Genomic DNA, 56,873 nt, shown 5'->3' on the forward strand with positions numbered 1-56,873 from the left:
ACGCCCTTTTCCTTCAGGCGCACCGCCTCTTCGACCGCGATCTCGTCGAAGGGGTTCATGCTCATCTTCACGTTGGCAATGTCGACGCCGGTGCCGTCAGACTTGACACGCACCTTGACGTTGTAGTCGACGACCCGCTTGACGGGGACCAGGATCTTCATGGGGGTTGCTCCTTCGGTTCTGGAATTACTCGAGCTTGGCGCCCGATTGCTTGATCAGGCGTTCCCAGACCGGGCGCTCCTGCTTGTAGGCGGCCGCGAAGGCCTCGGGCGAGCTGTCCTTGATCTCGAAGCCCATCGCCGCGACCTTCGCCTGCACGTCGGGCTGCTGGGTCGCCTTGCGCACTTCGTCGGCGAGGCGTTGCACGATGGGCTTGGGCGTCTTGGCCGGCACCGCGATGGCGAGCCAGCCGGTGACACGGTAGGCCTCGTCCTTGAGGCCCTGCTCGGCCAGGGTCGGCACGTCGGGCAGCGTGCTCATGCGGCGCTCGCCGGTCACGCCGATCGCCTTGAGCTTGCCGGCCTCGATGTGCGGCTTGGCCACCAGCGCGCTGGCATAGGCCATCTGGATCTGGCCGCCGATCAGGTCCTGCAGCATCGGCGCCTCGCCCTTGTAGGCCACGTGGTTCATGTCGGCCTGCTGCGTCAGGCTCATGTGGGCGCCGGCCAGGTGCGGGTAGGCGCCCACGCCGTAGGAGCCGTAGGCCACCTTGCCCTTGTTCGCGCTCACGTACTTGAGCAGCTCGGGGCCGGTCTTGGCCGGCACGCTCGGATGCACGACCAGCACCAGCGGCGCCATCGCGATCTGGTAGACCAGCGTGAGGTCGCGCTGCGCGTCGTAGGGCAGCTTCTCGTACAGGAACTGGTTGGTCATGAGCGAATTGCTCAGCGACAGCACGATGGTGTAGCCGTCCGGTGCGGCCTTGGCGACCGCGTCGGTGCCGATGATGCCGGCCGCGCCAGGCTTGTTGTCGATGATCACGGGCTGGCCCAGGCCGGCCGCCATCTTCTCGCCGATCACGCGCGCCAGCACGTCGGTGGCGCCGCCGGCTGCGAAGGGCACGACCATCTTGATCGGCTTGGTCGGATAGGTCTGCGCCTGGGCGGGCGCGAGGGCGCACAGCGCGGCAGCCGAGGCGGCTGCGCAAAGCCATGTGCGGCGGTTCGAGGGGTGGGGGTTCATGGGGTGTCTCCCGTTCGTTGCTTGAGAAATGTGGGGGGTCTATTGCAGGACGACCTGCGTCTTGAAGGGCAGCCGGCCCAGCGCCTGCTGCAATTGCTGCTGCAGCGCTTCGGCCTGCGGTCCGGTGGCCGACGCGTCGACGATCACCTTGAGCGCGCTGTCGCCGTCGGCCTGCACCTGCGGCCGGGCCGCGGCGGCGAGGCCCATGGCGGCGCAGGCCTCCTCGACCAGCACCGCAGCCACCTGGCGCGCGGCCAGCGCGCGCAGTTCGGGCTTGTAGATCTTGCCGACGTTGGTCATCGGCATGCTCTCGATCACGGTCACCGAGCGCGGCTTGGCCGGCGCCTCGTCGACCCGTTCGGCCGTGAAGGCCAGCAGCTCGGCCTCGGTCGCCCACGCGCCCGGCACCAGCGTCGCGAACACCACCGGGAGCTCGCCGGCATAGGCGTCCGGTGCACCGACCGCGGCGCAGAGCTGGACCGCCGGATGGGCGCCGAGCGCATCCTCGATCACCTTGGGATCGATGTTGTGGCCGCTGCGGATGATCAGGTCCTTCGAGCGGCCGCTGAGGTTGAGCCGCCCCTCGCCGTCGATCCATCCGAGGTCGCCGGTGGCGAGCCAGCCGTCGGCCGTGAAGGCCTTCGCGTTGTCGGCCGGATCGACGAAGCCCGAGAACAGGTTGGGCGACTTGAACAGCACCATGCCCTGCTCGCCGGGCGGCAGCTCGCGCTCGCTGGCATTGCCCTGCTCGTCGAGCGCCACGATGCGCAGTTGCGAATAGGGCAGGCGGAAGCCGACGCAGCCCGCGGGTCCAACCACGCCCGGTGGCGTGATGGTCGAGATGCCCGCCATTTCGGTCATGCCCAGGCTCTCGTGCACGTGCAGGCCGAACAGGCGCTCGAAGCGCGCGGCGAGTTCCGGCGCCAGCACCGCGGCGCCGGTGCGGCAGTAGTTGATCGAGGAGATGTCGGCGCCGGCCAGCGGCACGTTGGCCAGTGCCGCGAGCACGGTGGGCACCGCCGACAGCGAGGTCGGCCGGTATTTCTCGACCAGCCGCCAGTAATTGGCCAGCACCTCCTTGTTGCGCAGCAGCGCGGTGGTCGGGATGATCACCTCGACGCCGGCCGACAGCGAGGCCAGCGAAGCCGGCAGCACGCCGGCCACATGGAACAGCGGATAGCCGTTGATCGAGACGTCGTTCGGTCCCTGGCCCGCGAGCTTCACGCTGGCCCAGGCGGTGAACACCTGCGCGCCGTGGCTGTGGCGCGCCAGCTTGGGTGCGCCGGTCGTGCCGCCGGTGTGGAAGTAGGCGGCGATGTCGGAGGCCGCGATGTCGCGCCCGCTCACCAGGCGGTCGTCCGGTTCGGCCGCGCGCAGGGCGGCGAAGTCGGCCACGCCCTCGGGCAGGGCGCCGGCGCTGCCCGGCGCCTCGTCGTGCGGCGCCACCCGCAGCACCGTCGTGAGCGTGGGCACCTGGCCGCGCAGGCGCATCGCCTTGGACCACATGCCGGACTCGGCGTCCGAGCCGTAGGCGATCAGCACCTTGGCGCGGCCCGCCGTCATCAGCGAGACCAGCTTCTCGTCGGTCAAGAGCGGATTGAGCGGCTGCACGATGGCGGCCGCGGCGCCGCCCCACAGCGCCAGGTGGTACTCGAGGCAGCCCGGCAGCAGCACGGCCACCGCGTCCCCGGGGCCGACGCCGAGCCGGTGCAGCAGGTTCGCCGTCCGGTGGATGCCGGCCAGCAGTTCGGCAAAGGACCAGCGGATCGGTTCGTYGGCCGGATCGGCCGTGCGCAGGAAGGTCAGCGCGGTCTTGTCGCCGAAGGCCGCGCCGGCGTTGCGGAAGATCTCGTAGGTGCTGCGGACCGTGAGCGCTTCCGACAACGGGACGGCCTCGAGACGACGGATGTCCTCGAGGCTGCGGATCGGAAACGATGCGCTGAAGGGCGCTGCGGCCCGGGGTTCGCTGCTGGGGCTCATGGCTGCCGTCTCCTGGTGTCGTTGTCGTCGAATCATGCGCCGGGTCCGGTGCCGGCGACTGAGGGACCTACTGGTTCTTGATGTTGTTGTCGCGGATCACCTTGCCCCAGCGCTCGTAGTCCTGGCGCATGCGCTGGCCCATCTGCTCGGGCGTCTGGAAGGCGGCGAAGGTGCCGACACCTTCGAGCTTCTGCTGCACCTCCTTGTCGGCCAGCGCCTTCTGCAGCTCGGCATTCAGGCGGGCGATCACGTCCTTGGGCGTCCCGGCCGGGGCCAGCATACCGCCCCACGAGGTGGCGTCGAAACCGGGGAAGCCTTGTTCGGCCACGGTCTTCACGTCGGGCAGCAGGCTCAGCCGCTTGGACGAGCCGACCGCGATGGCGCGCAGCGCGCCCGAGCGGATGTGCGGCAGCACCGCGATCAGGTCCGAGAACATCATCGGCACCTGGCCGCCGATCAGGTCGGTCACGGCCGGCGCACTGCCGCGGTAGGGCACGTGCTGCATGTCGAAGCGGCCGGCGGTCTTGAGCATCTCGGTCGTCAGGTGGCCGAAGCTGCCGTTGCCGGCGGTCGTGTAGTTCAGCTTGCCGCCGTCGGCCTTGGCCCTGGCGATCAGCTCCGGCAGTCCCGTGACCTCGGGCATCGCCTTGGGGTTCACGACCATCACGATCGGCAGGTCGTAGGTGGTGCCGACCGGCGTGAAGTTCTTGAAGATGTCGTAGCTGGTGGGGCCGTAGAGGTGGCCCGCCAGCAGCGTCGGCGTGGCCAGCATCACGAGCGTGTAGCCGTCGGGTGCCGCCTTGGCCGCGGTGGCCGCGCCGATGGTGCCCGAAGCGCCGCCGCGGTTGTCGATCAGCACCGGCTGCTTGAGCCCGAGCGCCATCTTCTGGCCGATGATGCGGGTCGCGACATCGGTCGGGCCGCCGGCCGGGAAGGGCACGATGATGGTGATCGGCTTGGCCGGAAAGGCCTGGGCGAAAGCCGTGCCTGCGAGGAGCGGCAGTGCGAGGGCAAGCAGGGCGCGGCGCGCGGGGTTGCGGATGGAGGAGGGAAGGCGCAAGGACATCGGGTTCGGTTCGATGGCGTCAGAGGACGCCGTTGGATTTCAGTTGGGAGAGCTTGTCGTCGGACAGCCCGAGCAGCGACTGCAGCACCTCGTGCGTGCCTTCGCCGAGCTGCGGCGGCGCATTGCGCACCGGCAGCCGCTCGCCGTCGAAGCGATAGGGCGGCGCCAGCACGTTGACCTTGCCGGCCACCGGATGCGGCTGCGTGGTCACGAGTCCGGCATCGGTCGCGCGCTTCGAATTGAGCGCTTCGAGCAGGCCGAGCACCTCGCCGCAAGGGATGCCCGAACGGGTCAGCTGGTCGAGCAGGGCGCGGCGCTTGCGCTTGCCGAGCTCGCGGTTGATCTCGGGCATCAGCGCCTCGCGGTTCGCCGAGCGCAGGATGTTGGTCTTGAAGCGCTCGTCGGCCGCCAGGTCGGGCCGCTCGATCACCTCGGCGCAGAAGCGCGCGAACTGGCTGTTGTTGCCGACCGTGATCACCAGCGGGCCGTCCTCGGCGTCGAACACGCCGTAGGGCACGATCGACGGATGGGCATTGCCGTAGCGCGGCGGGTCCTCGCCCAGCAGCAGCGCCTCGAGGCCGTAGTAGGCCGTGATCATCAGGCCGCAGTCGAACAGCGCCATCTCGACATGGCGGCCGCGGCCGGTCTTCTGGCGTTCGAACAGGGCCGCGAGGATGGCCTGCGCCGAGTACATGCCGGTGAACAGGTCGACCGCCGCGACGCCGAACTTCAGCGGCGGCTGGTGGGCCTCGCCGTTGAGCGCCATCAGGCCGGCCTCGCCCTGCACGACCAGGTCGTAGCCGGGGCGCGCGGCCTCGGGGCCGGTGCGGTCGTAGCCCGAGATCGAGCAGTAGACCAGGCCCGGGTTGATCTCTCGCAGCGCCTCGTAGCCGAGGCCGAGCTTGTCGATGCCGCCGAACTTGAAGTTCTGGATCAGCACGTCGCTCTTCTTCGCCAGTTCGCGCACGATCTCCTGGCCTTCCGGCGTCTGCAGGTCGATGCCGATCGAGCGCTTGTTGCGGTTGACGCTGTTGAAGTAGGCGGTCTCGGTGTTGCCGACGCGCAGGCCCCAGTCGCGCGTGTCGTCGCCGCGCGCCGGATGCTCGACCTTGATCACTTCGGCGCCGAAGTCCGCGAGCACCATGCCGCACCAGGGGCCGGCGAGGATGCGCGAGAGGTCGAGCACGCGGACGCCCGCGAGCGGAAGGGCGCCGTTCATCGGGTGGCCTCCTTGCCGAGTGCGATGTAGCGCTGCAGGTGGTGGTCCTCGTCGCCCAGTTCATGGTCGATCATCACGAGGCGCTTGGCGTAGTGGGCCAGCGGCAGTTCCCAGGTCATGCCGATGCCGCCGTGCAGCTGGATGCTCTCCTCGGCGACGAGCGTGCCGATGCGGCCGATGCTGAACTTGGCCGCCGACAGCGCGCGCTCGCGCGTGACGCGGTCGGCATCGATCGCCGCCGCCGCGTTGATCACGGCCGAGCGCGCCTGCTCGATCTCCAGCAGCAGGTCGGCCATGCGGTGCTGCAGCGCCTGGAAGCTGCCGATCAGCAGGCCGAACTGCTTGCGCGTGCGCAGGTACTCGAGGGTGGCGGTCTTGGCCGCTTCCATGGCGCCGAGCGATTCGGCGCAAAGGGCCAGCAGGCCGCGCCCGATGGCACGCTCGAGCGTGGCGTGGCCCTGGCCTTCGATGCCGAGCAGGGCGTCGGCGCCGAGCTTGACCTGGTCGAAGGCGAGCTCGGCCACGCGGCCGCCGTCGATGGCCGGGCAGTCGCGCAGCGCGAGGCCCGGCGTCTTCGCCGGCACCAGGAACAGCGAGATGCCGGCCTCGTCGTCGACCGCGCCCGAGGTGCGGGCCGAGACCACGAACAGCTGCGCCTGCGCGCCTTGCGCAACGACCGCCTTGGCGCCGTTCAGCACCCAGCCGTCGCCGCTGCGTTCGGCGCGCGTCTGCAGGCGCGCGAGCTCGTAGTGGCCCTGCGGCTCGTCGTGCGCGAGCGCCGCGAGGGTGGTGCCGCCGATGATCTCGGCCAGCAGGCCCTTCTGCGCCGCGTCGCCCGCGGCCGAGATCGCCTCGCCGGCCATCACGGCGCCCAGCAGCGGTTCGACCACCAGGCCGCGGCCCAGCGCCTCGAAGACCACGGCGATGTCGAAGCCGGCGCCGCCGAAGCCGCCATCGGCCTCGCTGAACAGCGCGCCGATCACGCCGAGTTCGGCGAACTGGCGCCAGATGTCGGGGCTGAAGCCTTGCGGCGACTTCGCGATGCGGTCGCGCGTCTCGAAGGCGTACTGCTCGGCGATGAAGCGGTTCAGGCTGTCGGCGAGCATGCGCCGGTCTTCGGTGTGTTCGAAGTTCATGGCTTTACCTTCAGAGGCCGAGAATCATCTTGGAAATGATGTTCTTCTGGATTTCATTCGAGCCGCCGAAGATCGACAGCTTGCGGTTGTTGAAATAGCGCGCCGCCGCAGGGGCCGCATACGCGGGGCCGAACGGAACGCCGTCGAAGCCTTCCTCCAGCGCCTCGGCCACGAAGGGCCGGGCATACGGGCCCATCGCGCGCCGCGCCAGCGAGGAGATCTCCTGGCGGATCTCGGTGCCGCGGATCTTGAGCATCGAGCTCTCGGCGCCCGGCACGCCACCGCCGGCCACGGCCGCGATCACGCGCAGATTCGTGGTCTTCATGTTTTCCAGATCGATCTCGACGCGCGCCATGCGGGCGGCGAAAGCCGGGTCTTCGGCAAGCGGCCGACCGTTTTTCGTCTGCTTCGCGGCGATCGCCTTGAGCTGCTCCATCGCGGCCACCGAGAAGCCGACGCCGGCGATGTTGGTGCGCTCGTAGGTCAGCAGGAACTTGGCGCAGGTCCAGCCCTTGTCTTCCTCGCCGACCAGGTTCTCGGCCGGCACGCGCACGTCGGAGAAGAACACCTCGTTGACCTCGTGCTCGCCGTCGAGCGTGATGATCGGGCGCACCTCGACGCCGGGCGACTTCATGTCGATCAGGAGGAAGCTGATGCCCTCCTGCTTCTTGGCTTCGCGGTTGGTGCGCACCAGGCAGAAGATCATGTCGGCGTGCTGGCCCAGCGTGGTCCAGGTCTTCTGGCCGTTGACGACGTAGTGGTCGCCCTGGGCGTCGACGCCGCGCACGGCCTGTGTCTTGACCGAGGCCAGGTCGGAACCCGCGCCGGGCTCCGAGTAGCCCTGGCACCACCAGTCGGAGCCGTCGAGGATGCGCGGCAGCCAGTGGCGCTTCTGCGCTTCGTTGCCGTACTTGATCAGCACCGGGCCGAGCATGTTGACGCCGAAGGGCACGATGCGCGGCGCATGGGCCAGCGCGCATTCGTTCTCGAAGATGAACTTCTCGACCGCGGTCCAGCCCGGGCCGCCGTACTGTTCGGGCCAGTGGTTCGCGAGCCAGCCGCGGGCGTTGAGGATGGCGTGCCATTCCTGCATGTCGGCCTTGGACAGATGCTTGCCGGTGGCGACCTGGGTCGAAAGGCGAGCGGGCAGCTTGTCGGCCAGGAAGGCGCGCACCTCGCTGCGGAAGGCTTCTTCTTCGGGGGTGAAATTCAGGTCCATGGCAAGTCTCAGTAGATTTCGAACAGGCCTGCCGCGCCCATCCCGCCGGCAATGCACATCGTCACCACCGCGTACCTGGCGCCGCGGCGCTTGCCTTCGATCAGCACGTGGCCGGCGAGCCGAGCGCCGGTCATGCCGAACGGATGGCCGATGGAGATCGCGCCGCCGTCGACGTTGAGCCGCTCGGACGGAATGCCCAGCTTCTCTTGGCAGTAGATCGACTGCGAGGCGAAAGCCTCGTTGAGCTCCCACAGGTCGATGTCGTCGACCTTGAGGCCGTGGCGCGCCAGCAGCTTGGGCACCGCGAACACCGGGCCGATGCCCATCTCGTCGGGCTCGCAGCCGGCCACGGCCAGCCCGCGGAAGGCACCGAGCGGCTGGAGGTTGGCGCGCTCGGCGTCCTTGGCTTCCATCAGAACGCAGGCCGAGGCGCCGTCCGACAGCTGCGAGGCGTTGCCGGCGGTGACGAACTTGTCCTCGCCCATCACCGGCTTCAGCTTGGCGAGCGCCTCGTAGGTGGTGCCGCGGCGGTTGCAGTTGTCTTCCGTGGCGGTGACTTCTCGGTAGCTGACCTCCTTGGTGTCCTTGTCGGTCACGGCCATGGTGGTCGTGCACGCCACGATTTCTTCCTTGTAGCGGCCGGCGAGCTGCGCCTCCTCGGTCTTGCGCTGACTCTCGGCCGAGAAGCGGTCCTGCGCTTCGCGGCTGATGTCGTAGCGCTTGGCGACGACGTCGGCGGTATCGATCATGGCCATGTACAGATCGGGCTTGTGCGCGAGGATCCACGGGTCGAGCGTCGTGTCGCCTCCGTCGCTGGGGCTGCGGCCACGGATCTGCGAGATGCTCTCGACGCCGCCGGCGATCATTGCCGGCGCGCCGTCGACCACGATGCGGCCCGCCGCCATCGCGATCGCCTGCAGGCCCGAGGCGCAGAAGCGGTTGACCGTGGTGCCGGCGATCGAGATCGGCAGGCCGGCGCGGATGACGCTCTGGCGCGCGATGTTGCGGCCGGTCGTGCCTTCGGGGTAGCCGCAGCCGAGGATCGCGTCCTCGATCAGGGACGGATCGAGCCCCGAGCGCTCGACCGCGGCGCGCACCGCGAAGGCGGCCAGCGTGGCGCCGGAGGTGATGTTGAATTCGCCGCGGTGCGCCTTGGTGAGCGGGGTGCGGGCGGTGGAAACGATGACGGCTTCGCGCATGGCGTGTCTCCTGGAATGGGCTTGGGCGTTTACTCGGATTTGTTCAGGCTGGCGAAATCGGCACCGCGTTCGACCAGCTCGACCAAGAGCGGCGAGGGCTTCCAGAACACCGGGTCCTGCTTGGCGAATTCCTGGATGTCGGCCAGCACCTTCGGCAGGCCCACCATGTCGGCGTACTTCATCGGGCCGCCGCGGAAGCGCGGGAAGCCGTAGCCGTAGAGGAAGGTGACGTCGACGTCGAGCGGCCGCAGCGCGATGCGCTGGTGCACGACGTTGGCGCCCTCGTTGATCATCGCGGCCATGTAGCGGCGCATGATTTCGTCATCCGTGAAGGTGCGCGGCGCGACGCCGGCGCGCTGGCGCTCGGCACCGATGATCGCCAGCACTTCAGGGTCGGGCTGGCCGGTGCGTGCGCCCTCGGGGTAGAGGTAGTAGCCGCGCTGGGTCTTCTGGCCGAACCAGCCGCGCTCGCAGATGCGGTCGGCCACCTGCACGTAGCGCGCCTTGGGGTCGCGCGTGGCGGCCTTGCGCTTGCGCGTGGCCCAGCCGATGTCGCCGCCGGCCAGGTCGGCCACCTGGAACGGGCCCATCGGGTAGCCGAAGTCGCGCACCGCCTGGTCGATCTGATAGGGCGAGGCGCCGTCCTCCATCATGTGGTCGGCCGCCTGGCGATAGACCGCGAGGATGCGGTTGCCGATGAAGCCGTCGCAGACGCCGGCGCGCACCGGCACCTTCTTGAGCTTCTTCGCGAGCTCGAAGCCGGTCGCGACCACGTCGGCGCTGACCTTGGCGGGCACCACGATCTCGAGCAGCTTCATGATGTTGGCCGGCGAGAAGAAGTGCAGGCCCACCACGTCGCCGGGGCGCGAGATGCTGGCGGCGATCTGGTCGATGTCGAGGTAGGAGGTGTTGGTCGCCAGCACGGCGCCGGGCTTGCAGACCCGGTCGAGTTCGGCGAAGACGGCCTTCTTGACGTCCATCTCCTCGAACACGGCCTCGACCACGATGTCGACCTGCGCCAGGGCGTCGTAGGCGGTCGAGCCCGAGAAGCGCGCCATCACGGCGGCCTTGGCTTCGGGCGTCATGCGGCCCTTCTGGATCAGGCCGTCGTAGACCTTCTCGACGTGGGCGCGGCCGCGCGCCAGGCTGGGCTCGTCGCGCTCGATCATCGTGACCGGCATGCCGGCGTCGAGCATCGCCACCGCGATACCGGCACCCATGGTGCCGCCGCCGACGATGCCGGCGGTGTTCAGCGGGCGCGGCTGGGCGGCCTTGGTCTCGGGCGCCTTCAGCACTTCGCGCTCGGCGAAGAAGGCGTGGATCAGGCCGGCGCGCTGCGGGCTGTCGATGCACTGCAGGAACAGCTGGCGTTCCAGCGCCATGCCGTCGGCGAAAGGTTGCGTCAGCGCGGCCCCCACGGCCTCGATGATCTTCAGCGGCGAGAACAGGCCGCGGCTCTTCTTGGCGGTGTCGGTGCGCGCGGCTTCGAGCGCGGCGCGGCTGGCTTCGGTGTCGGCCAGCGCCTGCGCATCGCGCGTGCGGCGCACGGGCGCCTTGGCGGCGGCCAGTTCCTGGGCGTAGGCGAGGCCCGGGGCCAGGGCCTCGCCGCCTTCGGCCAGCCGGTCGATCAGGCCCAGCGCCAGCGCTTCCTTGGCGCTGGCGTGGCGGCCGCTGAGGATCAGGTCGAGCGCGGCCTTGGCGCCGATCAGGCGCGGCGCACGCTGGGTGCCGCCCGAGCCGGGCAGCAGGCCCAGCGCGACTTCGGGCAGGCCGAGCTTGGCCGAGCCCACCGCCAGGCGGTAGTGCGCCGACAGCGCGATCTCCAGACCGCCCCCGAGGGCTGCGCCCTGGATCGCGGCCACCACGGGCTTGCTGCAGTTCTCGATGGCTGCGCACACCTCGGGCAGCGAGGGCGGCTGCGGCGTCTGGCCGAACTCGCGAATGTCGGCGCCGGCGATGAAGTTGCGCCCCGCGCCCACGATCAGCACCGCCTTGGCGCCGTCGTCGGCCTCGGCCGCGGCGATTGCCGCCGCCAGCCCGCGCCGGACGTCGACGCCGAGCGCGTTCACCGGGGGATTGTCGATCGTGACGACCAGCACATCGGCTTGGCGCTCGAAGCGCACAGGCACGGACGAAGGAAGGGTGGGAGATGCGGCCATGGTGATTGGTCTCCGTGAGCGAACCGGAACGGTTCCTTGAGGGTGAACCCGGCATTCTTGATCCGGCCCACGGCTTTGACAATTGCATTGCTGGTTGACAGACTGTCAAAGCATTTTTGACAAAATAGCCCCATGGACCTGCAATCGCTGACCCTGCTTGTCGAAATCCTCGACGCCGGCAACCTGAGTGCCGCCGCGCGCCGCCTCAACATGAGCCGCGCCAACGTGAGCTACCACCTGAACCAGCTCGAACGCTCGGTCGGTGCGCAGCTGGTGCGGCGCACCACGCGGCGGGCCGAGGCGACCGAGATCGGCCTGCGGCTGTACCAGCACGGCCTCGCGATCCAGGGCGAGCTGCTGGCGGCGAAAGAGTCGGTGACCACGCTGGGCCAGGGGCTGCAGGGCCGCGTGCGGCTCAGCGTGCCCAGCGGCTACGGCCAGCTCGTGATGTCCGGCTGGCTGATCGAGTTCAAGCACCAGTACCCGGGCATCGTGCTCGACGTGCTGTTCGAGAACCGCATCGAGGACCTGCTGCGCGACGAGGTCGACATCGCGATCCGTGTCATGGCCGAGCCGCCCCAGAACCTGGTGGCGCGCGAGCTCGGTCCGGTGCGCTACGTGGCTTGCGCATCGCGCGGCTACGCCGAGGCCCACGCCCTGCCGACCCAGCTCGACCAGTTGCAGGGTGCGCCGGTCGTGACCTCGGCGGTGATCGGCCGGCAGCTGCGCGTGTCGGCCTACCAGGGCGAGGAGCGGCGCGAGGTGATCCTCGAGCCGACGCTGATCTCGGAGAACTTCCTGTTCCTGCGCCAGGCCGTTCTTGCGGGCCTGGGCATCGGGCTGGTGCCCGACTACGTGGTGCAGGACGATCTGCGCCGCGGCGAGGTCGTGACCACCCTCGACGACTGGCGGCTCAGCATCTTCGGCACCCAGATGTTCATGCTCTACATGCCGAACCGCCAGCACACGCGGGTGGCGCGGACCTTCATCGATTTCATCCTCGAGCGGGCGCGCGGCACGGCGGACACGATGGGACAATCCGTCCCATGACAAGCCCCGCCGACACCCTCACCCTCACCCGCCCCGACGACTGGCATCTCCACGTGCGCGATGGCGCCGCGCTCCAGGCCGTGGTGCCGCACTCGGCGCGCCAGTTCGGCCGCGCGCTGATCATGCCCAACCTGCGCCCGCCGGTGACCACCGCTCAGCAGGCGCTGGACTACCGCGCCCGGATCCTCGAGGCGGTGCCGGCCGGCCTGCGCTTCGAGCCCGTCATGTCGCTCTACCTGACCGACAAGCTGCCGCCCGAAGAGATCGAACGCGCGGCGGCGGCCGGGGTTCGCGCGCTGAAGCTCTACCCCGCCGGCGCCACCACCAACAGCGACGCCGGCGTGACCGACATCAAGAAGGCCTACGCCACGCTCGAGGCGATGCAGAAGCACGGCCTGCTGCTGCTGGTGCATGGCGAGGTGACCGACCCGGCGGTCGACCTGTTCGACCGCGAGGCAGTGTTCATCGACCGCGTGATGATCCCGCTGCGGCGCGACTTCCCCGAGCTGAAGGTGGTGTTCGAGCACCTGACCACGAAGGAGGGCGCCCACTACGTGCGCGACGCGAGCCGCTTCACGGCCGCCACCATCACCGCGCACCATCTGCTCTACAACCGCAACGCGCTCTTCACCGGCGGCATCCGGCCGCACTACTACTGCCTGCCCGTGCTCAAGCGCGAGACCCACCGCGTCGCGCTGGTCGAAGCGGCCACCAGCGGCAGCGACCGCTTCTTCCTCGGCACCGACAGCGCGCCGCATCCCGCGCAGCTGAAGGAACACGCGCTGGGCTGCGCCGGCTGCTACACCGCGCTGACCGCGCTCGAGCTGTATGCCGAGGCCTTCGACAGCGCCGGCGCGCTCGACAAGCTCGAGGGCTTCGCCAGCTTCCACGGCGCGGATTTCTACGGCCTCCCGCGCAACACCGACCGCGTCACGCTGCGGCGCGAAAGCTGGACCGTGCCCGAGACCGTGCCCTATGGCGATGCGACCCTGAAGCCCCTGCGCGGCGGCGAGACCGTGGCCTGGAGGCTCGCATGACCGCAGTGCGCAGCGCGAGGGTTTTCCAATGAACGGCGCCCCGCGCGTGATGCTGCTGGTCGACGCCGACAACGTGTCGTCCGATGTCATCGAACAGGCCGTGGAGCGCACCCTGGCCGAGCACGGCGCCGTCCACGTGCGCCGCGCCTACTGCAATGCAGAGACGGCGCTCAAGCAGCAGGCGCTCTTCAAGCGGCTGTCGATGCGGCCGATGGTCAATCTGTCGGCCGGCAAGAACAGCACCGACATCGCGCTCGCGGTCGATGCCATCGACCTGGTGGTCGCGGAGCGGCCCGACATCGTCGTGCTGGTGTCCTCCGATTCCGACTTCGCGCCGCTGGTGATCCGGCTGCGCGAGAAGGGCTGCCGCGTCTGCGGCATCGGCCAGCAGGGCAAGACCGGCGACGAGACCGTGGCCGTGTACGACAGCTTCGTCGACCTGCAGCACCATCCGGCTCCGAAGGAGACCAAGGCCCGTGCGGCGGCGGTGGCCAAGCCGGCCGCCAAGCCGGCCGCCAAGCGCGCCGCGCGCGCCCCCCGGCGCACCAAGGCCGAGGCGCCCGCGCCGGCCCCGCGCGCACCGGCGCTGCCCGACGACGTGCTGCGCATCCTCGACGCGGTGGCCGAGCTCGGCATGGGCAACAAAGTCGAGCTCAATGTCGCCGCCGAGCGGTTGCGCGCGGCGAAGCTGCTCGGCAAGAGCGCGAGCTCGCCGAAGCTGTTCAAGAAATACCCCGAGCTGTTCATGCTGACACCCGAGAAGACGCCGAACAAGGTGCAGTACGTCGGCCCGATGCCGGCGTGAATCCGGTGGCCGGCGGCCCGGCCGTCGACGCCTCGCCGCCCTGGCTGGCGGCCCTTGCGCCGTGCGCGCAACGGGTGGCCGCAAGGACCGCGGCAGGCGACAGCGTGGCCCATGCGCTGTCGGCCGAGCCGGTGGCCATCGAACTGCCCGCGGGGCCGTTGCGCTTCGTGCCCGGCGACAGCGCGGCGCCGGGCGAGGCCTACGAGGCCTTCATCTTCCGCACCGCCTGCGTGCCGACGCGCGACAACCTGCACGATCTTCTCAATGGCCTGGCCTGGCTGCACTTTCCGCGTGCCAAGCGCCGCCTGAACGAATTGCAGGCCGCCGAGATCGCGCGCACCGGCATCGGCGGCACGCGGGGCCCGCTGCGCGATGCGCTGACCCTCTTCGACGAGAACGGCGCCGTGCTCGACGCGCCGCCGGCGCTGTGGGAGGCACTGGTCGCCCGCGACTGGCGGCAACTCTTCGTCACGCGGCGCAGCCTGTGGCGCGAAGCGCGGCTGCTGGTGTTCGGCCACGCGCTGCTCGAAAAACTGCACACGCCCCGCAAGGCGGCCACGGCGCATGTGCTGCTGCCGTCGGGTGCGAACCCCTCGCTCCCGATCACCGACGCTTCGATCGCGGCCGCCCTGGACGCCGGGCACCTCGCCACCAAGCCCTTCGTGCCGCTGCCGGTGCTCGGCGTGCCCGGCTGGTGGTCACCAAACGAGAACTTTTCCTTCTATGATGACTCGGAGGTTTTTCGACCTCGCAGGGTCCAACAACCAAAGCCAACCAAACCGGCCCTGCAGGGTGGTTCCGCTTGAAGCGGGCCGGCCCGTCCCCATCTGTACACGTCGTTTCCCCACGGAGAATCCAACTTGAAACGCATCCTTCTGTTTGTCCTGACCAACGTCATGGTGGTCGCCGTCCTGGGCGTGGTCGCCAGCCTGCTCGGCGTCAACCGCTTCCTCACGCCCAACGGACTCAACCTCGGGTCGCTGCTGGGCTTCGCGCTGATCATGGGCTTCGGCGGCGCGATCATCTCGCTGCTCATCAGCAAGCCGATGGCCAAGTGGTCGGCCGGCGTGCGGATCATCAATGACCCGCAATCGCCCGACGAGGCCTGGATCGTGCAGACCGTGCGCAACTTCGCCGACAAGGCCGGCATCGGCATGCCCGAGGTCGGCATCTTCGAGGGCGACCCAAATGCCTTCGCCACCGGCGCGTTCAAGAACTCCGCGCTGGTTGCCGTCTCGACCGGCCTGCTGCAGAACATGACGCGCGAAGAGGTCGAGGCCGTGATCGGCCACGAAGTGGCGCACGTGGCCAACGGGGACATGGTCACGATGACCCTGATCCAGGGCGTGATGAACACCTTCGTCGTGTTCCTGTCGCGCGTGATCGGCTATGCGGTCGACAGCTTCCTGCGCCGCAACGACGAGCGCTCGTCCGGGCCCGGCATCGGCTACTTCGTGACCACCATCGTGCTCGACATCGTGCTCGGCTTCGCCGCCGCGATCGTGGTGGCCTGGTTCTCGCGCCAGCGCGAATACCGCGCCGACGCCGGCGCCGCCCAGCTCATGGGCCGCAAGCAGCCGATGATGAACGCGCTGGCCCGCCTCGGCGGCCTGACGCCCGGCGAACTGCCGAAGTCGGTCGAGGCCATGGGCATCACGGGCAAGCTCGGCAGCTTGTTCGCGACGCACCCGCCGATCGAGCAGCGGATCGCGGCACTGCAGAACTCGCAGGTCTGAGACGCTCGCGCTCAGCAAGAAGCCGCCTTCGGGCGGCTTTTTTGCGTCAGACGATTCCGTATCTTCTTCCGCCCTGGCTGATTCCGAGGTTTGCCCGATCCAGACGCAGCGATAGCTCTTAGGGTCGCGCCTGCGCCATCCCGCCTCGGGTTGGGCGACAGAGAAAACCAGGGAGACAAGCCATGAAATCGACCGAGCATTTCCAACGTGTCGTCGCGCAAGAAGAAGGCCTGCGGCGCACCTTGACCGGGGCGCAGATGGCGATGATCGCCATCGGTGGCGCCATCGGCACCGGACTTTTCATGGGCAGCGGTTTCGCCATCGGCTTCGCCGGTCCCAGCGTCATCCTCAGCTACGCCGTCGGGGCGGTGATCGCGCTGCTGCTGATGGGCTGCCTGGCCGAGATGACCGTGGCCCATCCCACGCCCGGCTCTTTCGGCGCCTTCGCCGACTACTACGTGAGCCCGTGGGCCGGTTTCCTGCTGCGCTATGCCTACTGGGCCGCGATCGTGCTGGCCATCGGCACCGAGGTCACCGCGGTCGCGATCTACATGCAGTACTGGTTCCCAGCCTCGCCGGCCTGGGTCTGGATCCTGGTCTTCGCGGGCGGCCTGGTCTTCGTCAATGCGCTCAGCGTGAACGTCTTCGGCTTCGTCGAATACTGGTTCTGCGTCGTCAAGATCGCCGCCATCGTGGCCTTCATCCTGATCGGTGCCCATGTCGTGTACGGTGCGCCGGCCGACGGCGCGATCGGCTTCAAGAACTATGCGGATCACGGCGGCTTCTTCCCCAAGGGCGTGTGGGGAACCTGGGTCGCCGTGATCGTCGCGATCTTCAGCTACCTGAGCATCGAGATGATCGCGGTCGCGGCAGGCGAAGCCAAGGAGCCCGAGAAGGCCGTGACCAGCGCGTTCCGCAGCGCGATGGTGCGGCTGGTCGTGTTCTACCTGCTGACGCTGGCGCTGATGCTGGCCATCGTCCCCTGGACCGAGGCCAGCAATGGCAAGAGCCCGTTCGTTCAGGCCATGGAGGCGGTGCGCATCCCGGGTGCGGCCCACATCATCAACTTCGTCGTGCTGATCGCGGCGCTGTCGGCCATGAACAGCCAGCTCTACATCACGACCCGGATGATGTTCAGCCTGTCGCGCGGCGGCTATGCCTCGCCACGGCTGGGCGCGCTCAACGCCCAGGGGGTGCCGGTGAATGCGCTGGGCCTGTCGTGCTTCGGCATCGCGGTCGCGGGCGCGCTCAGCGTGGTCTACAAGGAGGCGTCGTTCATGTTGATGATGGCGGTCTCGATGTTCGGCGCGCTGTTCACCTGGATGATGATCTTCGTCACGCACTTCTTCTTCCGCCGCCGCTGGAGCCGGGACGGCAATCCGCGGGTGGCATTCCAGATGTGGGCTTTTCCGTATCTGACGCTGCTCGGCGCCGGGCTCATGCTGGCCATCATGGTGACGACGCTGTTCACCGCCGAGTTCAAGGCCACGATGCGGACCGGCATCCCCTTCCTGCTGCTGCTGTCGGCAATCTACGGCTTGTTCTACCGTGCCGGCCGCAAGGATGAAGAGCCCGCGACGCTGCGCGCCACCGCCTCCGCGACCTTGATGCCGTCCACGCCCGCCGACAGGATCCCGCCCGCATAGCTTGCGCCTTCGCCGGCCGGGTACAGGCCGCGCACGTTGAGGCTCTGGAGGTCCTCGCCGCGCGTGATCCGGATCGGCGACGAGGTGCGGGTCTCGACGCCGGTCAGCACCGCGTCGTGCAGGTCGAAGCCCTTGATCTTGCGGCCGAAGGCCGGGAAGGCCTCGCGCATGGCCTCGATCGCGTAGCCGGGCAGCGCGGCGTGCAGGTCGCCCGGCGTCACGCCCGGCTTGTACGAGGGCAGGACGCTGCCGAGCGCCGTGGAGGGCCGGCCCGCGATGAAGTCGCCGACCAGCTGTGCCGGCGCGCGGTAGTCGCCACCACCGAGCACGAAGGCGTTCGATTCCAGCGCGCGCTGCAGTTCGATGCCGGCCAGTGGCGAACCGGTGCGGCCTTCGCCCCAGCCCGGAAAGTCGCCGGGCTCGATGCCCACCACGATGCCCGCGTTGGCGTTGCGCTCGTTGCGCGAATACTGGCTCATGCCGTTGGTCACGACGCGGCCCGGCTCGCTGGTCGCGGCCACCACGGTGCCGCCCGGGCACATGCAGAAGCTGTAGACCGAGCGGCCGTTGCTCGCGTGGTGCACCAGCTTGTAGTCGGCCGCGCCCAAGAGCGGATGGCCGGCATGGCGGCCCCAGCGCGCGCGGTCGATCAGGCCTTGCGGATGCTCGACACGGAAGCCGATCGAGAAGGGCTTGGCCTCGATGTGCACGCCGCGCGCGTGCAGCATCTCGAAGCTGTCGCGCGAACTGTGGCCCAGCGCCATCACGACGTGGTCGGCGCGCAGCTCGCTGGTCTGGCCGGTGCGTTGGTCGAGCACGACCAGGCCGCGCAGGTGTTTGCCATCCGGCCCATCCTCGATCAGCACGTCACTCACGCGCTGCTCGAAGCGGATCTCGCCGCCCAGCGCCGTGATCTGCTCGCGCATGTGCTCCACCACCTTCACCAGCTTGAAGGTGCCGATGTGCGGGTGCGCCACGTAGAGGATCTCGGGCGGCGCGCCGGCCTTGACGAACTCCTCCATCACCTTGCGGCCGAGGAAGCGCGGGTCCTTGATCTGGCTGTAGAGCTTGCCGTCGGAGAAGGTGCCGGCGCCGCCCTCGCCGAACTGCACGTTCGACTCCGGGTTCAGCACGCTCTTGCGCCACAGGCCCCAGGTGTCCCTGGTGCGCTGGCGCACGGTCTTGCCGCGCTCGATCACGATCGGCTTGAAGCCCATCTGGGCCAGCAGCAGCGCGCAGAAGATGCCGCAGGGGCCGAAGCCCACCACCACGGGCCGCAGCGGCAGCTCGGCCGGCGCCTGCGCCGGGGCGTGCCACGCCATGTCGGGCGTCGGGCCGATGCGCGGGTTCTCCGCGAACTTCGCCACCAGGCTGGCCTCCAGCGCGGGGTCGGACAGCGTCACGTCGACGATGTAGACCTGCAGCAGGTCGGCCTTGCGGGCGTCGAAGCTGCGCTTGAAGACGGTGTGGCCGGCCAGGGCCCCGATGGCGATGCCGAGGGTGGAGGCGATGGCCTGGGGCAGTGCCGCCTCGTCGTGGGCGAGCGGCAGTTTGATTTCAGAGATTCTCAGCATGTCGTGGGCTTGTGTTTATCAAGCAGGGCTGCCGATTATCGCCATGCTGGCCGGGCGCCGTTTCCAGCCAATTGGGGACAGGGCAAGAACGGCTGCGCAGTTTGTCGGCCTGTCCCGCAATGTCTCACGAGGGCAGGAATCCGTCGACCGACAGGTAGCGCTCGCCGGTGTCGTAGTTGAAGCCCAGGACCACCGCGTCGGCGGCCAGGGAGGGCAGTTTCTGCGCGATCGCGGCCAGGGTGGCGCCGGACGAAATCCCGACCAGCATGCCTTCCTCGCGCGCACAGCGGCGCGCCATCTCGCGTGCCGGCTCGGCGTCGACCTGAACGACGCCGTCGAGCAGGTCGGTGTCGAGATTCTTCGGGATGAAGCCGGCGCCGATGCCCTGGATCGGATGCGGCGCGGGCTGGCCGCCGGAGATCACCGGCGAGGCCACCGGTTCGACCGCGAAGACCTTGAGCTTCGGCCACTTCTTCTTGAGCACGCGGGCGCAGCCGGTGATGTGGCCGCCGGTGCCCACGCCGGTGATCAGCACGTCGATGCCGTCCGGGAAATCGGCCGCGATCTCCTCGGCCGTGGTGCGCACGTGCACGTCCACGTTGGCCGGGTTGTCGAACTGCTGCGGCATCCAGGCGCCGGGCGTGGCGGCGACGATCTCCTCGGCCCGTGCGATCGAGCCCTTCATGCCCTTCTCGCGCGGCGTCAGGTCGAAGCTGGCGCCGTAGGCCAGCATCAGGCGGCGGCGCTCGATCGACATGCTGTCGGGCATCACCAGCACCAGCTTGTAGCCCTTGACCGCCGCCACCATTGCCAGGCCGATGCCGGTGTTGCCGGAAGTCGGCTCGACGATGGTGCCGCCGGGCTTGAGCGCGCCCGAGCGCTCGGCATCCTCGACCATCGACAGTGCGATGCGGTCCTTGATCGAGCCGCCCGGGTTGGCGCGCTCCGACTTGATCCAGACCTGCTGCGTCGCCTGGCCGAACAGGCGCTGGATGCGCACATGCGGCGTGTTGCCGATGGTTTGGAGGATGGTGTCTGCTTTCATGCGGTCTCCTTGGGGCTGGCCCCGGCTGAACGAAAAGGGAGCGCCATTGTGGCGATAATCGACGGGTGAAGCGCGCCGGACCGCCGCTGGTGCAAGTCTCGAAAGAGCGCACTGGAGGAACGTCCGGACTGCACAGGACAGCGCAGGAGCTAACGGCTCCCCATCGCGAGGTGAGGATCAGAGCAACAGAGACGAGTCGGCCGGGGGCAACCCCGGTCGGGTGAAACGGGCAATCTCTGCGCGCAGCAACACCAAGTAGGCCAGCGTCGATGTGGTTCCGCAGAGCTGGCGGGTAGGTGGCATCGAGCCGTTTGGCGACAAACGGCCCAGAGTAATGGCGGTCACGCTGGGGCCTCGCAAGAGGCTTCAGTGCACAGAATCCGGCTTACAGGCGCGCTTCACACTTTTCTTCAGAAACGTTCGTTGGGCGTCAGGTAGCGCCACTGGCCGGCGAGCAGGCCCGACAGCGGCACGCGGCCGATGCGGATGCGCTTCATGGCCAGGATCTGCAGGCCGGCATCGTCGCAGATGTGGGCGATCTGGCCCAGGCGGGCGCCCTTGAGGGCGAAGCGCAGGCCGGTGTGGCCTTCGGCCTGCTGGCCGATGCTGACGCGCGCCGGCGAGCGCTCCAGGCGGGCCAGGGTTTCGGGGCCGACCGGTCCGGACACGTCGACCATGACCTCGTGTTCGATGATGCCCGCGTCTTCCTGCAGCTTGCGCTCGACCCGGAATTCCTGCGTGAACACCACCAGGCCGCTGGCGCCGGTCTCGAGCGGCGTCATGCAGCGCTGCGCCGCCACGTGGCGCGGCAGGAAGCGCAGGCCGGCACGCTCGGGCTCGTGATGGTTGGCGGCCAGCAGCAGCCGGTGCGCGTGGTCGGTCGGCATGCCGGCGGGCTTGTGCAGCAGCAGCGTGACCGGCACCACCGGCTCGGGCCGCGCGCCGGCCTCGATCTCGACCTGCTGGTGCGCCAGCACGCGCGATTGCGGCAGCAGCACCGGCTCGCCATCGACGCGCACCGCGCCGTTCTCGATCAGGAGCTCGGCCTCGCGCCGCGAACAGCCTGCCAATGCCGCCACCCGCTTGGCCAGCCGGATGCCTTCGTCCGCATCCTTCATGGCTTGGCCGTCTGTCGTATGCGTTCGACGTGCGCCGCCAGCGAACGCGCGGCCACCGGCCACATGCGCTCGGGGACGTCGTCGTAGGCCAGCGGCAGCCATTCCTCGGGCGTGCCCTCGGGCCGCTGGCGCATCACGGCGGCGATCTTGGCTTCGCGCCGCAGGCGGTGCGCCTTCAGGTGGGCGATGGCCGCGCGGGCCTCGCCCAGCACGTAGCCGTGCGCGGGCAGGATGAAGCCGACGCCGCCTTCGGCGCAGGCGGCGTCGAGCTTGTCGAGCGAGTCGAGGTAGGCGTTCATGTTGCCGTCCGGCGGATCGACCACGGTGGTGCTGCCGTTCAGGATGTGGTCGCCCGAGAACAGCAGGCCGTCTTCCTCGAGCACCAGGCACAGGTGGTTGGCCGCGTGGCCGGGCGTGTGGATCACGCGCAGCGTGTGGGCGGCCAGCTCCAGGCGCTCACCGTCCTGCAGCACGCGGTCGGGCGTGAAGCGGGCGCTGGAGCGCGCGGTCGGCGCCGACGGGATGCCGAGGATCGGCGGCGGGCTCTTGCACAGCTGCTGCAGCGGCAGGGCGCCGGGCGAGTGGTCGGCGTGCGAATGGGTGCAGACGATCAGGCGGATGTCGCCATCGGTCGCCCGCCACAGCCGGCCGATGTGGTCGGCGTCGTTCGGCCCCGGGTCGATCACGATGTAGCCGCTTGCCGCATCGCCCACGATGTAGCTGTTGGTGCCGGGGCCGGTCATCGCGCCCGGATTGGGCGCGGTCAGGCGCTGCACGTTCTTCAGCAGCGGCACCGCGCGCTCGCTCTGCCAGTCGAGCGCGTGGACGATCTGGCCGTCGGGGCTGACCAGCGCGAGTTCGCCGAACGGCGACTCGGATTCCATGTAGCGGGCTTCCTTTCCGGCCAGCCAGCCCGCGCGCGGGCAGCTGGTCCACAGCGGGCCTTCGCCTCCCTGGCGGTGGGCGCAGGCGTCGAGCACCGCGGCGACCGTCGGGTAGGCGGCCAGCCGCTCGAGCGTGCGCACGGTCGGGAAGATCATGAAGAAGCTGCCCGCCGCATGGCGCGCCAGCGCATCGGCCGGCCTGACCCAGCAGGGTTCGAACTGCTCGGTCTCGTCGGCCGTCGGCGTCTGTCCCTCGGGCATGGGGGCCACCAGGAAAGGCACGTCGAAGCGCTTGGGCAGGTCGCGGTCGGTGATCCAGTGCGCGAAGGTGAACACCTTGTCGGTCGACAGGCGCAGGCCGCGCGATGCGCACTGGTCGGCGAAGGCGACGGTGGTGCTGGCGGTGCTGCGGTCCATGGCCGCGACTTCCTCGGCACTCACCGGGCGACCGTCCGGATGGTGGGCCAGCAGCACGCCGAGCTCCTCGAAGCTTTCGCGGATCGCGGCGATCGCCTGGGTGAGCTGGGCCTCGCCCTGGGTGGGGCGGCGCGTCGCGATGGCGCGCGCGGTGGTGTCGCCCTCGTCGATGCGACCGCCCGGGAACACATAGGCGCCGGGCGCGAAGCTGGCGCTGGCGGAGCGCCGGGTCATCAGTACCTCGATGCCTTCGGGCGTGTCGCGCAGCAGCAGCACGGTCGCGGCGGCGCGCACGGGCGCCGGTTCGCGCTGGGGGTGGAGCAATTGGGTGGGGCGTACCATGGGTCGCGATTATCGGGAGATCGGCGAGCCCGCGTGAAAAGGGGGGCGTCGCTGCATAAGCTTCTACACGATTCGTGATGAGCAAAGCGCCACAATTCGGCCTGCTCATCCGTCACCAGAGATCGCCATGCCCAGCTCTTTTTCCGGCCCCCTGCGCCACCTCGCCGCATGGTCGGCGCTCGCCCTCTGGGCCGTTGCGCCGGTCGCTTCCGCCCAGCCGGACTGGCCGCACCAGCCGATCACGATGATCATGGGCTTCCCGGCCGGCTCGGGCGTCGACGTGGTGGCGCGCGCCATCCAGGAGCCGCTGCAGCAGAAGCTCGGCCAGCCGGTGGTGATCGACTACAAGTCCGGTGCCGCCGGCAACATCGCGAGCGAATACGTGGCGCGCGCGAGGCCCGACGGCTACACGCTGGCCTTCGGCACCGCGGCCACGCACGGCAGCAATGCGGCGCTCTACAAGAAGCTGCCCTTCGATGTCGAGGCCGACTTCATCCCGGTGGCGCCGGTGCTCGATGTCTCGAACGTGCTCACGATCAACCCGGACGTGATCAACGTGAAGACCTTGAAGGAATTCGTCGAGCTCGTGAAGGCCCATCCGGGCAAGTACAACTACGCCTCCACCGGCAACGGCGCCGGCACGCACATGGCCTTCGCGGAGTTCAACGCGCGCCTGGGGCTGGACATGGTGCACGTGCCCTACAAGGGCGGCCCGGAGGCGATCACCTCGGTGGTGCGCGGCGAGACCTGCTGCATCATGAACCAGGTGCAGACCGTGCTGCCGCAGTACAAGGCCGGCAAGGTGCGGCTGCTGGCCGTCACCACGGCCAAGCCGGTGGCCGCCATCAAGGAGGTGCCGACCATCGCCTCCAGCGGGATCCCGGGCGCCCAGGGCTTCGACAGCTCGATCTGGTTCGGCATCTTCGCGCCCAAGGGCACCGACCCGCGCGTCGTCGACAAGCTCAACGCCGCCGTCGCCGCGGTGCTCGAGCAGCCCGAATTGCGCGAACGCTTCGAGAGCCAGGGCAACACGGTGCGCATCGAGTCGCCGGCACAGTTCAAGCAGACCGTCCACGCCAACCGCGTGAAGTGGGCCGAGGTCGCCAAGGCGGCGAACATCAATATAGATTGAGCTCGCCCCCAGGTTGCCCCGCACTTCGTGTCGGGGCGCCCACCCCCTGCCGGGGGCAACACCAGCGGCCCGGCAAAGCCGGTTCCGCGGTGTTCCACCAACGGGCCTGGCTGCGCCGGCCGGGGAAAGAAAAACAAGCGCTGTGCCTGTTCTTCGGCTGCGCGCAGCGCGCCTGTTCGTGGGCAGCCGTGGAACCGGCTTTGCCGGGCCACTGGCTGCGCCCCCGGTAGGGGGTGGGCGGGCTACACGAAGTGAGCCCAACCTGGGGGCGAGCCCAATGACAGGGGCGAGCTAGGACTTGTTTCGCTTGTAGGTCTCGATCTTTTCCTTCAGATCCGTGTACTGCTCGCAGGGCAGCCAGCAGAGCCTGTTGAGCGCCTTCAGATGCACTTCGGCATCTTCGACACGTCCCACCTGGAGATACGCCTCGCCCATGTATTCGTGGGCGTCCCGATGGCGGGGGTTGAGCTGCAGGGCTCTTTCGTAGTGCTTGAAGGAGTTGTCCATGTCGCCCATGTGGCGGTAGGCGAAACCGAGCAGGTTCCAGGCGTCCGCGTTGTTCGGATCGGTCTGGATCACCAGGGTCAGCCGCCCGACGGCGTCGGTCCACTGCTCCGCCTTGATGGCGGCTTCCCCGGCGCGGTAGTTGGGGTCGACGTTCTTCACTTCGGTACCGCCGCCACCCCCACCGCCGCCGCCCCCGCCGCCCCCACCGCCTGCGGGCCATGCCGGAAGGCTCAGAAAGACGAGGCACGCCGCCGCCGCCAATGCTCTCTTGCGCATGATGAGTGCTCCTAGGTCGTTGGTTCCCGGCCCTCGCCTCGTAGGTCCCCCAGTTCGCCTCGGCTGAATTCGATCCCCGCGGCGCGCGGGTGTCAACACGCCGCCGCATAGACAACTCGTTCCTATGGTGTTTGGCCGTCTCGGTCTTCTCCTGTCTCCTTGCTGCGCGCGATGTGACAGCGCTCGGCCCGATCCCTAGAATGAGCAATGGCGTGCGCCAGAACATGGTTGGTGGGACTGGTCCTCCTTGCCTGCGCGGTGGGAGCGGCCCATGCCCAAGCCGTGCCTGCCACCGCCGCCTCGGCCGACGCCCCTTCCACCGGGCAAGCCGGCACGATCGTCCTCATGGAGGTCGAGGGTGCAATCGGCCCTGCCGTCGTCGACTACCTGCATCGCGGACTCAGACTGGCGGATCGGGAGCATGCGCGGCTCGCGGTGATCCAGCTCGACACGCCGGGCGGGCTCGACAGCGCGATGCGCAGCATCATCAAGGACATCCTCGCTTCTCCGGTCCCGGTGGCGACCTTCGTGGCGCCGGACGGCGCCCGCGCCGCCAGCGCAGGCACCTACATCCTCTATGCAAGCCAGATCGCGGCCATGGCGCCCGCCACCAACCTCGGTGCCGCGACGCCGGTCGAGATCGCGATGCCGACCCCGTCGGCCCCGACGGCGAAGCCCGAGGGCCATGGGTCCGGGACGGCGCCGGATGCCATGGCCGCCAAGCGCCTGGCCGACGCCTCGGCCTACATCCGCAGCCTGGCGCAGCTGCGCGGGCGCAACGCCGACTGGGGCGAGCAGGCGGTGCGCGAATCCGTCAGCCTGTCGGCGTCGGAGGCGCTGCAGAAGAACGTCATCACGCTGATCGCGCTGGACGTGGCCGACCTGCTGCGGCAGGTCGATGGCCGCGAGGTGCGCACCCCGCTGGGCGATGTGCGGCTGGCGACCCAGCACGCCCAGGTGCTGGTGTTCGACGCCGACTGGCGCAGCCGCCTGCTGTCGGTGGTCACCGAGCCCAGCCTGGCGCTGGTGCTGCTGATGGTGGGCATCTACGGCCTGCTGTTCGAGTTCTCCAATCCGGGTTTCGTGCTGCCCGGCGTGGTGGGTGCGATCAGCCTGATGCTGGCGCTGTACGGGCTGCAAATGCTGCCCGTCAACTATGCCGGGCTGGGGCTGATCTTCCTCGGCGTGGCCTTCCTGATCGCCGAGGCCTTCCTGCCGACCTTCGGTGTGCTGGGGGTCGGCGGCATCGCGGCCTTCTCGATCGGCGCCGTGCTGCTGATCGACAACGACGCACCGGGCTTCGGCGTGCCGCTGTGGCTGATCGCCGTGCTGGCCGCGGTCTCGGCGGTCTTCATCCTCGTGGTGGCCGGCATCGCCGCGAAGAGCCGGCGGCGGCCGCAGGTGGTCGGCGTCGCGACGCTGGTAGGCGCCACCGGCGAACTGGTCGAGTTCGCCAATGGCGAAGGCTGGGCCCAGATCCAGGGCGACTACTGGAAGGTGCGCGGCGCGGACGGCCTGCGCCCGGGGCGGCGCATCCGCGTGACCCGCGTGCAGGGGCTGGCCCTGCAGGTGGCCGAGGACAACCCGGAGGGCCCGGTGAGGGCTTGAACCATGTTCTTCAACTTCAGTGTGGTCCTGGTGGCGCTCCTCATCCTGCTGCTGGCGATGGTCGCGGCGGCTTCGCTGCGCATCCTGCGCGAGTACGAGCGCGGCGTGGTGTTCCAGCTGGGGCGGTTCTGGAAGGTCAAGGGACCGGGGCTGGTGATCCTGATCCCGGGCGTGCAGCAGATGGTGCGCGTCGGATTGCGCGTGATGGTGCTCGACATCCCGAGCCAGGACGTGATCACGCGCGACAACGTGTCGGTGAAGGTGAACGCGGTGCTGTACTTCCGGGTCATCGATCCCGAGAAGGCCATCATCCAGGTCGAGCGCTACCTCGAGGCCACCAGCCAGCTGGCGCAGACCACGCTGCGCGCGGTGCTGGGCAAGCATGAGCTGGACGACCTGCTGTCCGAGCGCGAGCGCCTCAACCTCGACATCCAGAAGATCCTCGCGGCGCAGACCGACCTCTGGGGCATCAAGGTGACCAACGTCGAGATCAAGCACGTCGACCTCAACGAGAACATGGTGCGCGCGATCGCGCGGCAGGCCGAGGCCGAACGCGAGCGGCGCGCCAAGGTGATCCATGCCGAAGGCGAGCTGCAGGCCTCGGTCAAGCTGGCCGAGGCGGCCGAGATCCTGGGCCACCATCCGCAGGCGCTGCAGCTGCGCTACCTGGAAACCCTGACGGTGATCGCCGCCGACAAGAATTCGACCATCGTGTTTCCGCTGCCGGTGGATCTCATCGGACCCCTGCTTCAGCGGTGGGCCGCGAAGCAGGGCGGCGCCGAAGCGCCCGGCGCGTAGCGGGTCGACGGCCGGAAGGCGCGCAGGCTTCCGCGGCCCCGGCACAACTGCAGCCGGCCGGCCCGCCAGGCCTTCAAGGTCTCTCCCCATTCGAGCGCTGTCGCACGCGGCGACGCGCCCTGTCGACCACGGCGCGGGCACTCGATTCGAGCCCCCGACACCGGCCGCTGCGGACGGCCGCGGCAAACGGATCTGATTTGCAGGCAGAATCCGGCCGAAATGAAATTTCGCACCAGAGCGATCTTTAGCCTGAATCTGGCCGTCTTGACGGCGTGCCCGGCCTTTGCTCAACAGCCGAGTGTTCAGGATTCATTCAGCAAACCCTACTGGGAGCTGGTCGTCGGCCCCTTCGCGCTCCACTTCAGCAATGAAGACGAGCACAAGCAGGTCGTTCTGCTGGGTGTTGAGCGCAGCGAGGGCGATGGCTGGATGTGGGGCTTCTCGGCATTCAGGAACTCGTTCGGCCAGGCGTCCGCCTATGCCTACTACGGCTATCGCTGGGACGGCCTGTTCAGCAATCCGGCGATCTACGTCAAGCTGTCCGGCGGCATCATCTACGGCTACAAGGGCGAGTACGAGGACAAGGTGCCGTTCAATCACAACGGCTTCGGGCTCGGCATCATCCCCGCGATCGGCTACCAGCTGACGAAGGCGGACTCCCTGCAGGTCGGCGCCCTCGGCACCGCCGGATTGATCTTCACCTACAACCGGCGGTTCTGAGTCATTCCGCGCCGCCGGGCGGCACGTACCAGCGGGTCGCGGCCAGTTCGGGCTCGTCGTGAGCCTGCAGCCGTTCCCAGTGGCGGTCGGCATCCTCGACGAACAGGTCGCGCGCGATCGCCTGGGCCAGCCGCGTGGCGCCGATCGCGAGGCCGGGAATGTCCCCGGCCAGCGCGCCATGGCTCATGGTCGCGCCCCAGTTGAAGAGGCGCATGCGCGCCAGCGTCCGGGCCTGTGCGCCCGCCGGTTCGAGGCTGCGCAGTTCGAAGCCCGGTCCCAGGTAGGGAAAGCGCGCCGGTTCGGGATGGTGTTCGGCCTCGGTCGCCGAGACGTGCCGGGCCCAGGTGTCGATCTGCGCGGCGAAGGCGGCGATCTCGGGCCGGTCGAGCAGGTCGACGTCGAAGCCGGTGCCGAAGATCACCGCGTCGAAGCGCTCGCTGCTGCCGTCCGGCAGCGTGACGCTCACGCCATCGGCGTCGGCCGCCACGTCGTCCCAGGGCGAGCCCAGGCGCAGTTCGAAGGCGTCGTGGGCGTCGCAGCGGCGAACGGTCTCCCAGGGCGGCGGCACCTGCTCGTCGAAGATGTAGGTGTAGACGCGCCACTTGCGGGCGTCGTCGAGCCCTTCGAAGCCGCGCAGGAAGCCGTGGCTCGAGGCCGCCTTGCTCTTGTTGACCTGCGGCAGCTCGGTGCGGCGCGCGAACAGGGTGACGCCCGCGGCCCCGGCTTCCAGCGCGCAGGCCGCGTTGTCGAAGGCCGAGGCGCCGGCGCCCAGCACGGCGATGTGCCGCCCCTCCCAGGCCGCGAAATCGATCGCGTCGGCGGAATGGAACACGCGGGCAGCCGCCAGCGGATCGTCGCGGCGCAGCGACGGGAAGGCGGGCCAGCGCGGCGCGCCGCTGCCGTCGCGGCCCAGCGCGAGCACGAGCTGACGGGCGCGCACGGTCTCGCGTCGCCCCTGCGGGTGTTCGAGCTCGATCGCGAGCAGGCGGCCGTCCTCGGCCTGCGACACCGAGCGCAGCGCGACGCCGTTTTCCACCGGCAGGCCGACCGTGTCGCGCACCCACAGCAGGTAGTCGCGCCAGTCGACCCGCCCGATCTTGTGCAGCGCCTGCCAGCCCGGCGTGCTGCCGTCCGCGGAGCCATCGCCAGCCCCGTGCTGCGCCTCGTACCAGGCGCGAAAGCTCAGCGAAGGCACGCCGAGTTCGGGCCCGCCCAGGTGCTTGGGGCTGCGCAGCGTCAGCATGCGTGCATAGGTGCCCCAGGGCCCCTCTTCGCCGCGCGCGGCCTGGTCGACGACGCGGACGTGGGTGATGCCTTCGCGGCGCAGGGCATAGGCCGCCGTCTGCCCGCACATGCCGGCACCGGCGATCAGCACATCGAGCACCGGCGCCTCGGCGGTCGCCGATTCGGCCGGCAGCATCCAGGCGGGCGGCGGCAGGTTGATGCGTTCGAGGTCATCGCGGGCCTGAGCCGCGAGCCGGGCCAGCGCCGCGGCGTTGCGCGGGCTGGCAATGAATTGCAACGGCACCGGGGGCAGTGCGTCGGAAGGGGGTGCGTCGGATGCCATGGCCTGAAGATAATCCAGAACATGATCGCGCTCGATTGCTACTACAGCCTTTCCTCGCCCTGGGCGTACCTGGGCGGCCCCCAGTTGCAGGACATCGTGCGCCGCCACCACGTGCAGCTCACGCTCAAACCCTACGATTTCCAGGCCGTCGTGTCGCAGACCGGTGGCATTCCGCTCCTGACCCGGCCCGAGCCGAGGCGCAGCTACCACGCGCTCGAGCTGGCGCGCTGGCGCGATCACCTGGGCATGCCCTTGCAGCTCGAGCCCGCGCACTACCCCAAGGGCTCGGCCTCCGATCCGGACTGGAACAAGTATCCGGGCTGGATGGTGATCGCGGCCCAGTTGCAGGGCCTCGACGCGCAGCCGTTGTCGCATGCGCTGCTGCGCGCGCTGTGGGCCGAGGAGCGCAACACCGCCGATGCCGCGGTGCGGATCGCGGTCGCCGAAGAGAACGGCTACGACGGCGCGGCGCTGCAGGCGCTCGAACAGACACCCGAGACCCAGGCGACCTACCGCGCCTACAGCGCCGAGGCGGTGGCGCGCGGCGTCTTCGGCGCGCCCACCTACATCCTCGACGGCGAACGTTTCTGGGGCCAGGACCGGCTGGCCTTCCTCGACCGGGCGCTCGATCGGCGGCGGGCCGGGCGCCGCGCCTGACACGTCACGTGCACCAGCGCCTGAACAGTCCCCAGGCGCCGCCGCACGATGGGGCAGCAGATAATCCCCCGATGCGAATCCGCTTCACCAAGATGCAGGGCGCCGGCAACGACTTCGTCGTGCTGGACGAAACCCGCGCGCCGCTCGGACTGAGCGGGGCGCAATACCGCTTCCTGGCCGACCGCCACTTCGGCGTCGGCGCCGACCAGATCCTCTCGGTGCGGCCGTCGCCGGCCGAGGGCATCGACTTCCAGTACGTGATCCACAACGCCGACGGCGGCGAGGTCGAGCAGTGCGGCAACGGCGCGCGCTGCTTCATGCGCTTCGTGCGCGAGCGCCGCCTCACGACCAAGGACGCGGTGCGCGTGCAGACGCTCGCCGGCGTGATCGAGCCGCGCATGGGTGCCGACGGCCGCGTGACGGTCGACATGGGGGCCCCGATCTTCGAACCGGCCCGCGTGCCCTTCGACACCGCGGGTCTCGATCCCCAGCCCGAAGGCGCCTGGCACACCTGGCACCTGGCGCTCGACACCCATGCCGGCAGCGCCATCGTGGCGGCGGCCGTGCTGTCGATGGGCAACCCGCACGCGGTGCAGATCGTCGCCGACGTCGACAGCGCGCCGGTCGCGATCCAGGGCCCGCTGATCGAGCACCATCCGCGCTTTCCGCAGCGCGTCAACGCCGGCTTCATGCAGGTGGTCGACCGCTCCCATGTGCGCCTGCGTGTCTTCGAGCGCGGCGCCGGCGAGACCCTGGCCTGCGGCACCGGCGCCTGCGCGGCGGTGGTCGCGGGCATCCGGCTCGGCCTGCTCGAGCGCAAGGTCGACGTCCAGACCCGGGGCGGACCGCTCACCATCGAATGGGCCGGCGACGGCGCACCGGTGCTGATGACCGGCCCTGCGGTCACCGTGTTCGAAGGCGACATCGAGGTGCCGGACCCGTCATGAACAATTTCAACTCCAACGCCATGAACCCGATCACCGAAGACGACATCGCCAACTACCTGTCGAACACCCCCGACTTCTTCGAGCGCCACGCCCAGTTGCTCGGCCAGGTACAGCTCACCAGCCCGCACGGCAATCGGGCCGTGAGCCTGCAGGAGCGCCAGGCCGAGATGCTGCGCGAGAAGATCAAGGCGCTGGAGCACCGCGTGATGGACATGGTGCGCCACGGCACCGAGAACGCGGTCACGGCCGACCGCCTGCAGCGCTGGACCCGCGGCCTGCTGACCACCCGCGACCCGCGCGCGCTGCCGGCGCAGATCGCCGCGCAGCTGCAGGCCCTGTTCATGGTGCCGCAGACCGCGATCAAGATCTGGGACTTCGACAGCGCCTACCAGGACGAGGCCTACGCCCAGTGGGTCAGCGACGACGTGAAGGCGCTCGCCACCTCGCTGACCGCGCCCTACTGCGGCCTGAACTCCGGCTTCGAGGCCGCCGGTTGGCTCGCCGAGCCGCAGGCGGCGGTCTCGATCGCGCTGATCCCGCTGCGGCCCGAGCCCGAGGCGCCGGCCTTCGGCCTGCTGGTGCTGGCCTCGCCCGATGCCCAGCGCTACAACGCCGAGATGGGCACCGATTTCCTGGAGCGCATCGCCGAGCTGGCCTCGGGCGCGCTGTCGCGCCTGCGTCCTTGAGCCCGAGGCTGCGGCGCGGCCTGCTGGGCGCGGCGGCGGTCCTGCTGCTGGGCTATGCGTCGATCCACGCGATGGTCTGGCGGCATGCGCTCGCGCGCCTCGCCGCGCCACCCCAGCGCCCGGCCGATGCGGCGCTGATCCTGGGCAACCGGGCCTACAAGGACGGCCGGCCGAATCCCTGCCTGACCGGTCGGGTGGACGCCGGCCTCGCGCTGGCGAAGGCCGGCACGGTCCGCCAGCTGGTGTTCTCCGGCGGCGTCGACAGCGAGGACGGCCGCATCGAGGCCGAGGTCATGGAGCAGCATGCGCGCGGTGCAGGCTACACCGGGGCGCTGCTGCTGGAGCCGGTGTCGCAGTCGACCCGCGAGAACCTGTCGATGTCGCGTGCCGTGCTGCAGGCCGCGGGTGTGCGCAGCGTGGTCATCGTGACCGAGCCCTACCACCTGTGGCGAGCCGAGCGACTGGCGCATGCCACCGGTTTCGACCGCCTGTTCGATGTCCAGTTCGCCGCCGCGCCGAGCGCCTGCTGGCAGCAGTGGGGCATGGCCTTCAAGGGCGCGTTGCGCGAGCCGCTGGCCATCGTCAACAATGCCGCCAATGGCTACCTCCACTGACGCGGCGCCGGCAGCGATGCCGGTCCAGATCGAGAAGTATCTCGACCACGTGCGGGTCGAACGCCGCCTGGCGGCGCGGACTGTGGACCTCTATGCGATCCACCTTCAAACGCTGGCCGGCAACGTCGCCGCGGCAGGACTCGCGCTCGACAAGGTCGAGACCGCGCATGTGCGGCGCTGGATGGCGCAGATGCATGGGGCAGGCCGCGAGCCGCGCGGCATCGCGCTGGTGCTCTCGTGCTGGCGCAGCTTCTACCGCTGGCTCGGCCACGAGGGGCGGGTCGGATCGAATCCGGTGCAGGACGTGCACGCACCCAAGGCCGCCCGGCCGCTGCCGAAGGCGCTCGCGGTCGACGATGCGGTGCGGCTGGCCGAGCTGCACGATGCCGAGGCCGACCCCTGGGGCGAGGCGCGCGATCGCGCGATCGTCGAATTGCTCTACGGCTGCGGCCTGCGCGTCGGCGAACTGACCGGCCTGGATGTGCGCGCAAGCAGCACGGCGCGCGGCTGGATCGACCTCGATGCCGCCGAAGCCAATGTGCTGGGCAAGGGCAGCAAGCGCCGCCTCGTGCCGGTGGGCAGCAAGGCGGTCGAGGCGCTGCAGGCCTGGCTGGCGGTGCGCGACGGCTGCGCGGCGCTCGGGGCCGCGCGGCTGCGGGACCCAGGGAGCGCCGCGGCGCTCTTCATCGGCCGCAATGGCACCCGCTTCTCCGCCCAATCGGTATGGAAGCAACTGCGCCAGCGCAGCCTCAAGGCCGGCCTGCCGGCGCCGGTGCACCCGCACATGCTGCGGCATTCGTTCGCCAGCCATCTGCTGCAGTCCAGCAGCGACCTGCGCGCGGTGCAGGAACTGCTGGGCCACGCCAACATCTCGACCACCCAGGTCTATACGCGGCTGGATTTCCAGCATCTGGCCCGCGCCTACGACGCCGCGCACCCGCGGGCCCAGGCCCGCGACGAGGGCCCGCCGCCGATCGGCGAAACACTGCAAAAGAACAAGAGCACCAAAACATGAAGCTTCTCCGTCTGCGGCCCGGCAAGGAGCGTTCGCTGCTGCGCCGCCATCCCTGGGTGTTCGAGTCCGCGATCGCGAAGGGCGGCGGCGATGCCGGCGAAACGGTCCGCATCGAGTCGGACGACGGCCGCTTCCTGGCCTGGGCCGCCTACAGCCCGCATTCGAAGATCCGCGCCCGGGCCTGGAGCTTCGACGAGACGCAGCGCATCGACGCGGCTTTCCTGGCGGCGCGGGTCGCACAAGCGGTCCGGGCGCGCGCGCTGTTCGACCTGCAGAGCGACGGCGTGCGGCTGGTCCATGGCGAGGCCGACGGCCTGCCCGGGCTGATCGTCGACCGCTACGGCGACACGCTGGTGGCGCAGTTCCTCTCGGCCGGGGTCGAGCGCTGGAAGGCACCGCTGGCCGACGCGCTGCTTGCGGCCACCGGCCTCGGCAAGCTGTATGAACGCTCCGACGCCAGCGGCCGCGAGCGCGAGGGCCTGAAGCCGGTGACCGGCTGGATGCACGGCAGCGGGCCCACCGAGCTGGCGATCCGAGAACACGACTGGCAGCTCGGCCTCGACATCGCGACCGGGCACAAGACCGGCTTCTACCTCGACCAGCGCGACAGCCGCAAGCGCTTTGCCGAACTGGCGCAGAACCGCCGCTTCCGGCGCGTGCTGAACTGTTTCTGCTACACCGGCGGCTTCACGGTCGCCGCGCTCTCGGGCCTGAAGGCGACCGGCGCGGTCGAGGGCGCCGAACTGATCTCGATCGATTCCTCGCTGCCTGCGCTGAAGCAGGCGCGGGCGAATGTCGCGCTGAACGGCTTCGAGGGCGCTGCAGCGGAATTCCTCGATGCCGACGTCAATGCCACGCTGCGCCGCTTCGTCGAGGAGGGCCGCACGTTCGACGCCATCGTGCTCGACCCGCCGAAGTTCGCGCCGACCGTGGCCCATGCCGAGCGCGCCGCGCGCGCCTACAAGGACCTCAACCGGCAGGCCTTCAAGCTGCTGGCGCCCGGGGGGCATCTGCTGACCTTTTCGTGCTCAGGCGGCATCGGGGCCGACCTGTTCCACAAGATCGTGGCCTCGGCCGGCATCGACGCCGGGGTGGACGGCTACATCACCGAGCGCCTCGGCGCCGCGCCCGATCATCCGATGACCATCGAGTTCCCCGAGGGCGAGTACTTGAAGGGGCTGGTGGTGGTGCGCAAGTAGCCTTTGCCCCTGCCGCAGCGCGACCGGGCCCCGGTCGCTAAACTTTCCGCCTTCCCCGATCCCCCTCGTTTCCCGGAGCACCCCCCCATGGCCCTCATTCCCGCCACCATCCTCACCGGCTTCCTCGGCGCCGGCAAGACGACCTTGCTCAAGCGCATCCTGAACGAGGCGCACGGCCAGAAGATCGCGGTGATCGAGAACGAATTCGGCGAGGAGAACATCGACAACGACATCCTGGTCACCGAATCCAAGGAGCAGATCGTCCAGATGAGCAACGGCTGCATCTGCTGCACCATCCGCGAGGACCTGCGCGAGGCGCTGCAGCTGCTGGCGGCCAAGAAGCGCAAGGGGCTGCTCGACTTCGACCGCGTCGTGATCGAGACCACCGGCCTGGCCGATCCGGGCCCGGTGGCCCAGACCTTCTTCATGGACGACGAGATCGCCGAGAGCTACCTGCTGGACTCGATCCTGACCCTGGTCGATGCCAAGCATGCGCCCCAGCAGCTCAACGACCGCCAGGAAGCGCGCCGCCAGGTCGGTTTCGCGGACCAGATCTTCATCAGCAAGAGCGACCTGGTCGCCGAAGAGGAAACCGAGGCGCTGATCCACCGGCTCAAGCACATGAACCCGCGCGCGCCGCAGCAGAAGGTGCATTTCGGCGAGGTGCCGCTCAAGGACGTGTTCGACCTGCGCGGCTTCAACCTCAACGCCAAGCTGGACATCGACCCCGACTTCCTGAAGGAGGAAGAGGCGCACGACCACCATGACCACGCGCATGGCGAGCATTGCGACCACCCCTCGCATGCGGAAGAAGGCCATGGCCACCACCATCACCACGACGACGATGTCAAGAGCTTCGTCTACCGTTCGGACCGGGCCTTCGATCCGGCCCGGCTCGAGGACTTCCTCGGCGCGATCGTCAACATCTACGGCCCGCGGATGCTGCGCTACAAGGGCGTGCTGCACATGCAGGGCACCGAGCGCAAGGTGATCTTCCAGGGCGTGCACCAGCTCATGGGCAGCGACCTCGGCCCGGCCTGGGGCGCCGACGAAAAGCGCACCAGCCGCATGGTGTTCATCGGCATCGACCTGCCGCGCGAGATCCTGGAGCAGGGCCTGGACCAGTGCTTGGTATAGGCTGACCCCCGACGCGCCTGCGGCGCCTCCCCCCTTCCGGGGGGCGATACCGGCGGCCCGGCGAAGCCGGTTCCGCGGTATCTCTGGCTTTGCCGGGCGCCGGTTTTGGCGGCTCGGGCGTTGCGGCGCTGATCTCTCTATACAATCGCGCGCCTGTTCCGGGAGCTGCGATCGACCTTCTTTGACCAAGTGTGACTTCCGGCATAGGGCCGGGCGCGGTTTCGGGCTGAATTCGGGGGTATAACCCCGGGGTTCGCCATCGGCGAGCACCCATGATTTGAATGCGCGTTCGAGTTCATCGAAGGAGCCAGTCACCGTGAAGAAACCCGCCGCAAAGCCCACGCCCGCGCCGAAGCCGGCCGTCAAGAAGACGGCGGCTGCAAAGCAGGCTGTACCCGCGGCGAAGAAGGTTTCCGCCAAGTCCGCCGCGCCGCCAAAGGCCCCTGCCAAGAGCAAGACCTCTGCCGCCACCGCGAGCGCCCCCTCATCCAAACCGGCCGGCCCCCCCGCCGCGCCACCTGCACCATCGACTCCCATGAAAAAAACGGCTGCCGCCTCCTCTTCTTCCGCCCCGGCGACGCCCGCAACGACCGCCGCACCCGCGCCCGCACGCGGTGGCCGCGTGTCGCGGCTGTCGCAGCTGACGGTCCCCTCCATGCCGCAATCGGTGGCGTCCACCGCAGCCAAATCGAGCTTCGTGCAGATCACCTCGAACGCGCTGGTGCCGCCGCCGCCGATCGCGGTCAAGAAGGATCCGAAGCTGGTCAACAACTGGAAGACCAAGTCCGCCGAGGAACTCACCGACGCCGAAGTGATCGCGATGCCGGACACCGAGTACATGAATGACAAGCAGATGGCCTTCTTCCGCCTGAAGCTGCAGGAACTCAAGCGCGGCATCCTCGAGAACGCCGGCGAGACGACCGAGCACCTGCGCGAGGACACGGTGGTCGTGCCCGACCCGGCCGATCGCGCCACCATCGAGGAAGAACATGCGCTCGAACTGCGCACGCGGGATCGCGAACGCAAGCTGCTGAAGAAAATCGAGCAGTCGATCCAGCGCATCGATGCCGGCGACTACGGCTACTGCGACGAGACCGGCGAGCCGATCGGCGTCGGCCGCCTGCTGGCTCGCCCGACCGCCACCCTGTCGCTCGAGGCGCAGCAGCGCCGCGAGCTCAAGCAGAAGATGTTCGGCGACTGATCGCCCGAGGAGCCGGACGGAGACGCTGCGCATGGCCAAGGAAGATTCCGGTCGCTTGCTGTCCAAGGTGGCGAAGTTCGTTCGCAATCCCCTGAAGGATTGGTCCGAGCTCGACGCCGACGAGTCGTCGACGCTCGAAAACGGCTACAGCCGCGAGATGCTCAAGGAGATGATCGAGCGGCGGCAGCGCAACGATTTCGTGCGCCGCCGCGAGTTCGACATGCTGCGCAAGCTGCGCCAGCGCGAAGCGGCCGGCGAGCGCGACCCCGCGGCCACGCCGTCCTCCTTCAATGTCAGCAGCACCTCCGGCAAGACCGAGGGCAGGGCGCTCACGCTCAAGAAGATCGACGAGATCGAAGAGCAGATGTCCCAGCAGTGGTGGAAGGGCCGCGGCCCCCGCGGCACGCAGGACGGCGAGGGCGCGGCCGCCGACGGCGCGCACATGGCCGAGCAGCATGCGCGCGCCTATGCCGACACCGTCCCCGGCGTCCCGCAGGGCGGCGTGCAGGGGCTGCAGGTCCAGCTGCCGGCCCACGACGGCAGCATCGAAGAGGCCGCGATCCGCTACGCCCACGGCGACGACGCGGGCGCCGAGGCCATCCTGCTGCAGGCGCTCGCGCCCGACAGCCCGACCGGCGAGCATGACGACACCTGGCGTGCGTTGCTCGATCTCTATCGCGCCACCGGCGATGCCGAGAAGTTCGTGGCCGCCAGCACCCGCTATGCGCAGCGCATGAAGCAGCCGGCGCCCGACTGGATCTCGTTCCGCGCCCTGGCCAACACCATCCGGGCCTCGATCGCGACGCAACCCCAGGCGGGGCCGGTGGCGGCCGGTGACGCCGACTGGGCGAGCCCGCCGCGGCTCGCGCGCGAGGGCCTGCTCGGCCTGACGCGTGCGCTCGGCGCCGCGGGCCCGTCCTGGCGGCTCGACTGGAGCATGCTCGACGCCATCGAGCCCGATGCCGCCGGACCGCTGCGGGCCCTGTTCACCCATTGGGCCGATTCGACCGTGCAGCTGCGTTTTCGCGGCGGCGATCGCCTGCTGCTCGCGCTGGCCGAGGCCACGCCGGCCAACGACCGCGGCGTGGACGCGGTCTGGTGGCAGCTGCACATGGCCGCGCTGCGCGTGATGCACCGGGCCGACGAGTTCGAACTGCTGGCGCTCAACTACTGCATCACCTACGAAGTGTCGCCTCCGCCCTGGGAGGATCCCAAGGGCGACTACGTGTCCCTCGACGGGGTCCCGGCGGCCAGGCCGGCCGCGAGTGCTTTCTCGATCGGCCAGCCCGCCGCCAGGCCGGCCGCCGCGGACAGCGGCAGCAGCGTGCTGGTCGGGGAGCTGGTCGGCGAGTCGCTTTCGACCTGGCAGCGGCTCGACACCGAGCTGGCCGATTCGGCGAGCCCGACGGTGTCCTGCGCGGCGCTGGTCCGGATCGATTTCTCCGCCGCCGGAACCCTGCTCAACTGGGTCACCGACCACCATGGCCGCGGCCAGAAGGTCCGGTTCGTCGATGCCCACCGCCTGGTCGCGGCCTTCTTCGGCGTCATCGGCATCGCCGACCACGCCTCGGTCGCCATCAGAAAAGACTAGCCGCGGCGCCCCCCGGGGGTTGAGATTCGGGCCTTTGCCCTGAGATTGCTTCGATGGAACAATTTCACGGAACCACCATCGTCAGCGTCCGCCGCAAGATTGCCGGCGGCGCCGACCAGGTCGCCATCGGCGGCGACGGCCAGGTCACGCTGGGCAACATCGTCATCAAGGGCACCGCGCGCAAGGTCCGCCGGCTCTACCACGGCAAGGTGCTGGCCGGCTTCGCGGGCGCGACCGCCGATGCCTTCACCCTGTTCGAGCGCTTCGAGGCCAAGCTCGAGAAGCACCAGGGCCACCTGGCGCGGGCCGCGATCGAGCTGACCAAGGACTGGCGCACCGACCGCGTGCTGCGCCGCCTCGAGGCCATGCTGGCGGTGGCCGACGCCACCACCTCGCTGATCATCACCGGCAACGGCGACGTGCTGGAGCCCGAGAACGGCATCATCGCGATCGGTTCCGGCGGCGCCTATGCGCAGGCCGCCGCCAAGGCGCTGCTCGACAACTCCGCGCTGCCGGCCGAGCAGATCGTCAAGAAGGCGCTCGAGATCGCCGGCGAACTCTGCATCTACACCAACATGCACCACACGGTCGAGACCCTCTGAGAACCGCGAGCCCATCCATGTCCATGACCCCCCAGGAAATCGTCTCCGAGCTCGACCACCACATCGTCGGGCAGTCCCAGGCCAAGCGCGCGGTCGCGATCGCGCTGCGCAACCGCTGGCGCCGCCAGCAGGTCGAGGAGGCGCTGCGCGCCGAGATCACGCCCAAGAACATCCTCATGATCGGCCCCACGGGGGTCGGCAAGACCGAGATCGCCCGCCGGCTGGCGCGGCTGGCCGATGCACCCTTCATCAAGGTGGAAGCCACCAAGTTCACCGAAGTCGGCTACGTCGGCAAGGATGTCGACTCGATCATCCGCGACCTGGCCGAGATCGCGATCAAGCAGACCCGCCAAGCCGAGAGCGCCAAGGTCCGCATGCGCGCCGAGGACGGTGCGGAGGAGCGGATCCTCGACGTGCTGCTGCCGCCGGCCCGCGGTGCCGAGGGTGCGGGCGCCGATGCCGGCAACGCGACCCGCCAGGCCTTCCGCAAGAAGCTGCGCCAGCACGAGCTGGACGACAAGGAAATCGAGATCGACCTGGCGGAAGCGCGCACGCCGCTCGAGATCATGGGGCCGGCCGGCATGGAGGAAATGACCGAGCAGCTGCGCGGCATGTTCGGCCAGCTGGGCCAGGCCAAGCGCAAGACCCGCAAGCTCAAGATCGCCGAGGCGATGAGGCTCCTGATCGACGAGGAGGCCGCCAAGCTGGTCAACGAGGACGAGATCCGCACCCAGGCGATCCACAACGCCGAGCAGAACGGCATCGTCTTCATCGACGAGATCGACAAGGTCGCGAGCCGCAGCGACGCGCAGGGCGCCGACGTCTCGCGCCAGGGCGTGCAGCGCGACCTGCTGCCGCTGGTCGAGGGCACGGCCGTCAGCACCAAGTACGGCGTGGTGCGTACCGACCACATCCTGTTCATTGCCAGCGGCGCCTTCCACCTGAGCAAGCCGAGCGACCTGATCCCCGAATTGCAGGGGCGCTTCCCGATCCGGGTCGAGCTGCAGTCGCTGTCGGTGGCGGACTTCGAGAGCATCCTGACGCAGACCCAGGCTTCGCTGGTCAAGCAGTACCAGGCCCTGCTGGCGACCGAGGGCGTCACGCTCGAATTCACGCCGGAAGGCGTCACCCGGCTCGCGAGCATCGCCTTCGACGTCAACGAGCGGACCGAGAACATCGGCGCGCGCCGCCTGTCGACCGTGATGGAGCGGCTGCTCGACGAAGTGAGCTTCGATGCCGCCAAGCTGGAGGGCCAGGCGGTGCGCATCGACGCCGCCTACGTCGACCAGCGACTCCAGGCACTAAGTCACAACGAAGACCTTTCTCGATTCATTCTCTGAATCTTCCGTCGTAGGACGGGGCTCACGCTTTACTTTCATTGCGTGAGCTAAGTGCTTCATTTGCAACGGAATTCGGTGTTTTGGAGGTTGCAAAAACACCGCTAAGTCGTTGATTCCATTACAAAAAATACCCGTGGCGCCTGGTTGTGCGGTAGGTGTTTCCTGCTACAGTGCAAAAAAGTGCAGTTAAGTGGGAAAAAGTGTCGAGCGAGTCCTGATTCGGGTCTCGCGGCAGCTCCCATCACCGGGGTCTCGTGGTCGTGTTTCAAGGCGCTTCATCGCTCAGTCTGGATGCCAAGGGGCGGCTCTCCGTGCCGACCCGGCACCGTGACGTCCTGAGCGCGACCGCCGAGGGCCATCTCACCATCACCAAGCATCCGCACGGCTGCCTGATGGTGTTCCCGCGCCCCGAATGGGAGAAGTTCCGTGAGCGCATCGCGGCGCTGCCGATGTCGGCGCAGTGGTGGAAGCGCGTCTTCCTCGGCAACGCGATGGACGTTGAGATGGACGGCACCGGCCGCGTGCTGGTCTCGCCCGAACTGCGTGCCGCTGCCGGCATCTCGCGCGATGCGCTGCTGCTCGGCATGGGCAACCACTTCGAACTCTGGGACAAGGCGACTTACGACGCCAAGGAAGCCGAGGCCACGCAAGGCCAGATGCCCGACGTTTTCCAGGACTTTTCGTTCTGAGGCGCACTGTGGAACAGCCGTGGACCCATACGACCGTCCTGCTGCAGGAAGCAGTGGACGCGCTCTTTCCGGATGCGACGCACACCGCGGGAACGTACGTGGACGCGACTTTCGGGCGCGGCGGCCACGCCCGCGCCATCCTGGCCAGGCTGGGGCCGACGGGCCGGCTGATCGCGTTCGACAAGGACGCGGAAGCGGTGGCCGAAGCGGCGCGCATCGAGGATGCGCGATTTTCCATTCGGCACCAGGGCTTCAGGGATCTGGGGGAATTGCCGCCGTCCAGTGTGGCCGGCCTGCTGATGGACCTCGGCATCAGCTCTCCCCAGATCGACAACCCCGCACGGGGTTTTTCTTTTCGTTTCGACGGACCGCTCGACATGCGCATGGACACCACGCGCGGCGAGAGCGTTTCCGAATGGCTGGCGACAGCCGAGCAGCAACAGATTGCGGAGGTGATTCGTGACTATGGCGAAGAACGGTTTGCTGTTCAGATTGCAAAGGCGATTGTTGCTCGCCGACAAGAACGGGGCCCAATTTCAACCACCGCCGAGCTGGCCGAGCTCGTGGCTGGCACGGTCAAAACCCGCGAGCAGGGCCAGAACCCTGCAACGCGCACATTTCAGGCTTTTCGGATTTTCATCAACGCCGAGCTTGAAGAGCTGCAACAGGCGCTAGAGGCCAGCCTGACCGTGCTGCAGCCGCAGGGCCGCCTCGCGGTGATCAGCTTCCATTCGCTGGAAGACCGCATCGTGAAGCAGTTCATCGCCCAGCATTCGAAGGAGGTCTACGACCGCCGCGCGCCCTTTGCCGCGCCGAAGGCGATGAAGCTCAAGGCGCTGGCGCGCATCAAGCCCTCGAAGGCCGAGGTGGCCGGCAATCCGCGTTCGCGCAGCGCGATCCTGCGGGTGGCAGAGCGCACGGCCGAGGGGTCTTGACATGGCGCGCCTCAACTTGCTCCTGCTGCTCGCCGTGCTGGGCTCGGCGGTCTACCTGGTCCACACCCAGTACCTGTCGCGCCAGCTCTTCACCGAGCTGCACCGCATCGAGCTCGAGGCCCGGCGCCTGGAGCTCGACCGCGATCGGCTGCAGGTCGAGAAGCGTGCCCAGGCGACGCCGCTGCGGGTCGAGAAGCTGGCCAAGGAGCAGCTGAAGATGCGCACCACCACGCCGGCCATCACGCAGTACGTGCGCCAGGACGGGACCGTGATCCCGGCGGTGGTGGCGCCCGCGCCCGCCGCACCGGCAGGGCGCGCCGCACCTTCCAGGGGAGCGCGCTGATGGTCCGTCGCAGCCGCAGCGTCCAATACACGACCAGCCCCTTGCTTGCGAGCAAGACGCCGGTCTGGCGCAGCAAGTTCATCGTCGCGGCCATCGCCGGCGGCTTTCTGCTGCTGGCGGCCCGCGCGGCCTACGTGCAGGTGCTCGGCAACGATTTCTTCCAGCGCCAGGGCGAGGTGCGCTTCACGCGCACGCTGGAGCTGCCGGCCAACCGTGGCCGGATCCTCGACCGCAACGGGCTGCTGCTGGCCTCCAGCGTCGTGGCGCCGAGCATCTGGGCGATCCCGGAGGACATCGAGCGCGACGATCCCGAGGTCAGGGCCAAACTGAAGCAGGTCGCCAAGCTGCTCGAGATGCCGCTGAAGGACTTCGACAAGAAGCTCGAGGACGAGGACAAGACCTTCGTCTGGATCAAGCGCCAGGTCGACGAGCCGATCGCCAAGCAGATCGCCGCGCTCAACATCAAGGGCATCTACCAGCGCAAGGAATACAAGCGCCAGTACCCCGAGGGCGAGTCGGCCGCGCACGTGGTCGGCTTCACCAATGTCGAAGATCACGGCCAGGAAGGCATCGAGCTGGCGTTCAACAAGGACCTGGCCGGCAAGATCGGCTCGCGCCGCGTGATCAAGGACCGGCTCGGCCGGGTGGTCGAGGGCGTCGGCGAGCAGGTGCCGCCGGTGGACGGCAAGGACATCCAGCTGAGCGTCGACAGCAAGGTGCAGTTCTTCGCCTACCAGAAGCTGCGCGACGCGGTGACGATGTACAAGGCCAAGGCCGGCAGCGTGGTGGTGCTCGACGCCATCACCGGCGAGGTGCTGGCGCTGGCCAACTACCCGAGCTACGTGCCCGACAAGCGCCAGAACCTGACTGGCGAGCAGTTGCGCAACCGCGCGCTCACCGACACCTTCGAGCCCGGCTCGACCATGAAACCCATCACCGTCGCCATGGCGCTGGAGGCAGGCCGGATCACGCCACAAACCATCGTTGATACCACCCCTGGCCGCTACCAGATTGGTGGTTTCACCATCACCGACACCCACAACAACGGGGCATTGACGGTCGAGGGCGTGATCCAGAAGTCGAGCAACGTCGGCGCGCTCAAGATCGCCCAGAAGATGACGCCGCGCGAGATGTGGGACACCTACACCGCGCTCGGCTACGGCCAGAAGCCGCAGATCCAGTTCCCCGGCGCGGTCACCGGGCGCCTGCGGCCCTGGAAGTCGTGGAAGCCGGTCGAGCAGGCCACGATGGCCTACGGCTACGGCCTGTCGGCCTCGCTGTTCCAGATGGCGCATTCGTACACCGCCTTCGCGCACGACGGCGACATCATCCCGGCGACCATTCTCAAGAGCCCCGAGCCGGCGGTCGGCGTCAAGGTGTTCTCGGCCCAGAACGCGCTCGCGGTGCGCAAGATGCTGCAGATGGCCGCCGGCCCCGGCGGCACCGGCACGCGCGCCCAGACGGTCGGCTACTCGGTGGGCGGCAAGTCCGGCACCGCGCACAAGCAGGTCGGCAAGGGCTACGCCAGCAGGCAGTACCGCGCCTGGTTCACCGGCATGGCGCCGATCGACAAGCCGCGCATCATCGTCGCCGTGATGATCGACGAGCCGAGCAACGGCCAGTATTTCGGCGGCCTGGTGGCGGCGCCGGTGTTCAGCGAAGTCGTGCAGCAGACCCTGCGCATGATGAACGTGGCGCCCGATCTGGCAGTCAAACCGCTGGTCGTGACCAACGGTGTGGAAGAGAGTTTCTGATGACCACGAAGCTGCACAGCCCCGCCGAAGCCGCCGCCTGGCTCAAGTCGCGCGTGCGCGGCGTGCTGCACGCCGACAGCCGTCCGGTGGGCGCGGGCGACGGTTTCGTCGCCTGGCCCGGTGCCGTCGCCGATGGCCGGCGTTTCGTCGCCGGCGCATTGGCGCAGGGCGCCACAGCCTGCCTGGTCGAGCACGAAGGCAGCGAGGCTTTCGGCTTCGACAGCGAGGCGATCGCCACCTACGCCGGCCTGAAGGCCGCCACCGGCCCGATCGCCGCGGCCTTCTACGACGCGCCCTCGGAAGCGCTGGAGGTGCTGGCGGTCACAGGCACCAACGGCAAGACCTCGACCGCCTGGTGGCTGGCCCAGGCGCTGTCGTCCCTGCGCTCGCCCTGCGCCGTGGTCGGCACGCTGGGAGTCGGCGTGCCGCCCGAACTCACCTACACGGGCCTCACGACGCCCGACCCGGTGCTGCTGCAGCGCGAACTGCGCGGCTTCGCCGACCGCGGCTTCGGCGCCTGCGCGATCGAGGCTTCGTCCATCGGCATTGCCGAGCGCCGGCTCGACGGCACCCGGATCGGCGTCGCGGTGTTCACCAATTTCACCCAGGATCACCTGGACTACCACGGCAGCATGGACGCCTACTGGCAGGCCAAGGTCGAGTTGTTCCGCTGGCCCGGACTGCGCGCCGCGGTGGTCAACATCGACGACGTGCATGGCGCCGCGTTGGTCGCCAACCTGATCGAGACCGGTGTCGGCGCGCTCGACGTCTGGACCGTGTCGGCGGACGGCGCGCCGGCCCGGCTGGTGGCGCGGGACATCGGCTACGACGCCCAGGGGCTCCATTTCACGGTGGTGGAGCGAGGCGCCCCGGCGCAGCGCCTCGCGACCTCGCTGATCGGCCAGTACAACGTCGCCAACCTGCTGGGCGTGCTGGGCGCGCTGCGCGCCCTCGGCCTGTCGCTCGAAGAGGCGGTCGCCGCCTGTGCCGGTCTCGACAGCGTGCCGGGCCGCATGGAGCGCCTGAGCCTGCCCGGCCAGCCGCTCGCGGTGGTCGACTATGCTCATACGCCCGATGCGCTCGACAAGGCGCTGGCCGGCCTGCGGCCGCTGGCCCGTCAGCGCGGCGGCGCGCTGTGGTGCCTGTTCGGCTGCGGCGGCGATCGCGACAGTGCCAAGCGGCCGATGATGGCCGCGGTGGCCGAGACGCAAGCCGACCGCGTGGTCGTGACCAGCGACAACCCGCGCAGCGAAAAACCGGCGGCGATCATCAGCCAGATCCTGCTGGGGCTGGCGCGCCCGGAAGCGGCCCAGGTCGAGCCCGACCGCGCCCGCGCCATTGCCGAGACACTGGCCCAGGCACGGCCCGAGGACGTGGTGCTGCTCGYGGGCCGCGGCCACGAGGCCTGGCAGGAGATCGGGGGCGAGCGCATCGCGTTCTCCGACCGGACGCATGCGATCGATGCGCTGACGCGAAGGAGCGCAGCATGAGCGAAGTGTCCGGGATGTCCGCCCCGGTGCCGATGATGACGCTGGCCCAGGCCCTGGCCTGGGTGCCCGGCGCCCGGCCGGTCGGCGACCTGGCCACGCCGATCCAGCGGGTGCACACCGACACGCGCACGCTCGCGGCCGGCGACCTGTTCGTCGCCTTGAAGGGCGAGCGCTTCGACGCCAACGCCTTCCTCGCCGATGCCCGGGCGCGTGGCGCGGTGGCGGCGATCGCGCACGGCGGCCTGTCCGAGGCCGGCCTGCCCGGACTCGAGGTGCCCGACAGCCTGGCCGCGCTCGGCGCGCTGGCGGCGGGCTGGCGCGCGCAGTTCGAGCTGCCGCTGATCGCGGTCACCGGCAGCAACGGCAAGACCACCGTGACGCAGATGATCGCCTCGATCCTGCGTGCCGCCTGCGGCGAAGGCGGGCTGGCCACGGCCGGCAATTTCAACAACGAGATCGGCGTGCCGCTGACGCTGCTGCGCCTGCGCGCGCGGCACCAGCGCGCGGTGGTCGAGCTCGGCATGAACCATCCCGGCGAGATCGCGCGGCTGGCGCGGATCGCGCGGCCCACCATCGCGCTGGTCAACAACGCGCAGCGCGAGCACCAGGAGTTCATGGCCACCGTCGAGGCCGTGGCGCGCGAGAACGCGGCGGTCTTCGAGGCGCTGCCGCCCCAGGGCACGGCCGTCTTCCCGTATGCCGACGACTTCACGCCGCTGTGGAACGAGATCGCGCGCCGCGGCGCCTCGCGCCGCTGCCTGACCTTCGGCGAGCAGTCCGGCGCGGACATCTCGCTGCTGTCCGCCGACTGGGGCCACGGTGCCTGGCAGGTCGAGGCCCGCACGCCGCTGGGCGACCTGCGCTTCGCATTGCGCATCGCCGGCCGCCACAACGTCGTCAATGCGCTGGCCGCGATTGCCAGTGCCCTCGCCGGCGGGGTCTCGCTGGACCGCATCGCCGACGGGTTGGCGGCCTTCGAGCCGGTCAAGGGCCGTTCCAAGGCCAGCGAGCTGCGCCTGGCGGGCCAGCGGTCGATCACGCTGGTCGACGACACCTACAACGCCAATCCCGATTCGATGCTGGCGGCGATCGACGTCCTTGCCGGCCTGCCGGGCCCGCGCCTGCTGGTGCTCGGCGACATGGGCGAGGTCGGCGACCAGGGCCCGCGCTTCCATGCCGAGGTCGGCACCCGTGCGCGCGAGCGCGGCATCGAGACCGTGTTCGCACTCGGCCGCGAGTCATCGCACAGCATCGCCGCCTTTCAGGGCGGCACCGGCCCCGGCATCGGCGAGGCCCGGCATTTCGAGGACATCGATTCGCTCAACGCCGCCGTTCGCGCGCAGTTGCCCCGGGCCGCCAGCGTGCTGGTCAAGGGCTCGCGCTTCATGCAGATGGAGCGCGTGGTCCAGGCCGTCGCCGGCTGGGCCGAATCACAACCACAAGACAAGGAGGCCGGTCATGCCGCATGAGTCGCGCATCGAGGCCTGTTCGCCGATGAATCATTTCCCGATGAGGTTCAGCCTATGCTGCTGAGCCTCGCCACGTGGCTGCAGAGCCTGTCGCCGGAGTTCGGATTCCTGCGGGTCTTCCAGTACCTGACCTTCCGTGCGCTGATGGCGGCGCTGACCGCCTTGCTGCTCGGCCTGGCGGCGGGCCCCTACGTGATCCGGCGACTGAGCGCGCTCAAGATCGGCCAGCCGGTGCGCGGCTACGGCATGGACACGCACCTGACCAAGAGCGGTACGCCGACCATGGGCGGCGTGCTCGTGCTGTTCTCGATCGCGTTTTCGACGCTGCTGTGGTTCGACCTCTCCAACCGCTTCGTCTGGATCGTGCTGTGGGTCACGCTGGGCTTCGGCGCCATCGGCTGGGTCGACGACTGGCGCAAGGTGGTGCGCAAGGACCCCGAAGGCATGCGCTCGCGCGAGAAGTATTTCTGGCAGTCGGTGGTCGGCCTGGTGGCGGCCTTCTATTTGCTCTTCAGCATCTCCGAGAGCTCCAACTGGCGCGTGCTCGAGCTGTTCTACGCCTGGGTGCGCTCGGGCTTCGATCTCGACTTCCCGCCCAAGATCAACCTGCTGGTGCCCTTCTTCAAGGAGATCAGCTACCCGCTCGGCGGCATCGGCTTCGTGATCCTGACCTACCTGGTGATCGTCGGCGCGAGCAATGCGGTGAACCTCACCGACGGGCTCGACGGCCTGGCGATCATGCCGGTCGTGATGGTGGGCTCGGCGCTGGGCGTGTTCGCCTACGTCACGGGCAGCGCGGTGTACTCGCGCTACCTGCTCTTTCCCCACATCCCGGGCTCGGGCGAACTGCTGGTGTTCTGCTCGGCCATGGCTGGCGCGGGGCTCGCGTTCCTGTGGTTCAACACCCATCCGGCGCAGGTGTTCATGGGCGACGTGGGCGCGCTCGCGCTCGGCGGCGCGCTGGGCACCATCGCGGTCATCGTGCGGCAGGAGATCGTGTTCTTCGTCATGGGCGGCATCTTCGTGGTCGAGGCGATCTCGGTGATGGCGCAGGTCAGCTACTTCAAGTACACCAAGAAGCGCTTCGGCGAAGGCCGCCGCGTGCTCAAGATGGCGCCGCTGCACCATCATTTCGAGAAGAGCGGCTGGCGCGAGACGCAGGTCGTGGTCCGCTTCTGGATCATCACGATGCTGCTGTGCCTCGTGGGTCTTTCCACCTTGAAGCTGCGTTGAGACCATGCGGCATCTGAAAGACCTCCATGTGCTGATCTTGGGCCTCGGTGCGTCCGGCCTGGCGATGGCGCGCTGGTGTGCGCGCCATGGCGCGGTGCTCACGGTGGCCGATACCCGCGAGGCACCGCCGCAGCTGGCGACACTGCGCGAGGAACTGCCCGATGCGGTGTTCGTCGGCGGCCCGCTGTCGGCCGCGCTGGTCGAAGGCACGCCGGTGCGTGCGGTCTACCGCTCGCCGGGGCTGTCGCCGGAATCGGTGGCCGTGGTGCTCGATGCGGCGCGGGCGATGGGGCTGCCGGTCGGCGGCGAGCTGGACCTGTTCGCGCGTGCGCTCGCCGATCTGCGCACCGTCGAGGTGGCCGAAGCCGCAGAACCGCCCACAACTGCCGAAGGCGCCGAGCCGGCGTCGCCGGAGCCGGTTCAAGAGCCGCTTCCCGCGCCGCAAGGGGATCTCCATGACCCCGACTTCGAGCCGCGGTCGCCCGACGCCGATGCGCCCGAGTTCGATGCGGCCGGGCCGGCTGAAGCGATCGCCGCTGCGCTGCCCGACGACGATGACGATTCCTTCACCCCGCTGCCCGAGGTCGTGATTCCGCCGCCGGTCCCGCAGGGCTACACCCCGGCCGTGCTCGCGATCACCGGCACCAACGGCAAGACGACCGTGACCGCGCTGACCGGCCAACTGGTCGAGCGCGCGGGCAAGACGGTGGCCGTGGCCGGCAACATCGGACCGACGCTGCTCGACACGCTGTCGGCCCGCATGGATGCCGGCGACCTGCCCCAGGTCTGGGTGCTCGAGCTGTCGAGCTTCCAGCTCGATGGGGTGCAGGGCTTCGAGCCGACCGCCGCCACGGTGCTGAACCTGTCGCAGGACCACCTCGACTGGCATGGCGACATGGCGGCCTACGCAGCGGCCAAGGCGCGCATCTTCGGCACCCGGGGCGCGATGGTTCTGAATCGCGAGGACGACGCCGTCATGGCGATGCGGCCGGCGCCGGTCAAGCTGGCCAAGGGCCAGGTGGCGCGCAGCGTCATCACCTTCGGCGCCGCAATGCCGTTGCGGCCGGGCGACTATGGCCTCGAGCGGCTCAACGGCATGGCCTGGCTGGTCCGGGCGCTGGAAGCCGACGAGACCCAGAAGCGCAAGCGCGGTGCCGCGATCGAGGAAGAGATCTTCATCCAGCGCCTGATGCCCGCCGATGCGCTGCGCATCCGCGGCCGCCACAACGCGCTCAACGCGCTGGCCGCGCTGGCGCTGGCCACCGCGGCAGGCTGCCAGCTGGCGCCGATGCTCTACGGCCTGCGCGAATACCGCGGCGAGCCGCACCGGGTCGAACCGGTGGCGATCGTCGGAGACGTCGAGTACTTCGACGACAGCAAGGGCACCAACGTCGGTGCGACGGTCGCGGCGCTCGTCGGCCTCGGCGAGGAGCGCCGGGTGGTCGTGATCCTCGGCGGCGAGGGCAAGGGCCAGGACTTCGAGCCCCTGGCCGCACCGGTGCGCCAGTACGCTCGCGCGGTGGTGCTGATCGGCCGCGACGCGCCTTTGATCGAAGCCGCGCTTGCTGCCACCGGCATTCCGCTGCTGTCCGCGGCTTCGCTGCCCGAGGCCGTGACGGTGGCGGCCGGGCGCGCCCATCCGGGCGATGCGGTGCTGCTGTCGCCTGCCTGCGCCAGCTTCGACATGTTCAAGGACTACGCGCATCGCGCCCAGGTGTTCTGCGAGGCCGTGCAGGCGCTCGCCGATTCGCCGGCGGGCTCCGGGGAGGGCGCGGAATGACCGCCACGACCGCCGCCACGCCCAACAAGGCCGGCCGCTTCAGCGGCTGGTTCAGCCGCGCCAAGAGCGGCATCGATGCGTTGCCCATGCATCTGCCGGTGCGGCTCGGCAACGCCGGCATGACGCAGACCAAGGCGGCGCCGGTGCGCGTGCTGGGCTTCGACCAGGCGCTGGTCTGGGTCACGGTGGCGTTGCTGGCCTGGGGCCTGGTGATGGTCTATTCGGCCTCGATCGCGCTGTCCGACAGTCCGCGCTTCGCGCGCGCCGGCTACACGCCGACCTATTTCCTCACGCGCCATGCGGCCTCGCTGGTGATCGCGGCGATCGCCGGGCTGCTGGCCTTCCAGGTGCCGATGAAGACCTGGGAGCGCGCCGCGCCCTGGCTCTTCGTCGCCTCGCTGCTGCTGCTGGTTGCGGTGCTGATCCCGCACATCGGCATCAACGTCAACGGCGCCCGCCGCTGGCTGCCGCTGGGCTTCATGCGCTTCCAGCCCTCGGAGCTGGCCAAGCTCGCGATGGTGCTCTACGCCGCCAGCTACATGGTGCGCAAGATGGAGATCAAGGAGCGCTTCTTCCGCGCCGTGCTGCCGATGGGCATCGCGGTGGTGGTGGTCGGCATGCTGGTGATGGCCGAGCCCGACATGGGCGCCTTCATGGTGATCGCGGTGATCGCGATGGGCATCCTATTCCTGGGCGGCGTCAACGCGCGCATGTTCTTCGTCATCGCGGCGCTGGTCGTGGCGGCCTTCAGCACCATCGTCGCCACCAGCCCGTGGCGGCGCGAACGCATCTTCGCCTACCTCGATCCGTGGAGCGAGGAGCATGCGCTGGGCAAGGGCTACCAGCTCTCGCATTCGCTGATCGCGATCGGCCGCGGCGAGGTCTTCGGCGTCGGGCTCGGTGGCAGCGTCGAGAAACTGCACTGGCTGCCCGAAGCCCATACCGACTTCCTGCTGGCGGTGATCGGCGAGGAATTCGGCCTGGTCGGCGTGCTGCTCGCGATCGGCCTGTTCCTCTGGCTCACGCGCCGGATCATGCACATCGGCCGCCAGGCGATCGCGCTCGACCGCGTGTTCTCGGGCCTGGTGGCGCAGGGCATCGGCATCTGGATCGGCTTCCAGACCTTCATCAACATGGGCGTGAACCTGGGCGCGCTGCCGACCAAGGGCCTGACCTTGCCGCTGATGAGCTTCGGCGGCTCGGCGATCCTGATGAACGTGGTGGCGCTGGCGGTGGTGCTGCGGATCGACTACGAGAACCGCGTCCTCATGCGTGGAGGCCGCGTATGAGTCGTACGGCATTGGTCATGGCAGGCGGTACCGGCGGCCACATCTTCCCGGGTCTCGCCGTCGCCGAAGCCCTGCGCGAGCGCGGCTGGCGCGTCCACTGGCTGGGCGCGCCCGGCAGCATGGAAGAGAAGCTGGTCCCGCCGCGCGGCTTCGCCTTCGAGCCGGTCCAGTTCGGCGGCGTGCGCGGCAAGGGTCCGCTCACGCTGGCGCTGCTGCCGATGCGCCTCCTGCGCGCCTTCGTGCAGAGCATCGCCGTGGTGCGCCGCGTGCGGCCCGACGTGGTCGTCGGCCTCGGCGGCTACATCACCTTCCCGGGCGGCATGATGAGCGTGCTGCTGGGCAAGCCGCTGGTGCTGCACGAACAGAACTCGGTGGCCGGGCTCGCCAACAAGGTGCTCGCGCGCGTCGCCGACCGCGTCTTCACGGCCTTCCCCGACGTCATCCAGAAGGCCCAATGGGTCGGCAATCCGCTGCGCACCGCCTTCCTCTCGCAACTCGACCCGGCCACGCGCTTCGCCGGCCGCGGCGGCCCGCTCAGGCTGCTGGTGGTGGGCGGCAGCCTCGGCGCCCGGGCGCTCAACGCCGTGGTGCCGAAGGCGCTGGCCCTGATCGCACCAGCGCAGCGTCCGCAGGTCACCCACCAGAGCGGCGCCAAGCAGATCGACGAACTGCGCGCCAACTACGCCGCCGCCGGCGTCGCAGGCGAGCTCACGCCCTTCATCGAGGACACGGCGCAGGCCTACGCCGAGGCGGACCTGATCGTCGCCCGTGCCGGTGCCAGCACCGTCACCGAAATCGCGGCCGTCGGCGCAGCAGCGCTGTTCGTGCCTTTTCCTTCCGCCGTGGACGACCACCAGACCACCAATGCCCGCTTCCTTGTCGACGCGGGCGGCGGCTGGCTCGTTCAACAAACCGAACTGACACCTGAATTGCTGGCCGACTTGCTACAGAAAACCGGGCGCGCCGCGCTCATGGAACGCGCCGTGAAGGCCAAGACGATGCAGAAAACCGAAGCGGTCGACCATGTCGTCCGCGCCTGTGAGGAGCTGGCCCCATGAAGCATGCCATTCGTCACATCCACTTCGTCGGCGTCGGCGGCTCGGGCATGAGCGGCATCGCCGAAGTGCTGCTCAACCTCGGCTACACGATCTCGGGCTCCGACCTGTCCGACAGCGCGACCTTGAAGCGCCTGGCCAGCCTCGGCATCGCGACCTTCGTCGGCCACGACGCGGCCCACATCGCGGGCGCCGACGCGGTCGTCACCTCGACCGCGGTCAACGCCGAGAACCCCGAGGTGGTGGCGGCGCGCGAGAAGCGCATCCCGGTGGTGCCGCGCGCGATGATGCTGGCCGAGCTGATGCGGCTCAAGCAGGGCATCGCGATCGCCGGCACGCACGGCAAGACCACCACCACCAGCCTGGTGGCGAGCGTGCTCGCGGCCGCGGGGCTCGACCCGACCTTCGTGATCGGCGGCCGGCTCAACAGCGCCGGCGCCAATGCGCAACTCGGCAGCGGCGACTACATCGTGGTGGAGGCCGACGAATCCGACGCCTCGTTCCTGAACCTGCTGCCGGTGATGGCGGTGGTCACGAACATCGACGCCGACCACATGGAGACCTATGGGCACGACTTCGCGAAGCTCAAGAAGGCCTTCGTCGACTTCCTGCACCGCATGCCCTTCTACGGCGTCGCGATCCTGTGCACCGACGACCCGGCGGTGCGCGAGATCGTGACCGAGGTGTCCTGCCCCGTGACCAGCTACGGCTTCGGCGAAGACGCCCAGGTGCGTGCGGTCAACGTGCGGGCGGTGGGCTCGCAGATGCACTTCACGGCGCAGCGCCGCAACGGCGTCACGCTGCCCGACCTGGACATCGTGCTGAACCTGCCGGGCGAGCACAACGTGCGCAATGCCTTGTCGGTGATCGCGGTGGCGGTCGAACTCAACGTGCCCGACGAGGCGGTGCAGCGCGGCCTGGCCGACTTCAAGGGCGTGGGCCGGCGCTTCCAGCGCTATGGCGAGGTGCTGCTGGCCGGCGCCCGCACGGGCCATTTCACGCTGATCGACGACTACGGACATCACCCGGTCGAGATGGCGGCCACCATCGCCGCGGCGCGCGGCGCCTTTCCGGGCCGGCGCCTGGTACTGGCCTTCCAGCCGCACCGCTTCACGCGCACCCGCGACTGCTTCGAGGATTTCGTCAAGGTGATCGGCCAGGCCGATGCGGTGCTGCTGGGCGAGGTCTATGCCGCCGGCGAGGCGCCGATCGTGGCGGCCGACGGCCGTTCGCTGGCGCGGGCGCTGCGCGTCGCGGGCAAGGTCGAGCCGGTGTTCGTCGACGAGATCGCGGCCATGCCGCAGGCGATCCTGGACAACGCGCGCGAGGGCGATGTCGTGATCTGCATGGGCGCGGGCTCGATCGGTGCCGTGCCCGCCAAGGTGGTCGAGATCGGCGCGCTGGCGCCGCAGAAATCAGAGCGCTTGACGCGCGAAGGGAGGGCGTTGTGAGCGTCGTGGATCCGAAGGCCTTCGGCAAGGTGGCGGTGCTGTTCGGCGGCAGTTCGGCCGAGCGAGAGATCTCGTTGATGTCGGGCGGCGGCGTGCTCGAGGCGCTGCGTTCGCGCGGCGTCGACGCGCATGCCTTCGACCCGGCCGAGCGCGACCTGGTCGAACTCAGGCGCGAAGGCTTCGCGCGCTGCTTCGTGGCGCTGCATGGCCGCCACGGCGAGGACGGCACCGTGCAGGGCGCGCTCGAGCTGCTCGGCATTCCCTACACAGGCTCGGGCGTGATGGCCTCGAGCGTGGCGATGGACAAGGTCATGACCAAGCGCATCTGGCAGGCCGACGACCTGCCCACGCCGCGCTACGTGCGCCTGGCCTTCGACCAGCAGAGCCGCGAGCAGATCAACGCCGTGCCCGACGTGCTGGGCCTGCCGCTGATCGTGAAGCCGCCGCGCGAAGGATCCTCCATCGGCGTCACCAAGGTCCAGGGCTACTCGCAGATGCAGGACGCCGTGAGCCTGGCGGTGCGCTACGACGCCGACGTGCTGTGCGAGGAATTCATCGAGGGCCTGGAAGTCACCTGCGCCTTGCTGGGCAGCGGCCTCGATGCCGTGGCGCTGCCGGTGGTGCGCATCGCCGCGCCCGAAGGCGCCTACGACTACCAGAACAAGTACTTCACCGATGACGTGAAGTACCACTGCCCGAGCGGCCTGCCGGAGGCCGAGGAGCACGAGATCCGCCGCATCTCGCTGGCCGCCTACCACCAGCTCGGCTGCCGCGGCTGGGGCCGCGCCGACCTGATGATCCGCGCCAGCGACCGCAAGCCCTTCCTGCTCGAGATGAACACCTCGCCGGGCATGACCAGCCACTCGCTGGTGCCGATGTCGGCCCGGGCGGCCGGTATCGCCTACGAGGATCTGTGCCTGCGCGTGCTGGCGACGGCCACGCTGGACTCCGGAATGCCTGGAGGCGCCGCCACGCCATGACACGCAGCATCCCCGTGCCTTTCGACGTCAAGCTCATGAACGTGCTCGCGACCCTCGTGTTCGCGCTGTTCGCGTTCATGCTGCTGGCGGCGGGCGCCTGGTGGGTGCTGCGTCAGCCCTTCTTCCCGCTGGCCGGCATCAAGGTCGACGGCGAGGTCACGCACAACAACGCGGTCACGCTGCGCGCCAACGTGGCGCCGCAACTGGCGGGCAACTTCTTCACGGTCGATCTGGCCCGCGCGCGCACCGCCTTCGAGTCGGTGCCCTGGGTGCGCAAGGCTGTGGTGCGGCGCGAGTTCCCGAACAAGCTGCGCGCCACGCTGATCGAGCACGTGCCGGTGGCGCACTGGGGCGACGAGGCCGGCTCGAAGCTGATCAACGGTTTCGGCGAGGTTTTCGAAGCCAACGTGGCCGAGGTCGACGACAACCTGCCGCGGCTGGACGGCCCGACCGAGCAGGCCGGGCAGGTGCTGGGCATGTACCGCGTGCTGGCACCGCTGTTCCAGCCCTACGACCTCGGCATCGATCAGCTCACGCTGACCAGCCGCGGCAGCTGGCGCGCGCTGCTGGACACCGGCGCCGTGCTGGAACTCGGGCGCGGGCGGGGCGAGGAGGTGGTGGTCCGCACGCAGCGCTTCCTGCGCACCGTGACGCCGGTGGCGGGCCAGTACGGGCGCACGATCGCGTCGGTGGAGGGCGCCGACCTGCGGCACAACGAAGGCTACGCGCTGCGGCTGCGTGGCGTGACGACGGTCGTTGCCGACCCGAAGAAAAAGTAGAGAGAGCGAACAGAGGAAGCACATGTCCAAAGAGTACAAAGATCTCGTTGTCGGTCTCGACATCGGCACCGCCAAGGTGATGGCGGTGGTGGCCGAGGTGCTGCCCAACGGCGAGCTCAAGCTGGCCGGGCTGGGCATCGCGCCGAGCAACGGGCTCAAGCGCGGCGTGGTGGTCAACATCGACGCCACGGTCCAGAGCATCCAGCAGGCGCTCAAGGAGGCCGAGCTGATGGCCGACTGCAAGATCAGCCGCGTCTACACCGGCATCACCGGCAGCCACATCCGCGGCATCAATTCGAGCGGCATGGTGGCGGTCAAGGACAAGGAAGTCACGCCGGCCGACGTCGCCCGCGTGGTCGAGACGGCGCGCGCGATCAACATCTCGAGCGACCAGCGACTGCTGCTGGTCGAGCCGCAGGAGTTCGTGATCGACGGCCAGGACGTCAAGGAGCCGATCGGCATGAGCGGCATGCGGCTCGAGGCCAAGGTGCACATCGTCACCGGCGCCCAGAGCGCGGCCGAGAACATCATCAAGTGCGTGCGCCGCTGCGGTCTCGAGGTCGACCAGCTGATGCTGAACCCGCTGGCCTCGAGCCTGGCGGTGCTGACCGAGGACGAGCGCGAGCTCGGCGTGGTGCTGGTCGACATCGGTGCCGGCACGACGGACGTCGCGATCTTCACCAACGGCGCGATCCGCCACACGGCCGTGATCCCGATCGCCGGCGACCTGATCACCAGCGACATCGCGATGGCGCTGCGCACGCCGACCAAGGACGCCGAGGACATCAAGGTCGAGAACGGCTACGCCAAGCAATTGCTGGCCGACCCCGACACGCAGGTCGAGGTGCCGGGGCTTGGCGACCGCGGCCCGCGCATGCTGAGCAAGCAGGCGCTGGCCGGCGTGATCGAGCCGCGCATCGAGGAGATCTTCTCGCTCGTGCAGCAGGTGGTGCGCGAGTCGGGCTACGAGGAGGTGCTGTCCTCCGGCGTGGTGCTGACCGGCGGCAGCGCGGTGATGCCCGGCATGGTCGAACTTGGCGAGGACATCTTCCTGAAGCCGGTCCGGCGCGGCATTCCGAAGTATTCGAGCGCGCTGTCGGACATGGTGGCGCAGCCGCGTGCCGCCACCGTGATGGGGCTGCTCGAGGAGGCGCGCTATGCGCGCCTGCGCGGCTTCAAGGTGGCGCAGAAGAACGGCTCCGTCAAGACGGCGTT

49 protein-coding genes, 1 other RNA gene and 1 pseudogene (1 of these 51 running past the window's edge) are annotated in these 56,873 nt (G+C 69.2%); 36 read left to right on the forward strand and 15 right to left on the reverse strand.

What is annotated here, in order from left to right; genetic code table 11:
• From AB4Z46_RS29670 to AB4Z46_RS29710, 9 genes and pseudogenes are all read right to left on the reverse strand, one after another.
• Positions 1–161: pseudogene (locus AB4Z46_RS29670) on the reverse strand (electron transfer flavoprotein subunit beta/FixA family protein); the annotation flags it as partial.
• Positions 162–186: 25 nt separating this feature from the next.
• Positions 187–1,182, reverse strand: coding sequence for a Bug family tripartite tricarboxylate transporter substrate binding protein (locus tag AB4Z46_RS29675; RefSeq protein ID WP_442287144.1), 996 nt, complete (start codon positions 1,180–1,182; stop codon positions 187–189).
• 39 nt (positions 1,183–1,221) lie between these two features.
• A complete protein-coding gene (locus AB4Z46_RS29680; protein WP_442287145.1) occupies positions 1,222–3,162 on the reverse strand; it encodes an acyl-CoA synthetase in 1,941 nt (646 codons plus the stop codon).
• Between the two features lie 67 nt (positions 3,163–3,229).
• Positions 3,230–4,228: a Bug family tripartite tricarboxylate transporter substrate binding protein gene (locus AB4Z46_RS29685; RefSeq protein ID WP_442287146.1), complete on the reverse strand. Its 999-nt coding sequence runs from the start codon at positions 4,226–4,228 to the stop codon at positions 3,230–3,232.
• Positions 4,229–4,247: 19 nt separating this feature from the next.
• Positions 4,248–5,447: a CaiB/BaiF CoA transferase family protein gene (locus AB4Z46_RS29690; RefSeq protein ID WP_442287147.1), complete on the reverse strand. Its 1,200-nt coding sequence runs from the start codon at positions 5,445–5,447 to the stop codon at positions 4,248–4,250.
• A complete protein-coding gene (locus AB4Z46_RS29695) occupies positions 5,444–6,583 on the reverse strand; it encodes an acyl-CoA dehydrogenase family protein (RefSeq protein WP_442287148.1) in 1,140 nt (379 codons plus the stop codon). The genes AB4Z46_RS29690 and AB4Z46_RS29695 overlap by 4 nt, the downstream gene beginning before the upstream one ends.
• 10 nt (positions 6,584–6,593) lie before the next feature.
• Entirely contained in the window at positions 6,594–7,802 is a 1,209-nt protein-coding gene (locus AB4Z46_RS29700) for an acyl-CoA dehydrogenase family protein (RefSeq protein WP_442287149.1), read from the reverse strand.
• A gap of 8 nt (positions 7,803–7,810) precedes the next feature.
• Positions 7,811–9,001, reverse strand: coding sequence for an acetyl-CoA C-acyltransferase (locus AB4Z46_RS29705; RefSeq protein WP_442287150.1), 1,191 nt, complete (start codon positions 8,999–9,001; stop codon positions 7,811–7,813).
• A 29-nt stretch (positions 9,002–9,030) separates the two neighbouring features.
• Positions 9,031–11,160: a 3-hydroxyacyl-CoA dehydrogenase NAD-binding domain-containing protein gene (locus AB4Z46_RS29710; protein WP_442287151.1), complete on the reverse strand. Its 2,130-nt coding sequence runs from the start codon at positions 11,158–11,160 to the stop codon at positions 9,031–9,033.
• 132 nt (positions 11,161–11,292) lie between these two features.
• Between AB4Z46_RS29710 and AB4Z46_RS29715 the strand changes: the two genes are divergently transcribed.
• From AB4Z46_RS29715 to AB4Z46_RS29740, 6 genes are all read left to right on the forward strand, one after another.
• Positions 11,293–12,210: a LysR family transcriptional regulator gene (locus AB4Z46_RS29715; RefSeq protein ID WP_442287152.1), complete on the forward strand. Its 918-nt coding sequence runs from the start codon at positions 11,293–11,295 to the stop codon at positions 12,208–12,210.
• Positions 12,207–13,247, forward strand: coding sequence for a dihydroorotase (gene pyrC / locus AB4Z46_RS29720; protein WP_442287153.1), 1,041 nt, complete (start codon positions 12,207–12,209; stop codon positions 13,245–13,247). The genes AB4Z46_RS29715 and pyrC overlap by 4 nt, the downstream gene beginning before the upstream one ends.
• A gap of 28 nt (positions 13,248–13,275) precedes the next feature.
• Entirely contained in the window at positions 13,276–14,052 is a 777-nt protein-coding gene (locus tag AB4Z46_RS29725; protein ID WP_442287154.1) for an NYN domain-containing protein, read from the forward strand.
• Positions 14,049–14,858 carry a DUF3025 domain-containing protein gene (locus tag AB4Z46_RS29730; RefSeq protein WP_442287155.1) on the forward strand — a complete coding sequence of 270 codons (810 nt, stop codon included), beginning with the start codon at positions 14,049–14,051 and terminating at the stop codon, positions 14,856–14,858. Before AB4Z46_RS29725 ends, AB4Z46_RS29730 begins: the two co-directional genes overlap by 4 nt.
• 54 nt (positions 14,859–14,912) lie before the next feature.
• Complete coding sequence (gene htpX, locus AB4Z46_RS29735) at positions 14,913–15,788, forward strand: protease HtpX (RefSeq protein WP_442287156.1); 876 nt, start codon at positions 14,913–14,915, stop codon at positions 15,786–15,788.
• 182 nt (positions 15,789–15,970) lie between these two features.
• A complete protein-coding gene (locus tag AB4Z46_RS29740; protein ID WP_442287157.1) occupies positions 15,971–17,434 on the forward strand; it encodes an amino acid permease in 1,464 nt (487 codons plus the stop codon).
• On the opposite strand, the gene AB4Z46_RS29745 is transcribed toward AB4Z46_RS29740, so the two are convergent.
• Together AB4Z46_RS29745 and cysK are read right to left on the reverse strand one after the other, a co-directional pair.
• Positions 17,332–19,008 (reverse strand): NAD(P)/FAD-dependent oxidoreductase, encoded by a 1,677-nt coding sequence (locus tag AB4Z46_RS29745; RefSeq protein ID WP_442287158.1) that lies wholly within the window; start codon positions 19,006–19,008, stop codon positions 17,332–17,334. The genes AB4Z46_RS29740 and AB4Z46_RS29745 overlap by 103 nt on opposite strands.
• A gap of 124 nt (positions 19,009–19,132) precedes the next feature.
• Positions 19,133–20,053: a cysteine synthase A gene (cysK, locus tag AB4Z46_RS29750; RefSeq protein ID WP_442287159.1), complete on the reverse strand. Its 921-nt coding sequence runs from the start codon at positions 20,051–20,053 to the stop codon at positions 19,133–19,135.
• A 67-nt stretch (positions 20,054–20,120) separates the two neighbouring features.
• On the opposite strand from cysK, the gene rnpB reads away from it, so the two are divergent.
• An RNA gene (gene rnpB, locus AB4Z46_RS29755) (RNase P RNA component class A) lies at positions 20,121–20,457 on the forward strand.
• Between the two features lie 6 nt (positions 20,458–20,463).
• Here rnpB and AB4Z46_RS29760 read toward each other — a convergent pair.
• On the reverse strand, positions 20,464–21,171 hold the full coding sequence (locus AB4Z46_RS29760; protein ID WP_442287160.1) for an RNA pseudouridine synthase: 708 nt from the start codon (positions 21,169–21,171) through the stop codon (positions 20,464–20,466).
• Positions 21,168–22,814, reverse strand: a complete 1,647-nt coding sequence (locus AB4Z46_RS29765; protein ID WP_442287161.1) for an MBL fold metallo-hydrolase — start codon at positions 22,812–22,814, stop codon at positions 21,168–21,170. The genes AB4Z46_RS29760 and AB4Z46_RS29765 overlap by 4 nt, the downstream gene beginning before the upstream one ends.
• 127 nt (positions 22,815–22,941) lie before the next feature.
• Here AB4Z46_RS29765 and AB4Z46_RS29770 point away from each other — a divergent pair, with 127 nt between their 5' ends.
• Complete coding sequence (locus AB4Z46_RS29770; RefSeq protein WP_442287162.1) at positions 22,942–23,946, forward strand: Bug family tripartite tricarboxylate transporter substrate binding protein; 1,005 nt, start codon at positions 22,942–22,944, stop codon at positions 23,944–23,946.
• 291 nt (positions 23,947–24,237) lie between these two features.
• Here AB4Z46_RS29770 and AB4Z46_RS29775 read toward each other — a convergent pair whose 3' ends face one another.
• Positions 24,238–24,729, reverse strand: a complete 492-nt coding sequence (locus AB4Z46_RS29775; RefSeq protein ID WP_442287163.1) for a tetratricopeptide repeat protein — start codon at positions 24,727–24,729, stop codon at positions 24,238–24,240.
• 231 nt (positions 24,730–24,960) lie between these two features.
• Here AB4Z46_RS29775 and AB4Z46_RS29780 point away from each other — a divergent pair, with 231 nt between their 5' ends.
• The 3 genes from AB4Z46_RS29780 to AB4Z46_RS29790 all read left to right on the forward strand — a co-directional run bounded on the left by AB4Z46_RS29780 (position 24,961) and on the right by AB4Z46_RS29790 (position 27,855).
• Positions 24,961–26,337 carry an NfeD family protein gene (locus AB4Z46_RS29780; protein ID WP_442287164.1) on the forward strand — a complete coding sequence of 459 codons (1,377 nt, stop codon included), beginning with the start codon at positions 24,961–24,963 and terminating at the stop codon, positions 26,335–26,337.
• A gap of 57 nt (positions 26,338–26,394) precedes the next feature.
• Positions 26,395–27,135, forward strand: a complete 741-nt coding sequence (locus tag AB4Z46_RS29785) for a slipin family protein (protein ID WP_442287193.1) — start codon at positions 26,395–26,397, stop codon at positions 27,133–27,135.
• Between the two features lie 219 nt (positions 27,136–27,354).
• Positions 27,355–27,855: an ABC transporter ATP-binding protein gene (locus AB4Z46_RS29790; RefSeq protein ID WP_442287165.1), complete on the forward strand. Its 501-nt coding sequence runs from the start codon at positions 27,355–27,357 to the stop codon at positions 27,853–27,855.
• A gap of 1 nt (position 27,856) precedes the next feature.
• Here the strand turns inward: AB4Z46_RS29790 and AB4Z46_RS29795 are convergent, their stop codons facing one another.
• Entirely contained in the window at positions 27,857–29,422 is a 1,566-nt protein-coding gene (locus AB4Z46_RS29795) for a SidA/IucD/PvdA family monooxygenase (RefSeq protein ID WP_442287166.1), read from the reverse strand.
• 21 nt (positions 29,423–29,443) lie between these two features.
• Here AB4Z46_RS29795 and AB4Z46_RS29800 point away from each other — a divergent pair, with 21 nt between their 5' ends.
• The 25 genes from AB4Z46_RS29800 to ftsA form a co-directional block, all read left to right on the forward strand.
• Positions 29,444–30,079, forward strand: a complete 636-nt coding sequence (locus AB4Z46_RS29800) for a 2-hydroxychromene-2-carboxylate isomerase (protein ID WP_442287167.1) — start codon at positions 29,444–29,446, stop codon at positions 30,077–30,079.
• A 71-nt stretch (positions 30,080–30,150) separates the two neighbouring features.
• The gene (gene dapF / locus AB4Z46_RS29805) at positions 30,151–31,026 is read left to right on the forward strand and encodes a diaminopimelate epimerase (protein ID WP_442287168.1); all 876 of its coding nucleotides are present in this window, start codon (positions 30,151–30,153) and stop codon (positions 31,024–31,026) included.
• Positions 31,023–31,712 carry a DUF484 family protein gene (locus AB4Z46_RS29810; protein WP_442287169.1) on the forward strand — a complete coding sequence of 230 codons (690 nt, stop codon included), beginning with the start codon at positions 31,023–31,025 and terminating at the stop codon, positions 31,710–31,712. The genes dapF and AB4Z46_RS29810 overlap by 4 nt, the downstream gene beginning before the upstream one ends.
• Entirely contained in the window at positions 31,709–32,326 is a 618-nt protein-coding gene (locus AB4Z46_RS29815; protein WP_442287170.1) for a YdcF family protein, read from the forward strand. The genes AB4Z46_RS29810 and AB4Z46_RS29815 overlap by 4 nt, the downstream gene beginning before the upstream one ends.
• Positions 32,310–33,341 carry a tyrosine recombinase XerC gene (locus tag AB4Z46_RS29820; protein WP_442287171.1) on the forward strand — a complete coding sequence of 344 codons (1,032 nt, stop codon included), beginning with the start codon at positions 32,310–32,312 and terminating at the stop codon, positions 33,339–33,341. Before AB4Z46_RS29815 ends, AB4Z46_RS29820 begins: the two co-directional genes overlap by 17 nt.
• Positions 33,338–34,540, forward strand: a complete 1,203-nt coding sequence (locus tag AB4Z46_RS29825; protein WP_442287172.1) for a class I SAM-dependent rRNA methyltransferase — start codon at positions 33,338–33,340, stop codon at positions 34,538–34,540. Before AB4Z46_RS29820 ends, AB4Z46_RS29825 begins: the two co-directional genes overlap by 4 nt.
• 87 nt (positions 34,541–34,627) lie before the next feature.
• Positions 34,628–35,677 carry a CobW family GTP-binding protein gene (locus AB4Z46_RS29830; RefSeq protein WP_442287173.1) on the forward strand — a complete coding sequence of 350 codons (1,050 nt, stop codon included), beginning with the start codon at positions 34,628–34,630 and terminating at the stop codon, positions 35,675–35,677.
• Between the two features lie 535 nt (positions 35,678–36,212).
• On the forward strand, positions 36,213–36,878 hold the full coding sequence (gene dksA / locus AB4Z46_RS29835) for an RNA polymerase-binding protein DksA (protein ID WP_442287174.1): 666 nt from the start codon (positions 36,213–36,215) through the stop codon (positions 36,876–36,878).
• A 31-nt stretch (positions 36,879–36,909) separates the two neighbouring features.
• A complete protein-coding gene (locus tag AB4Z46_RS29840) occupies positions 36,910–38,469 on the forward strand; it encodes an STAS domain-containing protein (protein ID WP_442287175.1) in 1,560 nt (519 codons plus the stop codon).
• Positions 38,470–38,522: 53 nt separating this feature from the next.
• Entirely contained in the window at positions 38,523–39,071 is a 549-nt protein-coding gene (hslV, locus tag AB4Z46_RS29845) for an ATP-dependent protease subunit HslV (RefSeq protein WP_442287176.1), read from the forward strand.
• A gap of 17 nt (positions 39,072–39,088) precedes the next feature.
• On the forward strand, positions 39,089–40,411 hold the full coding sequence (hslU, locus tag AB4Z46_RS29850; RefSeq protein ID WP_442287177.1) for an ATP-dependent protease ATPase subunit HslU: 1,323 nt from the start codon (positions 39,089–39,091) through the stop codon (positions 40,409–40,411).
• A gap of 260 nt (positions 40,412–40,671) precedes the next feature.
• The gene (gene mraZ / locus AB4Z46_RS29855) at positions 40,672–41,100 is read left to right on the forward strand and encodes a division/cell wall cluster transcriptional repressor MraZ (protein ID WP_442287194.1); all 429 of its coding nucleotides are present in this window, start codon (positions 40,672–40,674) and stop codon (positions 41,098–41,100) included.
• 8 nt (positions 41,101–41,108) lie between these two features.
• Positions 41,109–42,035 carry a 16S rRNA (cytosine(1402)-N(4))-methyltransferase RsmH gene (gene rsmH, locus AB4Z46_RS29860; RefSeq protein WP_442287178.1) on the forward strand — a complete coding sequence of 309 codons (927 nt, stop codon included), beginning with the start codon at positions 41,109–41,111 and terminating at the stop codon, positions 42,033–42,035.
• Position 42,036: 1 nt separating this feature from the next.
• Positions 42,037–42,378 carry a cell division protein FtsL gene (ftsL, locus tag AB4Z46_RS29865; protein ID WP_442287179.1) on the forward strand — a complete coding sequence of 114 codons (342 nt, stop codon included), beginning with the start codon at positions 42,037–42,039 and terminating at the stop codon, positions 42,376–42,378.
• Positions 42,378–44,132, forward strand: coding sequence for a peptidoglycan D,D-transpeptidase FtsI family protein (locus AB4Z46_RS29870; RefSeq protein WP_442287180.1), 1,755 nt, complete (start codon positions 42,378–42,380; stop codon positions 44,130–44,132). The genes ftsL and AB4Z46_RS29870 overlap by 1 nt, the downstream gene beginning before the upstream one ends.
• Positions 44,132–45,622: a UDP-N-acetylmuramoyl-L-alanyl-D-glutamate--2,6-diaminopimelate ligase gene (locus AB4Z46_RS29875; protein ID WP_442287181.1), complete on the forward strand. Its 1,491-nt coding sequence runs from the start codon at positions 44,132–44,134 to the stop codon at positions 45,620–45,622. Before AB4Z46_RS29870 ends, AB4Z46_RS29875 begins: the two co-directional genes overlap by 1 nt.
• Complete coding sequence (locus tag AB4Z46_RS29880) at positions 45,619–47,091, forward strand: UDP-N-acetylmuramoyl-tripeptide--D-alanyl-D-alanine ligase (RefSeq protein ID WP_442287182.1); 1,473 nt, start codon at positions 45,619–45,621, stop codon at positions 47,089–47,091. The genes AB4Z46_RS29875 and AB4Z46_RS29880 overlap by 4 nt, the downstream gene beginning before the upstream one ends.
• 54 nt (positions 47,092–47,145) lie before the next feature.
• Entirely contained in the window at positions 47,146–48,324 is a 1,179-nt protein-coding gene (gene mraY, locus AB4Z46_RS29885; RefSeq protein WP_442287183.1) for a phospho-N-acetylmuramoyl-pentapeptide-transferase, read from the forward strand.
• A gap of 4 nt (positions 48,325–48,328) precedes the next feature.
• Positions 48,329–50,104, forward strand: a complete 1,776-nt coding sequence (murD, locus tag AB4Z46_RS29890) for a UDP-N-acetylmuramoyl-L-alanine--D-glutamate ligase (protein ID WP_442287184.1) — start codon at positions 48,329–48,331, stop codon at positions 50,102–50,104.
• Positions 50,101–51,393, forward strand: coding sequence for a putative lipid II flippase FtsW (ftsW, locus tag AB4Z46_RS29895; RefSeq protein WP_442287185.1), 1,293 nt, complete (start codon positions 50,101–50,103; stop codon positions 51,391–51,393). The genes murD and ftsW overlap by 4 nt, the downstream gene beginning before the upstream one ends.
• Positions 51,390–52,451 carry an undecaprenyldiphospho-muramoylpentapeptide beta-N-acetylglucosaminyltransferase gene (murG, locus tag AB4Z46_RS29900; protein ID WP_442287186.1) on the forward strand — a complete coding sequence of 354 codons (1,062 nt, stop codon included), beginning with the start codon at positions 51,390–51,392 and terminating at the stop codon, positions 52,449–52,451. The genes ftsW and murG overlap by 4 nt, the downstream gene beginning before the upstream one ends.
• Positions 52,448–53,899: a UDP-N-acetylmuramate--L-alanine ligase gene (murC, locus tag AB4Z46_RS29905; protein WP_442287187.1), complete on the forward strand. Its 1,452-nt coding sequence runs from the start codon at positions 52,448–52,450 to the stop codon at positions 53,897–53,899. The genes murG and murC overlap by 4 nt, the downstream gene beginning before the upstream one ends.
• On the forward strand, positions 53,896–54,879 hold the full coding sequence (locus AB4Z46_RS29910) for a D-alanine--D-alanine ligase (RefSeq protein WP_442287188.1): 984 nt from the start codon (positions 53,896–53,898) through the stop codon (positions 54,877–54,879). The genes murC and AB4Z46_RS29910 overlap by 4 nt, the downstream gene beginning before the upstream one ends.
• Complete coding sequence (locus AB4Z46_RS29915) at positions 54,876–55,658, forward strand: cell division protein FtsQ/DivIB (protein ID WP_442287189.1); 783 nt, start codon at positions 54,876–54,878, stop codon at positions 55,656–55,658. The genes AB4Z46_RS29910 and AB4Z46_RS29915 overlap by 4 nt, the downstream gene beginning before the upstream one ends.
• 22 nt (positions 55,659–55,680) lie before the next feature.
• A protein-coding gene (ftsA, locus tag AB4Z46_RS29920; protein ID WP_286368870.1) for a cell division protein FtsA crosses the window boundary here: on the forward strand, positions 55,681–56,873 show its 5' portion. The gene runs 37 nt beyond the window's last position; only the first 1,193 of its 1,230 coding nucleotides appear in the window; it begins with the start codon at positions 55,681–55,683; its stop codon lies off the right edge, out of view.

The sequence above is a fragment of the Variovorax sp. M-6 genome (genome assembly GCF_052114385.1).
GTDB lineage: Bacteria > Pseudomonadota > Gammaproteobacteria > Burkholderiales > Burkholderiaceae_C > Variovorax.

Coding starts and splice junctions, on each gene's coding strand:
- AB4Z46_RS29700 (WP_442287149.1), bottom strand. CDS start 7,802: ATGGACCTGAATTTCACCCCCGAAGAAGAAGCCTTCCGCAGCGAGGTG.
- ftsL (WP_442287179.1), top strand. CDS start 42,037: ATGGCGCGCCTCAACTTGCTCCTGCTGCTCGCCGTGCTGGGCTCGGCG.
- AB4Z46_RS29740 (WP_442287157.1), top strand. CDS start 15,971: ATGAAATCGACCGAGCATTTCCAACGTGTCGTCGCGCAAGAAGAAGGC.
- dksA (WP_442287174.1), top strand. CDS start 36,213: ATGAAAAAAACGGCTGCCGCCTCCTCTTCTTCCGCCCCGGCGACGCCC.
- AB4Z46_RS29705 (WP_442287150.1), bottom strand. CDS start 9,001: ATGCGCGAAGCCGTCATCGTTTCCACCGCCCGCACCCCGCTCACCAAG.
- hslV (WP_442287176.1), top strand. CDS start 38,523: ATGGAACAATTTCACGGAACCACCATCGTCAGCGTCCGCCGCAAGATT.
- AB4Z46_RS29715 (WP_442287152.1), top strand. CDS start 11,293: ATGGACCTGCAATCGCTGACCCTGCTTGTCGAAATCCTCGACGCCGGC.
- AB4Z46_RS29710 (WP_442287151.1), bottom strand. CDS start 11,160: ATGGCCGCATCTCCCACCCTTCCTTCGTCCGTGCCTGTGCGCTTCGAG.
- AB4Z46_RS29800 (WP_442287167.1), top strand. CDS start 29,444: ATGATCGCGCTCGATTGCTACTACAGCCTTTCCTCGCCCTGGGCGTAC.
- AB4Z46_RS29690 (WP_442287147.1), bottom strand. CDS start 5,447: ATGAACGGCGCCCTTCCGCTCGCGGGCGTCCGCGTGCTCGACCTCTCG.
- AB4Z46_RS29785 (WP_442287193.1), top strand. CDS start 26,395: ATGGTCGCGGCGGCTTCGCTGCGCATCCTGCGCGAGTACGAGCGCGGC.
- AB4Z46_RS29765 (WP_442287161.1), bottom strand. CDS start 22,814: ATGGTACGCCCCACCCAATTGCTCCACCCCCAGCGCGAACCGGCGCCC.
- cysK (WP_442287159.1), bottom strand. CDS start 20,053: ATGAAAGCAGACACCATCCTCCAAACCATCGGCAACACGCCGCATGTG.
- AB4Z46_RS29870 (WP_442287180.1), top strand. CDS start 42,378: ATGGTCCGTCGCAGCCGCAGCGTCCAATACACGACCAGCCCCTTGCTT.
- AB4Z46_RS29725 (WP_442287154.1), top strand. CDS start 13,276: ATGAACGGCGCCCCGCGCGTGATGCTGCTGGTCGACGCCGACAACGTG.
- AB4Z46_RS29790 (WP_442287165.1), top strand. CDS start 27,355: ATGAAATTTCGCACCAGAGCGATCTTTAGCCTGAATCTGGCCGTCTTG.
- murD (WP_442287184.1), top strand. CDS start 48,329: ATGCGGCATCTGAAAGACCTCCATGTGCTGATCTTGGGCCTCGGTGCG.
- AB4Z46_RS29840 (WP_442287175.1), top strand. CDS start 36,910: ATGGCCAAGGAAGATTCCGGTCGCTTGCTGTCCAAGGTGGCGAAGTTC.
- dapF (WP_442287168.1), top strand. CDS start 30,151: ATGCGAATCCGCTTCACCAAGATGCAGGGCGCCGGCAACGACTTCGTC.
- murG (WP_442287186.1), top strand. CDS start 51,390: ATGAGTCGTACGGCATTGGTCATGGCAGGCGGTACCGGCGGCCACATC.
- AB4Z46_RS29775 (WP_442287163.1), bottom strand. CDS start 24,729: ATGCGCAAGAGAGCATTGGCGGCGGCGGCGTGCCTCGTCTTTCTGAGC.
- AB4Z46_RS29685 (WP_442287146.1), bottom strand. CDS start 4,228: ATGTCCTTGCGCCTTCCCTCCTCCATCCGCAACCCCGCGCGCCGCGCC.
- AB4Z46_RS29830 (WP_442287173.1), top strand. CDS start 34,628: ATGGCCCTCATTCCCGCCACCATCCTCACCGGCTTCCTCGGCGCCGGC.
- murC (WP_442287187.1), top strand. CDS start 52,448: ATGAAGCATGCCATTCGTCACATCCACTTCGTCGGCGTCGGCGGCTCG.
- ftsW (WP_442287185.1), top strand. CDS start 50,101: ATGACCGCCACGACCGCCGCCACGCCCAACAAGGCCGGCCGCTTCAGC.
- AB4Z46_RS29760 (WP_442287160.1), bottom strand. CDS start 21,171: ATGAAGGATGCGGACGAAGGCATCCGGCTGGCCAAGCGGGTGGCGGCA.
- AB4Z46_RS29695 (WP_442287148.1), bottom strand. CDS start 6,583: ATGAACTTCGAACACACCGAAGACCGGCGCATGCTCGCCGACAGCCTG.
- AB4Z46_RS29675 (WP_442287144.1), bottom strand. CDS start 1,182: ATGAACCCCCACCCCTCGAACCGCCGCACATGGCTTTGCGCAGCCGCC.
- hslU (WP_442287177.1), top strand. CDS start 39,089: ATGTCCATGACCCCCCAGGAAATCGTCTCCGAGCTCGACCACCACATC.
- AB4Z46_RS29915 (WP_442287189.1), top strand. CDS start 54,876: ATGACACGCAGCATCCCCGTGCCTTTCGACGTCAAGCTCATGAACGTG.
- AB4Z46_RS29795 (WP_442287166.1), bottom strand. CDS start 29,422: ATGGCATCCGACGCACCCCCTTCCGACGCACTGCCCCCGGTGCCGTTG.
- AB4Z46_RS29770 (WP_442287162.1), top strand. CDS start 22,942: ATGCCCAGCTCTTTTTCCGGCCCCCTGCGCCACCTCGCCGCATGGTCG.
- AB4Z46_RS29810 (WP_442287169.1), top strand. CDS start 31,023: ATGAACAATTTCAACTCCAACGCCATGAACCCGATCACCGAAGACGAC.
- AB4Z46_RS29825 (WP_442287172.1), top strand. CDS start 33,338: ATGAAGCTTCTCCGTCTGCGGCCCGGCAAGGAGCGTTCGCTGCTGCGC.
- AB4Z46_RS29820 (WP_442287171.1), top strand. CDS start 32,310: ATGGCTACCTCCACTGACGCGGCGCCGGCAGCGATGCCGGTCCAGATC.
- pyrC (WP_442287153.1), top strand. CDS start 12,207: ATGACAAGCCCCGCCGACACCCTCACCCTCACCCGCCCCGACGACTGG.
- AB4Z46_RS29880 (WP_442287182.1), top strand. CDS start 45,619: ATGAGCGAAGTGTCCGGGATGTCCGCCCCGGTGCCGATGATGACGCTG.
- mraY (WP_442287183.1), top strand. CDS start 47,146: ATGCTGCTGAGCCTCGCCACGTGGCTGCAGAGCCTGTCGCCGGAGTTC.
- AB4Z46_RS29745 (WP_442287158.1), bottom strand. CDS start 19,008: ATGCTGAGAATCTCTGAAATCAAACTGCCGCTCGCCCACGACGAGGCG.